The 45,838-nt window shown below is 62.9% G+C and carries 40 protein-coding genes, 1 tRNA gene and 2 pseudogenes; 28 read left to right on the top strand and 15 right to left on the bottom strand.

Annotated elements, in window-relative coordinates:
* Window positions 1-130 precede the first annotated feature (130 nt).
* The 13 genes from A7D16_RS12905 to A7D16_RS12845 all read left to right on the top strand — a co-directional run bounded on the left by A7D16_RS12905 (window position 131) and on the right by A7D16_RS12845 (window position 11,412).
* The gene (locus A7D16_RS12905) at window positions 131-481 is read left to right on the top strand and encodes a helix-turn-helix domain-containing protein (RefSeq protein WP_043033515.1); all 351 of its coding nucleotides are present in this window, start codon (window positions 131-133) and stop codon (window positions 479-481) included.
* Between the two features lie 174 nt (window positions 482-655).
* Complete coding sequence (gene copL, locus A7D16_RS12900; RefSeq protein WP_046932580.1) at window positions 656-1,075, top strand: transcriptional regulator CopL; 420 nt, start codon at window positions 656-658, stop codon at window positions 1,073-1,075.
* A gap of 113 nt (window positions 1,076-1,188) precedes the next feature.
* Window positions 1,189-3,057, top strand: a complete 1,869-nt coding sequence (locus tag A7D16_RS12895; RefSeq protein ID WP_046932582.1) for a laccase-like oxidase CopA — start codon at window positions 1,189-1,191, stop codon at window positions 3,055-3,057.
* The gene (locus A7D16_RS12890) at window positions 3,054-4,325 is read left to right on the top strand and encodes a copper resistance protein B (protein WP_064633265.1); all 1,272 of its coding nucleotides are present in this window, start codon (window positions 3,054-3,056) and stop codon (window positions 4,323-4,325) included. Before A7D16_RS12895 ends, A7D16_RS12890 begins: the two co-directional genes overlap by 4 nt.
* A gap of 12 nt (window positions 4,326-4,337) precedes the next feature.
* Entirely contained in the window at window positions 4,338-5,108 is a 771-nt protein-coding gene (locus A7D16_RS12885) for a c-type cytochrome (RefSeq protein ID WP_012480216.1), read from the top strand.
* Window positions 5,092-5,637, top strand: a complete 546-nt coding sequence (locus A7D16_RS12880) for a nuclear transport factor 2 family protein (protein WP_239687000.1) — start codon at window positions 5,092-5,094, stop codon at window positions 5,635-5,637. The genes A7D16_RS12885 and A7D16_RS12880 overlap by 17 nt, the downstream gene beginning before the upstream one ends.
* Window positions 5,638-5,651: 14 nt before the next feature.
* A complete protein-coding gene (locus A7D16_RS12875; protein WP_012480214.1) occupies window positions 5,652-6,176 on the top strand; it encodes a DUF411 domain-containing protein in 525 nt (174 codons plus the stop codon).
* Between the two features lie 70 nt (window positions 6,177-6,246).
* Window positions 6,247-6,597 (top strand): four-helix bundle copper-binding protein, encoded by a 351-nt coding sequence (locus tag A7D16_RS12870; RefSeq protein ID WP_012480213.1) that lies wholly within the window; start codon window positions 6,247-6,249, stop codon window positions 6,595-6,597.
* Between the two features lie 178 nt (window positions 6,598-6,775).
* Window positions 6,776-7,159, top strand: coding sequence for a copper homeostasis periplasmic binding protein CopC (gene copC, locus A7D16_RS12865; protein WP_005413416.1), 384 nt, complete (start codon window positions 6,776-6,778; stop codon window positions 7,157-7,159).
* A gap of 10 nt (window positions 7,160-7,169) precedes the next feature.
* Window positions 7,170-8,099: a copper homeostasis membrane protein CopD gene (copD, locus tag A7D16_RS12860; RefSeq protein WP_017354978.1), complete on the top strand. Its 930-nt coding sequence runs from the start codon at window positions 7,170-7,172 to the stop codon at window positions 8,097-8,099.
* Window positions 8,100-8,346: 247 nt separating this feature from the next.
* Window positions 8,347-10,482 carry a copper-transporting P-type ATPase gene (locus A7D16_RS12855; protein WP_024957401.1) on the top strand — a complete coding sequence of 712 codons (2,136 nt, stop codon included), beginning with the start codon at window positions 8,347-8,349 and terminating at the stop codon, window positions 10,480-10,482.
* 28 nt (window positions 10,483-10,510) lie between these two features.
* Window positions 10,511-10,786, top strand: coding sequence for a hypothetical protein (locus A7D16_RS12850; RefSeq protein WP_005413412.1), 276 nt, complete (start codon window positions 10,511-10,513; stop codon window positions 10,784-10,786).
* A 74-nt stretch (window positions 10,787-10,860) separates the two neighbouring features.
* Window positions 10,861-11,412 carry a DUF305 domain-containing protein gene (locus A7D16_RS12845; RefSeq protein WP_031269107.1) on the top strand — a complete coding sequence of 184 codons (552 nt, stop codon included), beginning with the start codon at window positions 10,861-10,863 and terminating at the stop codon, window positions 11,410-11,412.
* A 29-nt stretch (window positions 11,413-11,441) separates the two neighbouring features.
* Here A7D16_RS12845 and A7D16_RS24485 read toward each other — a convergent pair whose 3' ends face one another.
* Window positions 11,442-11,648: an arginase family protein gene (locus tag A7D16_RS24485; RefSeq protein ID WP_005413410.1), complete on the bottom strand. Its 207-nt coding sequence runs from the start codon at window positions 11,646-11,648 to the stop codon at window positions 11,442-11,444.
* Between A7D16_RS24485 and A7D16_RS12835 the strand changes: the two genes are divergently transcribed.
* Window positions 11,566-12,006, top strand: coding sequence for a TonB-dependent receptor (locus tag A7D16_RS12835; protein ID WP_239686999.1), 441 nt, complete (start codon window positions 11,566-11,568; stop codon window positions 12,004-12,006). The two genes, A7D16_RS24485 and A7D16_RS12835, sit on opposite strands and share 83 nt — an antisense overlap.
* Before the next feature lie 26 nt (window positions 12,007-12,032).
* On the top strand, window positions 12,033-12,863 hold the full coding sequence (locus A7D16_RS12830) for a DUF4198 domain-containing protein (RefSeq protein ID WP_049452571.1): 831 nt from the start codon (window positions 12,033-12,035) through the stop codon (window positions 12,861-12,863).
* A 104-nt stretch (window positions 12,864-12,967) separates the two neighbouring features.
* Here A7D16_RS12830 and A7D16_RS12825 read toward each other — a convergent pair whose 3' ends face one another.
* The 5 genes from A7D16_RS12825 to A7D16_RS21650 all read right to left on the bottom strand — a co-directional run bounded on the left by A7D16_RS12825 (window position 12,968) and on the right by A7D16_RS21650 (window position 19,769).
* A complete protein-coding gene (locus tag A7D16_RS12825; RefSeq protein WP_005413407.1) occupies window positions 12,968-16,108 on the bottom strand; it encodes an efflux RND transporter permease subunit in 3,141 nt (1,046 codons plus the stop codon).
* Window positions 16,105-17,619: an efflux RND transporter periplasmic adaptor subunit gene (locus A7D16_RS24250; protein WP_005413406.1), complete on the bottom strand. Its 1,515-nt coding sequence runs from the start codon at window positions 17,617-17,619 to the stop codon at window positions 16,105-16,107. The genes A7D16_RS12825 and A7D16_RS24250 overlap by 4 nt, the downstream gene beginning before the upstream one ends.
* Window positions 17,616-18,884, bottom strand: a complete 1,269-nt coding sequence (locus A7D16_RS12815; protein ID WP_282294873.1) for a TolC family protein — start codon at window positions 18,882-18,884, stop codon at window positions 17,616-17,618. The genes A7D16_RS24250 and A7D16_RS12815 overlap by 4 nt, the downstream gene beginning before the upstream one ends.
* A 109-nt stretch (window positions 18,885-18,993) precedes the next feature.
* Window positions 18,994-19,389 (bottom strand): hypothetical protein, encoded by a 396-nt coding sequence (locus tag A7D16_RS12810; RefSeq protein ID WP_005413404.1) that lies wholly within the window; start codon window positions 19,387-19,389, stop codon window positions 18,994-18,996.
* A 137-nt stretch (window positions 19,390-19,526) separates the two neighbouring features.
* The gene (locus A7D16_RS21650) at window positions 19,527-19,769 is read right to left on the bottom strand and encodes a heavy-metal-associated domain-containing protein (RefSeq protein ID WP_224482004.1); all 243 of its coding nucleotides are present in this window, start codon (window positions 19,767-19,769) and stop codon (window positions 19,527-19,529) included.
* A gap of 336 nt (window positions 19,770-20,105) precedes the next feature.
* Between A7D16_RS21650 and A7D16_RS12800 the strand changes: the two genes are divergently transcribed.
* From A7D16_RS12800 to A7D16_RS12785, 4 genes and pseudogenes are all read left to right on the top strand, one after another.
* The gene (locus tag A7D16_RS12800) at window positions 20,106-20,378 is read left to right on the top strand and encodes a BPSL0761 family protein (protein ID WP_019184714.1); all 273 of its coding nucleotides are present in this window, start codon (window positions 20,106-20,108) and stop codon (window positions 20,376-20,378) included.
* A gap of 106 nt (window positions 20,379-20,484) precedes the next feature.
* A complete protein-coding gene (locus A7D16_RS12795; RefSeq protein ID WP_267884316.1) occupies window positions 20,485-21,321 on the top strand; it encodes an SseB family protein in 837 nt (278 codons plus the stop codon).
* A 511-nt stretch (window positions 21,322-21,832) separates the two neighbouring features.
* A pseudogene (locus A7D16_RS12790) lies at window positions 21,833-22,714 on the top strand (DNA-binding protein); the annotation flags it as partial.
* A 45-nt stretch (window positions 22,715-22,759) separates the two neighbouring features.
* Window positions 22,760-23,386 (top strand): SEC-C domain-containing protein, encoded by a 627-nt coding sequence (locus tag A7D16_RS12785; protein ID WP_052757257.1) that lies wholly within the window; start codon window positions 22,760-22,762, stop codon window positions 23,384-23,386.
* A 3-nt stretch (window positions 23,387-23,389) separates the two neighbouring features.
* On the opposite strand, the gene A7D16_RS12780 is transcribed toward A7D16_RS12785, so the two are convergent.
* The 3 genes and pseudogenes from A7D16_RS12780 to A7D16_RS12770 all read right to left on the bottom strand — a co-directional run.
* Window positions 23,390-23,492 (bottom strand) — tRNA-Ile (locus A7D16_RS12780).
* A gap of 92 nt (window positions 23,493-23,584) precedes the next feature.
* On the bottom strand, window positions 23,585-24,136 hold the full coding sequence (locus A7D16_RS12775; protein WP_046932391.1) for a 3'-5' exoribonuclease: 552 nt from the start codon (window positions 24,134-24,136) through the stop codon (window positions 23,585-23,587).
* A gap of 128 nt (window positions 24,137-24,264) precedes the next feature.
* Window positions 24,265-24,741: pseudogene (locus A7D16_RS12770) on the bottom strand (YceH family protein); the annotation flags it as partial.
* A 339-nt stretch (window positions 24,742-25,080) separates the two neighbouring features.
* On the opposite strand from A7D16_RS12770, the gene A7D16_RS12765 reads away from it, so the two are divergent.
* Window positions 25,081-26,040 (top strand): 5'-nucleotidase, lipoprotein e(P4) family, encoded by a 960-nt coding sequence (locus A7D16_RS12765; RefSeq protein ID WP_064633271.1) that lies wholly within the window; start codon window positions 25,081-25,083, stop codon window positions 26,038-26,040.
* A complete protein-coding gene (pyrF, locus tag A7D16_RS12760) occupies window positions 26,037-26,768 on the top strand; it encodes an orotidine-5'-phosphate decarboxylase (RefSeq protein WP_064633261.1) in 732 nt (243 codons plus the stop codon). The genes A7D16_RS12765 and pyrF overlap by 4 nt, the downstream gene beginning before the upstream one ends.
* Window positions 26,769-27,202: 434 nt before the next feature.
* Here the strand turns inward: pyrF and A7D16_RS12755 are convergent, their stop codons facing one another.
* From A7D16_RS12755 to A7D16_RS12740, 4 genes are all read right to left on the bottom strand, one after another.
* Complete coding sequence (locus tag A7D16_RS12755) at window positions 27,203-28,804, bottom strand: tryptophan halogenase family protein (RefSeq protein WP_064633269.1); 1,602 nt, start codon at window positions 28,802-28,804, stop codon at window positions 27,203-27,205.
* A 27-nt stretch (window positions 28,805-28,831) separates the two neighbouring features.
* Window positions 28,832-31,867: a TonB-dependent receptor gene (locus A7D16_RS12750; RefSeq protein ID WP_064633259.1), complete on the bottom strand. Its 3,036-nt coding sequence runs from the start codon at window positions 31,865-31,867 to the stop codon at window positions 28,832-28,834.
* Between the two features lie 334 nt (window positions 31,868-32,201).
* Window positions 32,202-35,237 (bottom strand): TonB-dependent receptor, encoded by a 3,036-nt coding sequence (locus A7D16_RS12745; protein ID WP_064633257.1) that lies wholly within the window; start codon window positions 35,235-35,237, stop codon window positions 32,202-32,204.
* Window positions 35,238-35,403: 166 nt separating this feature from the next.
* Complete coding sequence (locus A7D16_RS12740) at window positions 35,404-36,456, bottom strand: LacI family DNA-binding transcriptional regulator (RefSeq protein ID WP_064633255.1); 1,053 nt, start codon at window positions 36,454-36,456, stop codon at window positions 35,404-35,406.
* Between the two features lie 410 nt (window positions 36,457-36,866).
* Here A7D16_RS12740 and A7D16_RS12735 point away from each other — a divergent pair, with 410 nt between their 5' ends.
* The 3 genes from A7D16_RS12735 (at window position 36,867) to A7D16_RS12725 (ending at window position 41,792) form a co-directional block, all read left to right on the top strand.
* Window positions 36,867-37,832 (top strand): hypothetical protein, encoded by a 966-nt coding sequence (locus tag A7D16_RS12735; RefSeq protein WP_064633253.1) that lies wholly within the window; start codon window positions 36,867-36,869, stop codon window positions 37,830-37,832.
* Window positions 37,832-40,498: a glycerol-3-phosphate 1-O-acyltransferase PlsB gene (gene plsB / locus A7D16_RS12730; RefSeq protein WP_064633251.1), complete on the top strand. Its 2,667-nt coding sequence runs from the start codon at window positions 37,832-37,834 to the stop codon at window positions 40,496-40,498. The genes A7D16_RS12735 and plsB overlap by 1 nt, the downstream gene beginning before the upstream one ends.
* Before the next feature lie 313 nt (window positions 40,499-40,811).
* Window positions 40,812-41,792, top strand: a complete 981-nt coding sequence (locus A7D16_RS12725) for a zinc-binding dehydrogenase (RefSeq protein ID WP_064633249.1) — start codon at window positions 40,812-40,814, stop codon at window positions 41,790-41,792.
* A 268-nt stretch (window positions 41,793-42,060) separates the two neighbouring features.
* On the opposite strand, the gene A7D16_RS12720 is transcribed toward A7D16_RS12725, so the two are convergent.
* Entirely contained in the window at window positions 42,061-42,264 is a 204-nt protein-coding gene (locus A7D16_RS12720) for a YdcH family protein (protein ID WP_064633248.1), read from the bottom strand.
* Window positions 42,265-42,419: 155 nt separating this feature from the next.
* Between A7D16_RS12720 and A7D16_RS12715 the strand changes: the two genes are divergently transcribed.
* The 4 genes from A7D16_RS12715 (at window position 42,420) to A7D16_RS23135 (ending at window position 44,427) form a co-directional block, all read left to right on the top strand.
* The gene (locus tag A7D16_RS12715; RefSeq protein WP_064633246.1) at window positions 42,420-42,992 is read left to right on the top strand and encodes a hypothetical protein; all 573 of its coding nucleotides are present in this window, start codon (window positions 42,420-42,422) and stop codon (window positions 42,990-42,992) included.
* Between the two features lie 120 nt (window positions 42,993-43,112).
* The gene (locus tag A7D16_RS23145; RefSeq protein WP_153043166.1) at window positions 43,113-43,592 is read left to right on the top strand and encodes a hypothetical protein; all 480 of its coding nucleotides are present in this window, start codon (window positions 43,113-43,115) and stop codon (window positions 43,590-43,592) included.
* A 123-nt stretch (window positions 43,593-43,715) separates the two neighbouring features.
* Window positions 43,716-44,108, top strand: coding sequence for a zinc ribbon domain-containing protein (locus A7D16_RS23140; protein WP_153043165.1), 393 nt, complete (start codon window positions 43,716-43,718; stop codon window positions 44,106-44,108).
* Window positions 44,109-44,145: 37 nt separating this feature from the next.
* A complete protein-coding gene (locus A7D16_RS23135) occupies window positions 44,146-44,427 on the top strand; it encodes a hypothetical protein (protein WP_153043164.1) in 282 nt (93 codons plus the stop codon).
* A gap of 37 nt (window positions 44,428-44,464) precedes the next feature.
* Here A7D16_RS23135 and A7D16_RS12710 read toward each other — a convergent pair whose 3' ends face one another.
* The gene (locus A7D16_RS12710; protein ID WP_064633267.1) at window positions 44,465-44,797 is read right to left on the bottom strand and encodes a hypothetical protein; all 333 of its coding nucleotides are present in this window, start codon (window positions 44,795-44,797) and stop codon (window positions 44,465-44,467) included.
* Window positions 44,798-45,838: the final 1,041 nt, after the last annotated feature.

The following is a 45,838-nucleotide window of genomic DNA, read 5'->3' as shown; positions in this document are numbered from 1 at the left end:
TTTTTGTATTTTTTTTTTTGTGTTTGGGGTAACCCATGGGATATACACAGCTTAGTTGCTGGGAAGCGTAAGAAGGGTAAAGGGGACAGGAATATCTTAGTATGCAAGGCAGGGTACATCCGCCATCCTTATGGGGTCTCCATGGGGTGCGCGCGTGACTTTGTCCGTCGACTCAACACCGACCTTCGCTCGACGCCTCAAACAAGCCCGCCTGCACACGGGTTTGTCGCAGAAGGAGTTGGGCATCCGGGCCGGTCTGGATCCTCACGTGGCCAGCCCCCGAATCAACCAGTACGAGCGTGGCAAGCACGAGCCCATGCTGGAGATTGCTGAGCGGTTGGCCCAAGCGTTGGGGATCCCCGCCGCCTTCCTTTACACCGACGATGATCTGCTGGCCAAGTTGCTCCTGCGCTGGGGCTCGCTAAGCAAGCAGCAGAAGCGCGAGTTGGTGAAGCTGATCGAGGCCACGCCCGAGAAGTAAACCGAACAAGCGCTCGCCCTATGGGCAACTCTTCGCCTCAACCCGCCCTTTGGGCGCTTCTGGAGGGAGCTGCAGTGTCCGCGGCTAGTGCGACTGACAAGTCGCGACATCTCAGGCCTGCCTGAGATTTTGTTCACGACCGATACACGCGCGCCTTGTCTAAAGTGATTTACCATGTCGCCCGTGTCAGCCTCCTCACTTCTACTGCGACTGCTCCTGATCGCCATGCTCGTGCTTAACGGGGCGTGGTCGGCGTTTGCGTCGGTCAGTATGAATCCGGTGATGGAAGAGCAGGCCAGTGAAGTGGCTGCCGCTGTGCAAGTCGACGAGGACTGCGTCGCCCATCACAGTGCTGAGCATCATCCCGATGCCACATCGATTGAAATGGCTGGCACTGGGCACGGCGATCATGCCGGTCCCGACTGTTGCAAGTCGTCTGCGTGCCGGTGCGCCTGCGTGCACGCGTGCGCGAGCGCATTGCCTGCGCGCCTGCATATTGCCGTACAACTGGCCTTGGGCCTGGATGTCATGCCGCTGCCGTTGGGGCATCCGGCACCCGCCTTGCCTCATCTGATCCGACCACCGATCGGCTAAGCGTCCCTAGGCGCCGCAATGGCGCCGTTGGTGTGGTTTGCGTGCCTGTTTAGGCCAGCCACCCGCTCTGTACCACCGCCTGCCGGTGGCAACACGACGCTTGGAGCATTTTCATGTCGCATGATGATTTTCGTGGTCCACACGGTGGACCGCTGCTGCCTTCGAGGCGGCGATTTGTCCAGGGCTTGGCCTTGGGAGGCGCAGTCGCAGGATTAGGGTTCTGGCCCAAGGCCAGTTGGGCGCTCAAGGGCCCGGGACAAGCCAACGTACTGTCGGGCACCGAGTTCGACCTGACCATCGGCGAGACGCCGATGAACTTCACCGGCAAGACCCGCACCGCGATCACGGTCAACGGATCCGTTCCGGCGCCGTTGCTGCGATGGCGGGAAGGCACCACGGTCAACCTGCGTGTCTCCAATGCATTGCCGGCCAATTCCCTCCATGGCACGGACACTTCCATCCATTGGCACGGCATCATTCTGCCGGCCAACATGGACGGCGTGCCGGGACTGAGCTTTGACGGCATCGGACGTGGTGAGACCTACCACTACCGGTTCACCCTGCATCAGGGCGGCACCTACTGGTACCACAGCCACTCAGGTTTCCAGGAACAAGCAGGGCTTTATGGACCGATCGTGATCGATCCACTGGAGCCAGAGCCTTTTAGCTTCGATCGCGACTACGTCGTGATGCTGAGCGATTGGACAGACCTGGACCCGGCGGCCCTGTTCGATCGTTTGAAGAAGATGCCGGGCCATGACAATTACTACAAGCGCACGGTCGGCGATTTTGCACGCGATGTGAAGCGCAACGGTCTGTCGGCCACGTTGGAGGATCGCAAGATGTGGGGCGTGATGCGGATGACGCCCACGGATCTGTCCGACGTCAACGCCAACACCTACACCTACCTGATGAACGGCACGACCTCTCTGGGCAACTGGACAGGTTTGTTCCGCAGTGGCGAAAAGGTGCGTCTGCGTTTCATCAATGGCTCTGCCATGACGTACTTCGATGTGCGCATTCCGGGGTTGAAGATGACCGTGGTGGCGGCAGATGGCTTGTACGTCCATCCGGTTTCCGTCGACGAGTTCCGCATTGCAGTAGCTGAAACCTTCGATGTGATCGTGGAGCCCTCCGGGCAGGACGCATTCACCATCTTTGCCCAGGACTCCGGTCGCACCGGCTACGTCAGCGGCACGCTCGCCGTGCGCGAAGGACTACGCGCGCCTGTTCCGCCTGTGGATCCCCGGCCGCTGCTGACGATGGCAGACATGGGCATGGATCATGGATCGATGGATATGTCTGGCGGCAGCAAGGGCATGGAAGGCGGCTGTGGTGCGGCCATGGGTATGCCCGGCATGGCCCCACCTGCCAGCGGTAACGAGACCTCGGCCCATGCAGGCCACGCGATGCCCGCCGCCGGCGATGGTGCCATGGCCGGCATGCAGCACGGGGGCATGCAATCACACCCTGCCAGCGAGACCAACAATCCCCTGTTGGACAACCAAGCCATGAGCGTGACTTCGCGCTTGGACGATCCGGGCAATGGCCTGCGCGATAACGGCCGTCATGTACTGACGTATTCCATGCTCAAGAGCACCTTTGAAGACCCTGACGGACGCGACCCCGGTCGCGAGATCGAGCTGCATCTGACCGGACACATGGAGAAATTCTCCTGGGGTTTCAATGGTCAGAAGTTTTCCGATGTCGAGCCGCTGCGGCTGAACTACGGCGAGCGTATGCGCATCGTATTGGTTAACGACACGATGATGACCCATCCCATCCATTTGCACGGCATGTGGAGTGACGTGGAGGACGACAACGGCAACTTCATGGTGCGCAAGCACACGGTGGATATGCCGCCAGGTAGCCGACGCACGTATCGCGTGCGTGCCGATGCGTTGGGCAGCTGGGCGTTCCATTGCCACCTGCTTTATCACATGGAAGCCGGAATGATGCGCACGGTGAGGGTCGACGAATGAACATCAATAGACGCGATACCACCCTGACTGCGCTGACGCTGGCTATCTCGCTGGCCCTGGCCAGTGCGGCCAGCGCCCAATCCATGCAGCACGGCTCCATGCCGATGGGGCAGAGCGCGCAGACCCAGACGCAGGATCACTCTGCACATCAGGCGCCGACATCAAAACCTGCGCCCACCCAAAAGCCTGCAACACCGGCCAAGACCAGCGAAGCGACGATCGATCATGCGGCGATGGGCCACGCCGAGCCGCAGGCTAACGCAGCCGAGCCTGCCATGCAGGGCATGGACCATTCGCAGATGGGGCACGGCTCGCCCGCGAGCACACCTGCGGCGCCCACAGCGCAGGCGCAGTCGATGCAGGGCATGGATCACAGTCAGATGGCACAGCCCGCTGCAGCCGACACCTCCGGCACGGCCACGCCTGCGATGCAGGGGATGGACCATTCGCAGATGGGCCATGATTCGCCCGCGCACGCTACACCAGAAGCGGGAATGCAATCGATGGAGGGCATGGACCACAGTCAGATGGGACACGGGCCTGCAGCGCCAACGCAGCCGCGCACCCCGATTCCCGCGGTGACGGACGCGGATCGCAAGGCGGCCATCGCGCCGGAACACGCGCATCCGGTGCATGACAACTCGATCAAGAGCTACGTGCTGCTCAATCGCCTGGAAACCTGGGATGCCGATCCGGGCACCGGGCTGGGCTGGGAGGGCCAGGGCTGGATCGGTACGGACCTCAATCGCGTCTGGCTCCGCAGTGAAGGCGAACGCACGGATGGTCAGACCGAGTCGGCTGATCTGGAAGTGCTTTACGGCCGCAGTATCTCCACGTGGTGGGATGTGGTGGCCGGTGTGCGTCATGACTTCAAGCCTGGGGCATCGCAGAACTTCGCCGCTATCGGTGTACAGGGCTTGGCGCCGATGAAGTTCGAAGTGTCCGCCACAGCCTATCTCGGCGAAGGGGGCCAGACTGCCGCCAATGTCGAGGCCGAGTACGAATTGCTGCTAACCAACCGGCTGATCTTGCAGCCGCTGGTGGAAGTCACCGCCTATGGCAAGAACGATCCATTGCGCGGGATAGGTTCGGGTCTGAGTGCCGCTGAGGCGGGGCTACGACTTCGCTATGAGTTCACCCGAAAGTTCGCTCCCTACATCGGCGTGGTGTACGAGCGCGCGTTTGGCAATACCGCAGACATGCGACGCGAGCATGGCGAGTCCTTTGAAGACACGCGCTTGGTCATCGGCCTTCGTACCTGGTTCTAAGGGGAACTGACAATGAAATCCAACAAAAAGATGTGGGTATGGCTCGGTGCCGGCGTGGCATTGGTTGCGGTGGTCGCAACCGCCACGGTCTCTCTGGGCGTGTACAACGTGGCCGCCGACGATCCGCATAGTCGCCCGGTGTATGCGCTACTTGAAACGGCGCGCGAGCGTTCCATTGAGGTGCGCGCCGCCAAGCTTCAGCTACCCACGAACCTTGATGATCCTGAGCGTATCCGCCAGGGTGCGGGCAACTACAACGCCATGTGCGTGACCTGCCATCTTTCACCAGACGCGGCGGCCACCGAGATGAGCAAGGGCCTGTACCCCGCGCCACCGAACCTAAGCAAACAGCCGGTCGCTCCAGCTGAGGCGTTCTGGGTGATCAAGCACGGCATCAAGGCCAGCGGCATGCCCGCTTGGGGCGGCAGCATGGACGATGAGTTCATATGGAACATGTCGGCCTTCCTGCAGAAGTTGCCCACGCTGGACGCGACTGCGTACAAGGAACTTGTCGACAGCAGCGAGGGCCATTCGCATGGCGGCGGCGAGACGCAAGGCCACCATGACGACGAAAAGGCCGAGGATCACCCTGCCTTATTCGAGCCGGGCAACAACTCCATGCCGCATGCGCACCCGCCGGGCGTGGACGACGATCACCACGGCCCGACACCCAGCGACACGGAAGTCGGGTTGGTGAGCCACGGCCATCCCGACGGCAAGGTGGAGTCGCACCCTGCACCACACACGCCCGTGGCCGATGACGGCCATGCGCACACCCATTGATCTCCTTGGAGCCCACGCAATGAACGCAACAGCAATTTCGTTCACCCTCGCACTGGCACTGGCCGTCGTGTCCCCCGCAATGGCGCAGGCGACACAGCCGCACGCACATCACCCCGCTGCCGCGGCATCTGCGGACGTCGACGTCCCAGTCACTGCAGAGGCCGCGGTCGCCGTAGCGGAGCGTTTCAACAGGGCCCTGTCTAGCGGCGATCTGGCCACGGTCGAAGCCCTGCTCGCTGCCGACGTTCTCATCCTCGAGTCCGGGGGCGCCGAACGCAGCCGCGAGGAATACATGGGCCATCACGCAGTCAGCGATTCGGCGTTCCTCAAGGGCGCCCATCGCCAGCTGCTCCGTCAGCGCGCACGAGCCGCTGGCGAGTTCGCGTGGGTCGGAACCGAAAGCGAGTTGCATGCCCAGAAGGACGGCCAGCCACTGACCGTCCAGAGCGACGAGACGATGGTGCTGAAGGAGACCGCGGACGGCTGGCGGATCGTCCACATCCACTGGTCCTCGCGGACCAAGCGCTGAGTCGAGAGATTGAAATGACTACGCTCACATTGCACCGTCTGACTTTTGTGGTCCTTGCCGTGGCTGGTCTGGGTGCTTGCACCCAGGATGCTTCATCCGCGCAACCCACAACCTCGCCCTCCGCACAGGTTGTCGTCCAATCAGCCGACGCGACTCCAGCAGCCCTGCCACGCATGACCGTCCACAAGACCCCGACCTGCGGGTGCTGCGGTGTCTGGATCGACCACGTGCAGAAGGCGGGATTCACCGTGGATGTGCACGACATGGATGACCTGGGTCTGGTCAAGGAGCGGTTGGGTGTCCCCTATGCAAAGGGCTCCTGCCACACGGCCGAGATCGGCGGATACGTCATCGAAGGCCACGTTCCGGCCGCGGACATCAAGCGTCTCCTCGAAGAAAAGCCGAACGCACGCGGCCTGGTCCTCCCAGGGATGCCGCTTGGTTCTCCGGGCATGGAGGTCCCGGAGGGACGCCAGCAGCCGTTCACGGTCGAGCTGATCCATCGCGACGGAACCACTGAACCGTTCGCACAGCACTGATCCGTCGCAGCAACAGGGGACGGTGTTGCGGGCGCGCCGATTCTCGCCCGCGAGGAAGAAGGAGAACTACATGACTCACCATTCCGCAGCACACCGGCCCCAGGCCATGAACGAGTGCATCGACAACTGCACGCAATGCCATGCGATCTGCCTGGAGACCATCAACTACTGCCTGACCAAAGGAGGTGTTCACGCGGCCCCGGAGCACATCGCCCTGTTGGCGACGTGTGCCGATACCTGCGCAACCAGTGCCGACGCGATGCTGCGCGGTGCCAGCGTTCACGACGTGGTTTGCGGTGCCTGCGCGGAGATCTGCCGCCAGTGCGCCGATGCATGCGACGCCATGAACGACCCTGAGATGACGCGCTGCGCCGAAGTTTGTCGCCGCTGCGCGGAAAGCTGCAGCGCCATGGCAGCGTAATGCGTCGAGGATCCCGCCTGAGCCGGTGGGATCCTCGTCTCGCGAAAGCGGAAGTATCAAGAAAATCCGACAAATCGTGGTTTCAGTGACAGTCCGACATCTAACGCTTGTCGCATCGAACACAGCGCGGCCCCTCCCGAACGGGCTTTGCATCACATTCCAATGAGGATTTATCCATATGAAGTCGTCCAACGTCATTCGCTCCTTCGCGCTCGTCCTCGCAATCGCGGCCGGGCAGTTTTCGCTGCAGGTCGCGCACGCCCACGCCGCGCTGCAGCAGTCCACACCGGCGGCAAATGCGGTGGTGGCCTCGCCAGGCCAGATCGATCTCGTGTTCAACGAGACATTGATTCCGCGGGCGTCGCGTCTCAAGTTGCTCATGAAGCACGGCAGTTCCACCATGCCGATCGAGAATTTCACGACCGAGATCGTCAACAACGGCAAGACCCTGCGTGCCAAGTTGCCTGGACCGCTGGCTCCGGGCGTCTATACCGTGGAATACCGCGCCGTCGGTGGTGACAACCACCCCATGCCGGGCAGCTTCAGCTTCACGGTGCGCTGAGGAGTCGCGAATGTTCGACCTGTCGGCTTATGCACTGAGATTCTTGGAATACCTTGTCATCATGGTTCTTTTCGGGGTTCCACTCTTCGGTTGGTACGGGTCGCGTCGATCGGCACTCGCCGACGCCTTGGCCGGGTGGTCACTCATGGGCGTTCTATTGGCGGGTGCCGTAGCCGGTCTCGTGCTCACCGGGCTCGATGTCGTCTTCAAGACCGCGGGCATCATGGGAATGCCGCTTGCCGAGGTTGATCGCGCATCGCTTGGCTGGTATCTGCTCGAGACGTCCGCGGGCCGGGCAGCCATGGCGAGAGGCGCGCTGCTGGTCGCCCTGATGTTCGTGCTCGGATGGCATCGTCGCCGCGGGAAGGTGGAGACCGCCTTCCCGCTGGGGGCGATGCTGGCGGGCGGCGCACTCGCTTCGCTGGCATGGAACGGCCACGCCGCCGCTGGCGAGGGCTTGGCAGGCGCGGTCCGGCTTGCTGCAGGCATCGTCCATCTTCTCGCGGCAGGCGGCTGGATCGCAGCGGTCCTGATGTTCCTTGCCATGCTGCTGCGCGGCAAAGAGACGAACGGCAGCGGGCGTCTGCGATCAACGCATGACTTTCTGCATGGTTTTTCGACGCTGGGAACGATCTTCGTTGGTGCGCTCATCGTGTCCGGCATCGCGCACTACGGGGATCTCACCGCGTGGTCGTTTTCGGCCCTGTTCCAGAGCACCTACGGGAAGTTGCTGCTTTTCAAACTGGCCCTGTTCGCTGGAATGCTGGGTTTGGGAGCGCTGCACCGATGGACGCTGGTGCCGCGCTTGGAACGAGCGCTGACCAGCGGAGATCCCGCGCAGGAGGTGCGGGCTTTGCGGCAGAGTGTTACGGCTGAGGCCGCGCTGGCCATCTTGATCCTGATTGTTGTTTCAGTGCTCGGGACGCTCAGCCCCGAATAGCTGTGTAACCCGCAATGGCACACTGCCTTGGCAGTCCATCCCCACTAAAGCGAGCATCGGCATGAACTCACCGTCGTCCCATGACCATCACCATTCTGCAGGCGCAGCCCCTGTCGAGGCTGCGGATGGACGGGTCATCACCAATCCCGTCCGCTATACGGACGATGCTCCCCAGCAAGTTGAAGTGACCGCCCCAGCAGCGGTGGCCCAACCCAGCGGTACCCACGCCACGGTCTACACCTGCCCGATGCATCCGCAGATTCGTCAGCCAGGTCCCGGCACCTGTCCGATCTGCGGCATGGCGCTGGAGCCGGAGATGCCCTCGCTGGAGGAGGACGACAATCCAGAGTTACGCGATTTCACCCGAAGGTTCTGGTGGACGTTGCCTTTGACGTTGATCGTCCTGGTCTTGGCCATGCTGGGACACCGTCTGCCCGGCTTGTCCACGCAGGCGCGCACCTGGATTGAGCTCGTGCTGAGCGCCCCGGTGGTGCTCTGGGCGGGGTGGCCTTTCTTTGAGCGCTGCCTACAGTCCATCGGCAATCGCAGCCCCAACATGTGGACGCTGATCGGCATCGGCGTGGCCGCCGCGTTTGGCTACAGCGTGGTGGCCACCGTGGCACCGGACCTGTTTCCGGACTCTTTCCGCGAGCATGGACGGGTAGGGGTCTACTTCGAGGCGGCAGCGGTCATCGTCTCGCTCACCCTGCTCGGACAGCTGCTGGAACTGCGGGCGCGTTCCAAAACCTCGGCGGCCATCAAGTCCCTGCTGGGATTGGCGCCCAAGACGGCTCGCCGCGTCAAACCCGATGGGGGCGAAGAGGACGTTGCGCTGGATCACGTGCACGTGGGTGATCTGCTTCGCGTACGACCGGGCGAGAAGGTGCCGGTCGATGGGGAAGTCATCGAAGGCCGCGCCAGTGTCGATGAGTCGATGCTGACCGGTGAACCCATTCCGGTGGAGAAGGCTGTCGGTGATCACGTTATAGGCGCCACGCTCAACGGGACGGGCGCCTTAGTCATCCGGGCGGACAAAGTCGGATCCGGGACGGTACTGGCGCAGATTGTGCAGTTGGTAGCCCAAGCCCAGCGCTCCCGCGCGCCGATGCAGCGTATGGCGGACAAGGTGGCGTACTGGTTTGTCCTGGCCGTGCTGGCCACGGCGGTGCTCACGTTCTTCGGATGGGGTCTGTTTGGACCCGAACCGTCCTGGACCTTTGCCGTCCTCAATGCCGTATCGGTTCTGATCATTGCTTGCCCGTGTGCCTTGGGTTTGGCTACCCCCATGTCGATCATGGTCGCCACTGGCCGCGCTGCGCAGGTCGGGGTCCTGTTCCGCGATGCTCAGGCGATCGAGCAGCTACGTCTGATCGACACGTTGATCGTGGACAAGACCGGTACGTTGACCGAGGGGCGTCCAGCCTTTCGCGACACGCTCTCCAACGCCGGCTTCGACGCCGATCAGATCCTTTGTTTGGCCGGCAGCTTGGAGCAGGGCAGTGAGCACCCCTTGGCCGAGGCCATCGTGGCTGAAGCCCAGCGACGTGGCTTGAACCTGGTGGCCGCCCAAGATTTTGATTCGCTCACCGGCCAAGGCGTCCGCGGGCGCGTGTCCGATCAGGATGTCGTGCTCGGCAACCAAAGCCTGATGGCGTCGGTTGGCGCCGATGTAGCACCTTTGCAAAGCAGCGCCGAGCGTCTTCGGAAAGAAGGCGCTAGCGTGATGTTCCTGGCGGTCAATGGTCGGTTGGCCGGCGCCATTGCGGTGGCTGATCCCATCAAAGCCACGACCTTGCCTGCCTTGAACCTGCTACGTGCCGATGGCCTGCACGTGGTGATGGCCTCCGGTGACGCACAGGCGACGGCCGAGGCCGTGGGGCGCACGCTGGGCATCGAGGATGTGCGTGGTGGCGTCAAGCCGCAGGACAAGGCCGACCTGGTCCAGCAACTCAAAGCCCAGGGTCGTCGCGTGGCCATGGCTGGCGATGGCATCAACGATGCGCCGGCCCTGGCGGCAGCCGATGTGGGCATCGCGATGGGGACGGGCACGGATGTGGCCATGTCCAGCGCCCAGCTCACCCTGGTCAAGGGTGATTTGAGGCGCATCGTGCAAGCCCGTGCCATCTCGTCTTTGACGGTGGCCAATATGAAGCAGAACCTGGGCTTCGCCTTCGTCTACAACGCCATCGGCGTGCCTATCGCCGCCGGCTTGCTGTATCCCAGCTTCGGCCTTTTGCTCAGTCCGATGATGGCGGCCCTGGCCATGAGCCTGAGCTCGGTTTCGGTGGTCACCAATGCCCTGCGTTTGTCCGGCTCCACCGTTGTTGCCACCCCCCACCCTGACCGCGCCGATGAGCCTGCGCGCGGCCATTCCTGTCACTGATGGCTCATATCCCACAAGGAGTACTGCAATGAAGCGTTATGCCTCCCTCTCGATGATGGCCTTGTTCCTGATGGCGGGCGCGGCCTTCGCCGGCGGCCAGACCACCACGCCCACCACCGACCACGGTCAGCACAAGCCGGCGGCGGCCGATGCCGATTTCACCAAGCTCGATGCCAACAAGGACGGCTCGCTGTCCAAGGAAGAACTGGCCAAGCACAAGCTGGCGCCGCACTTTGGCATGCTCGATAGCAACAAAGATGGCAAGCTGAGCCCGCAGGAATTCGCTGCCGGCAAGGGTATGTAAGTGTTCTCAGCCCGGGAGCTGTTCCAACAGTTCCCGGGTTCTTCCGCCGTTCTGCCATTCCCACGGAGATTGTTATGTCCTCTTCGCACGGTACGCACGAAAACGCGCAAGACCCGCAGTCCCAGCACGCAAAACCGCACGCCTCACACCAACCTGCCCACCAGGCACAACAAGGGCATCAAGGCCATTACGGCCGCCTGTTGTTGATGATGGGCCTGTCTTTCGTGGCCATGTACGCATTGATGTACGCAATGGTCGATCAGTGGGCTAACGTCTATAACAACGTGAACCAGTTCTACATGGCGGGCCTGATGGCCGCTCCCATGCTGCTGATCGAGCTGTGGCTAATGTCCAGCATGTACCCCGATCGCCGACGCAATCTGATTCTGGCTGGTCTGACGGTGGCGTTCATGCTGTTCTGCTGGTGGGGCATTCGCACTCAAGCAGCGGTCACTGACAAGCAGTTCATCCGTTCGATGATTCCCCACCACGCTGGCGCCATCCTGATGTGTGAGGAGAATCGTCTGAAGGATCCTGAGTTGGTGAAGCTCTGCCAGGACATTATTACCTCGCAGACACAGGAGATCGCGCAAATGAAGCAGTTGCTGGCTGAGCGTTCCCATTAGCTCACTGCCTTTTGCCAGCCGATATCACTTCACTGAGCCTGCGCACTGACCATTCGGTGGATCAAACGCGCGGCCACACGTGCGGTGGCTTGATCCGGATCCAGGGGCGGACACAGTTCCGCCACGTCGACCACACGTACCTTGCCCGAGGCCATGACCAGATCCAGCAGGGCTTCCAGGACCTCCAGACTCACCCCGCGTGGGTTGGGGGCGCTCACGCCCGGGGCCACCACCATTGAGTACGCCGGCAAGATCACCAGCGGCTTGGGTAGCTACACCCAGTGGCGTGGCTTGGGCTCACTGCGTATGGGCAAGAACCGTCGGACCGGCGTCTATTCGGCGCAGTACATCGGCAGCGCGGACGACATCATCGCCGTGCCCGACACGATCGGCTCGCATGTGTCCAGCGTGGTGTACCACAGCCTGCAACTGAGCTACGGCATCAAGAAGAAATGGGATATCTCCGCCGGCGTTGAAAAAGTGCTCGATAAGAAGGCGCCGTTCGTGAAGAACAACCCCAACACCGACACCGACACCATGACGTACGACTTGCTGGGTCGTCGCTGGAATGTCCGCTTTGGTTACCACTGGTAAGCCACGATCACGAGGAGCTACACATCATGAGAAACACGCAACTATCCGCCACACTACTGCTGTTCGCTGTGGCCGGCAGTGCCGGTGCGCACGACCTGTTTGTCGCTTTCTCCAAGCCTGGCACCGCAGCGGGCGAGGCGAACACAGCGTTGGTGAACAATGGCACCTTCGATGAAAGTGCAGGTGCAGTCACCCGAGCGCGTCTACAGGACGTTTCGCTGAGTCAGGGCGGCGCTAAGGCTGCACCGGACTTGGCCAGTTGGAAAGAGGTCGGCAAGCAGAGCCAGCTCACCGTGCATCCGGCGGGCGAGGGCACCTATCTGCTGGGGGTCTCGACGATGGCCTCCACCAGCACGCGTACGGCCAGCGAGTTCGGCAAGTACCTGGAGTTGGAAGACTTGCCCGATACCCTGGCCACCTATGATGCGAGCAAGTTTCCCAAAGGGGTCACCTATAGCTATACCAAGCATGCTCGTACCATTGGACAGGTGGGCACAAAACTGACCGACGATTTCGCTGCCTCGCTGGGCTATCCGCTGGAGATCCGCTTGGCCCGCAATCCTGGAAGCGTGAAGGTCGGCGAACAGCTGTCGTTCCAGGTGCTGCAGCAGGGCACGCCAGTGCCCAACCTACGCGTGTACGTCGGTCATCGTGCTGACGCACCGGTCAAGGGTGGGCACGGTAGCGCTACGCTCCTGCGCACCGATGCCCAAGGCCAAGCCAGTTTCCAGGTGACCACCGCCAAGACCTGGTACATCCACACCAATCACATGGTGCCCTCTACACAAAAGGGTTTGGATTTTGTGTCGGATCGGGCGTCGCTGAGCTTTGAGATTTCCCCGCACGCCGGGCACTGATAAGTAAGCATGTAGGCGGTACTCTCCCCTTTGACGCCAGTCATGACTTCTTCCATGACTGGCGTCTTTTTGTGGGGACTTACCTCAAGTGCTCAGTCTGTCTCTCATTGGTCGCCCCGCGCCGCGCGCAATCCACGTCGCCGCACTAGATAGAACGCTGCGGGAATCACCACCATAGAGAGCACCGGTGCGGTGAGCATGCCACCCAGCATCGGCGCGGCGATACGTTGCATGACCTCCGAGCCGGCACCGGCACCGACGAAAAGCGGAAACAACCCGGCCAGGATGACGGCTACCGTCATCGCCTTCGGGCGCACCCGTTGCACGGCGCCTTCGTAGATAGCCTCTTGCAGGGTAGACACATCTTCCGGCGCACCGCTGGCCAAGCGCTGCTCCCAGGCATGACGCAGGTACAGCAGCATGATGACGCCGAACTCAGCCGCAACGCCGCCCAGGGCGATGAATCCGATCATGCTGGCCACCGAAATCGCATGGCCCAGCCCCCAGATCAACCAGAAACCGCCCACCAACGCCAAGGGCAAGCTGAGCAGGATGATGGATACATCGCTAAGCCGGCGAAACACCATCCAGATGACCAGGAAGATGATCGCCAACGCCGCGGGCACCACCCATTGCAGGCGTGCCAAAGCCCGTTGCAGATACTCGTACTGCCCCGACCACGCCAGACCATAGCCGGCAGGCAAACTCACCTGGGTCTGCACCGCGGCTTGCAGGTCCTGGACCACCGATCCCAAGTCGCGATCGGCCACATCCACGTAGATGTAGCCCACCAACCGGCCGTTATCGCTCTTGAGCATCGGCGGGCCTGGGCTGATTGACAGCTCCGCCACCTGGCTCAAGGTCAGTTGCACACCGCCTGGCGCGATCAGCGGCAGATCCTGCAAGGCCTGCAACGAGTCACGCTGGCCACGGGGGTAGCGCAAGACGATGGGATAGCGTTCGCGCCCCTCGATCGTTTCCCCGATTGGATCACCGCCAACGACCGTGGCAATCAGTTGCTGGAGTTGGCCTTGAGTGAATCCGTAACGTGCAGCGATTTCCGGGCGCACCTGTACATCGACATAGCGCCCACCCGTGACGCGTTCGGCCAGTGCCGAACTCACGCCGGGCACAGTCTTGGCCACCTGCTCGATCTGCTGGCTCAGGCGCTCGATCTGCTCCACATCGGGTCCGGAGACCTTGATCCCAATCGGGCTCTTGATGCCGGTGGCCAACATATCGATGCGATTGCGAATGGGCGGGACCCATAGGTTGGTCAGACCGGGAATCTTGACCGCTGCGTCCAACTCCTGGCGTAGCTTCTGGGGGGTCATGCCCGGGCGCCATTGATCCCGCGGCTTGAAGGTCACGGTGGTCTCAAACATTTCGATCGGTGCCGGATCGGTCGCACTTTCGGCACGGCCCGCCTTGCCGAACACGTGCTCAACCTCCGGTACGGTCTTGATCATCCGGCCCGAGAGCTGGAGCAACTGACGGGCCTTGTCGGCGGACAGGCCGGGCAGGGCCGTGGGCATGTACAACAGGCTGCCTTCTTCCAAGGGCGGCATGAACTCACTGCCCAACCGGCTAAAGGGGATCAAGGTGAGCACTAGCAGCAGGCCGCTGAGCAGCAAGGTGACACCGGGATGTTTGAGGACCCACAGCAGGATGGGCCGATAGCCAGCGATCAGGATGCGATTGATGGGGTTCTGCTGTTCCGGGCGGATGCGGCCGCGGATCAGGTAGCCCATCAAGACGGGGATCAAGGTCACCGACAACCCTGCTGCGGCGGCCATCGCGTAGGTCTTGGTGTAGGCCAGAGGCGAGAACAATCGCCCTTCCTGCGCCTGCAGGGCAAAAACCGGCACGAAAGACAGGGTGATGACCAGCAAGCTGGCGAACAGGGCCGGTCCGACCTCGGCCGCCGAGCGGGCCATCAGCTGCCAGCGCTCCTCACCCTGAGGTTCCCGGCCGTGCGCCTCCCGCCAGTGCTCCAGATGCTTGTGTGCATTTTCGATCATCACCACCGCTGCATCGACCATCGCACCAATGGCGATGGCGATGCCGCCTAATGACAGCAAGTTGGCGGAGATCCCCTGGGCGTGCATCACGATGAAGGCCGCCAGGATACCCAAAGGCAGGGTGATGACGGCCACCAACGCCGAGCGTAGGTGCCACAGGAACAGCAGGCATACCAGCGCTACGACCAGAAACTCTTCGCCAAGCTTGTGGGTGAGGTTGCGTACCGCATCCTGGATCAGCTCGGAGCGGTCGTACACCGGCACCACTTCCACGCCCTCGGGCAAGCTGGATTGCAACGCCTGCAGTCGCGCTTTGACGTTCCGAATGGCCCCCAAGGCATCCTTGCCGGTCCGCAGGACGATCACGCCGCCGGCCACCTCACCTTGACCATCCAACTCTGCGATACCACGACGGAAGACCGGCCCGCGACTGATCGTGGCCACCTCGCCGAGCAGGACGGGGATGCCGTCGTTGCCGGTTACCGGCACCTGTTCGAACGCCTCCTGTGTGCGCAGGTAGCCTTCGCTGCGCACCATCAGTTCGGCTTCGCCTTGTTCGATCACCGAGCCCCCGGTAGCGCCGTTGGCCGCATCCACCGCCTCGATGAGCTCGGCCACCGTCAGTCCACGGGCCGCCAACGCCTGCGGATCGGGCTGGATCTGCCAGGCGCGCACCGCACCGCCCACACTGGCTACTTCAGCCACGTCCGGCACGGTTTTTAGCTCATAACGAAGAAACCAGTCCTGCAACGCACGCAGCTGCCCCACATCACGTTGACCTGTCCGATCCACCAAGGCGTACTGGTAGATCCAGCCCAGTCCTGTCGCATCAGGACCCAGCGCCGGATTCACATTCGGCGGAAGTCGATCGCGTACCTGGCTCAAGTACTCGAGCACTCGAGAGCGCGCCCAGTAAAGATCAGTGGCATCGTCAAACAGGATGTAGACGAATGAATCACCGAAGAAGGAGAAGCCGCGTACCGCCTTCACGCCCGGCACGGACAACATCGTGGTGGCCAACGGGTAGGTGACCTGGTCTTCGATGATGCGCGGGGTTTGCCCCGCCCATTGCGTGCGGATGATGACCTGGGTATCGGACAGGTCCGGCAGCGCATCCAGCGGCGTGTTCTTTACCGACCAGATACCGACCACCGCCAGCAGCGCGGCGGCAACCAGCACCAGCACGCGATTGGCGATGCAAGCATGGATCAGGCGCGCGATCATGGTGTGCCCTCCATCGCTTCGGACATGACCTCGCTTGCCTGGCAATCAGCGGCTGCGGCGGGGCCGAACTTGGGTACCAACTGCATATCCATGAACGGTGACTTGCCCGGCTTGTCGAAATGCTTCTCCGGCACCATCGGGTCATACCAGTACTGCACCGGGCAGCGCGGCGGCGTAGAGGTGGAGGTGTCTGGCGCGACAGGCGCCGGCTGTCTGGACGGTGACGGCACGACAGTGCGTGGTTCGTGCCCGGCGTCATGGCGCTCGTGCACACCTGATGCGCTGGCAGGGCGTGTCGGTTGTGCAGCACCCAGGCGCTCCAACGCACCGGAGAGACTGGCTTCGGAGTCGAGCAAGAACTGACCCGAGACGACCACGCGTTCACCACCGGCCAAGCCTGCCACGATCTGCGTGCGCCCTTGCACGCTACGTCCCACACTCACCCGCACTGGCCGGAAGCTCCCGTCCGGATCCTGCACGATGACCCGGCTGTCCCGCCCGGTGGCGATCAGCGCCTCCGTGGGAACGACTGGCAGGGCCTGCTCGGCGTCGGGCTGCACCAGAACCTCGGCGAACATGCCCGGCACCAGCCGACGCTGCGGGTTGCGCAGCACAATTCGCGCCCGCTGCGTGCGACTAGCCATGTCGACCTGGGGAAGCAACGCCTGGATCTGTCCGGCAAAGCGCTCTGCCGGCCAGGCACTGACCGTGGCCTGCACTGAGGTCCCCGGCCGCAAGGTGCCCAGCGCTGCCTGGGGTACCGAGGCCTCCAGCCACAACGTGTCCAGCCCATTGATCTTGAACAGTGGCGTACCGGGCATCACCGTCTGTCCCTCGCGTGCCAGGATCTCGGTCACGACACCACTGTGGTCTGCGCTAAGCACGACGCCACTTCTGGCCGAGGCGCCAGAAGGAACACCCAACGAACGCAACCGTTGTTGCGCCGCACCCTGCAGCTCACGCGCGCCCGCGGACTGAGCTTGGCTCAGGGCATGTGCTTCGGCGATGGCCGCGTTCCATGCCGGGGCCTGCACGGTGGCCAGCGTTTGACCACGACGAACCTCGGTAAACGGCGCCTTTACCTGCACGTGGGTGATCAAGCCTTCCATGCGCGCACTGATCACGCTTTCCTGGGTCAGATCCCACGTCAGTGTGCCCGGCACGCGTACGGCAGTCCCTAGTAACTCTACCGTCACTTCCTGAGTGCGTATGCCCACGTTCTGCTGCAGGCGCGGATCGATCTGCGTTCCGCCCCCTATGGCCTCATCTGCGTATTTGGGCAGCAACTCCATATCCATGAACGGAGATTTGCCCGGCTTGTCGAATCGCTGCTCCGGCGCCATGGGGTCGTACCAGTACAGCACCTTGCGTGCTTGATCTGCGACGCTCGTGCCGGGGGGCGGGGTGGTATCAGAGGTTCGAGTCATCCAGGCGTAGCCGCCGGCAAAGCCGAGCGCCAGCAACCCGAGGGCCACGGCGAGCTGTGTGAGACGCGTCTTGGTCGGGCTCATGGCGTGTTCTCCTCATGGGGTAGCAGATAGGCCAGTGCCGCCCAGGCACGGCCCTGTTCGCCCAGCAGACGGGCGTTCTCCAGGTGCAATTCGATCTCATCGCGCCGCGCTTCCAGCCACGGCTGCAGGTCGGCACCGGCGCCGTAGGCGGCCAACGCCGTGCGTGCACGATCGCGCGCCAAAGGCAGGCTCTGCGTGTTCTGGCGCTCCAACTGGCCGGTTAACCCGCGCCATCGCGCTATCGCGCGTTGCACCGACTCGGCTTGGATGCGCCGGGCCTCATCGCGCTCTGCGGACACCGCCTCCAGCTCGGCCCGCCGTGCCGCGATGCCTCGTGCTTGGCGGTTCTTCTGGAACAGCGGCAGGCCCACACCCACTTCCACCATGAGCATGTCGCTGCGCGCCATGCCGTCGGGTGCGCGCTCGCGACGTCCGTAGGTGAGCTCCACACTCCAATCCGGGCGGGTTTCGGCCACGGCCGCATCCACCTGGGCCTGGGCTAAGCTCTCGCGTGCCTCCCAGCCCAGTAGTGGCGTGTGTTGGTCCAGTTTGGCCAGCAGTTGGGTGGGCTCCAATGGCAACTGCGAAAAATCCGGTGCCGCACCACTGGCCAAGATCGCCTCTGGTGCAATACCCAACCACCGCGCCAGGCCGGCCTGCGCGGCGGCGTGCTCCGCATGTACCTGCTCCAGGCGATTGTCCAACTGCAGTAGGGCGGCCTGGGCGGCAAGCACATCACTGGCCCCGGCCGTGCCGCCTGCCAAGCGAGCACGCGCCGCACGCTCGGCTATACGGGCCGGCTCGCGCAGACCTTCCAACGCATCTACGGCTTGCTGCGTACTCCACAGCTCGATCCAGGCCAGCGCGGCCGCTTGGGCCACCATCTGCTGTTCGGCCATCGACAGTGAGCGCGCTTGCGCCAGCGTCGCTTGCGCCAACGCGTGCTCGGCACGTCGTTTCGCACGCGCAGGAAACTCCTGCATCAGACCGATTTGCTGGGTGGTCATCTCATCGGCCCGCAAGCTGAAGGCATCGGGTCCGCTGACGGGCCAGTTCGCCAGCCCCACGATCAAACGTGGGTCGGGAAGCGCGCCAGCACGCGCGGCTTCTTCGGTACTGGCATCGATCTGCGATCGGCGCACCTGCAGGGTTGGGGCGTTAGCAAGCGCCCGTTGTAGGGCTTCTGTGTAGCTGATCGGGATAGCGGGCGATGCCGCCAGCACAGGACCACTGAGCGCCAGGGCAAACACGAACCCACACGCCATCTTGCGCCTTGCACGCAAGAAGAAAGACATCTCCATAAGACCTCCGGGAAACGACAACGAGCGCGCTGCAACGCATGCAGCACGAGCACGGGTCAATCCAGGAGGGGGCTTAAATCAGCAGGCTACAGAAGCGCTGCAGGGGAGGCGGATCGGACACGCACACCGGAACATCCCGATACAACTGCGCGTGTACCGGTGGCAACAGAGCCTGCACCAGCGCGAAGGCGGCCAGCGCGGGCTGGTAAGGCACTTGAGGGGCCTTCGCATCGGCCGTGGCGATGTGATCGCGCTGGCAATGCTGGTCGCACAACGCCGGAGCATCGGGATCCGGCGTGGACATCTCTTCGCAACCGACCATCAGGGTCGCTTGTCCAGCTTCCACCGATTCCAGCGGACAGGCGTAAGCCACCAGCGCGAGTTGCTGCAGCAGCAGCGCCCACAGTCCCAGCCATGCCAGTCGGGCACGAGAACGGGGTCGCCGCCATCGCCTCAGCAGCCTCACCATGACAGCTCCCGCACGCCCGAAGCAGCGCCTGCGGACGCTGGGCAGATCAGGGCAGGGGACGTGCGAGCTCTCATGATGGCCAGTCTAGCCCTCTTGGGGCCGACTGTCATTGATCAGGATCAAGCCCTCGCGCGGACTCAGCGGTGGCATCCGCCGCAGCAGGAGGATGCGACGGCCGGGGCGGCCGGCGTACCAGCCTCAGAAGGGAGCACCGCAGCGATCACATAGCCTTGCCGCTGGATAGCCTCAACCGCCTGTTCTACGGCAAGCAGGCCCTCGATCTTGACCACGCCACTGCCCAGATCGACGTCCACCTGGGCGTGGGGGTCAAGGGCCTGAATGGCTTGGGTGACCGTTCGGACACAGTGACCACAGGTCATACCTTCAACAACGAGATTCATGGACAACCCTCCAAAAGCATCGGCGGTTTGCCGACGGCGTGACGATGAGCCTTCCCACGGTGGGAAGGTCAAACGACAGGCAAGTTGAGTGGTAATCCGTCCCGCGTTGTTGACCTTCCCATCATGGGAAGGCTCAGGCTACCTGCTCGTTCCTATTGGCCCTCACTCCATGGACATAACGCTCACTTATGCGAATTAAGTTATTGATTATATTACATTAATACAGGAATCGCAAGGTCTGTAGTTGCACCGTGCCCTGGCCGGCCACAAACGCGATAAGCTAAGCATTCCTTAGTGCTAGTCATTCTTGATGTCATGACGATGCCATCTGAGCGCACCCGCAATGTGCTGCAGGCGGGCGCGTTCCTCAGGCAGCTAGCGGCCAGCCAAGCCGTGCCTAAAGAGGTGCGGCAAGAGGCATATCGACTGCTGCGGCACTATCCAACCGTCAGCGACATCGAGGCGATTGCTGAGCACGAAGAGCGGCTGCGAGCGCTGACCCAGTCGGCCTTCGTACGACCCTACCTGAGCAGCGAGATCGAGGCGGATTGGTTCTCCGGGTACCCGCTTGGCCCTCATCGCATCTGACCATGAAGCAACCGAGCAGGCCGCGTGGAAGAGGGACTACGTCTGCGGAGACAGCGCTGGAGGCTTCCTTTGAACGGGCCCGCGACAGTGCGGCCGAGGAACGCGCATTCTCCAGCGACTGATGGATGCGATCGTGTACGTGCATGCGCCCATCTCGGACGACGCGCAGACACTGCGGCTGGTCCAGTTCCGCCATCCTGACGGTTTCGATGCGATCCCTTTCTTTACCTCGCTCGACAAGGCGCAGGCGGCCAGCTCGTCTGCTGTCAGAATTCTGGGAGTTTCAGGCCGTGAGCTGCTAACCGGTACTCGCGGCGCGACGTTGATGCTCAATCCCAACTACGGCGGCGTTGTCCTGTACCCGGAAGAGGTTGCGACATTGTTGGATACGGGCTTTCTGGCCAGGGTGGAACGTCTGGCGCCGGCGGAGTTCGCGGTGAGACCTGCCCAGGCCGCGCCGGCTTGGCTCGCTCCGGCCATCAGCGGCAGCCTTGAGCACGCCGACTTCGTCTCGTCGGCCTATCTCCTGGAAACTCACTCGTCAGGGGGCGTCGAACAGCCTCCCGGTCTGTTGATCTGGCTGGTGGTGGACCTGGCTTTCGCCGAGCGGGCGGCTCGTCTGGTGACCACCGCCATACAGCCCTTATGCTCAGATTTGGACGTCATCATCGACTTGGCGGTCCACGACGTATCGCTGCCTTTGCCGGCGGGCTTGGATGATCCCCAGATCCTGCCCATATTTTTTCACGAGAATCAAGCCAACTTGAGCACAGCTCATCGGCCTATGAGCCCTGAAGATAAGCTACTAGCACTCCTTCCGGGATTGACCGAGGAAGAGAAGGAACGGCGGACCCGCGAGGGTATGGCCGACGTCGACGCTGGACGTACGATCCCGCACGAGGAACTACTGCAATGGATCAGGCGACGGTCAGAGCCTTCTTGAAGGTTTCCGTTGGGTCAGGAGCGTGGAAACTCTTGAATCCAATATTCAAGAAGGGCACGCGTGCCTGAGCAGTACTCCAGGAATGCCTGTGTCACGCGGCTTCTGGTTCAATCAAGCCTAGGTCTGTAATCCACGAACTGCCTGACGTCGAGGGGTGTTTCCTCGTTGAATCATGGTGTTAGAGACGATTCGGCTGTTTTTCTCACGAATCCCTGCCGACCTTCCTAAAGGACGAACCTGTGCTTTCTATAGAGCGCACACACGCTGCGATCAAAGCCGCCGCGAAGCGATAGAAGCTCGCTAATGAAGATCACCATTGAGTGCGTGGGAAACGCATTGGGAGTGCTGCGTAGGAGCATCCAAGAGTGCGCTGTCCACGTACAACTCAACACCGGGGCGGTTTTTCCGTCGTTCCATCAAAGCTGGGGCGACTTGTCCGGGGTTCCGCGAAATGTGGGGCGCGTTTCCGCGGCGAATGGGGTGTATGTCTGCGGGAACGGGGGCATTTCCTCCGCGGCAATCAATCGCGATCAGCGACGCCCTGCAGGACTTGGTCGGTCGTCTGGCCGAACGGCTGCATGTCGACGCCGAAACGATGGTCGCGCAGGCACAGGAACGGTTCCAGGCCGAGCTGCACGAGCGCACCCAAGCCTTGGAACAGGCCCGGCAAGAGGCCGGGAACCTCAGTGTGCAGCTTCAGCGCACCGAGACAGCTCTGCAGACAGAACGCGAGGCGAGCGAAGCCGCCAGGGGCGAGGTGGCCAGCCGCACCACCGAGCTGGCAAAACTGCAGGAACGCATTGTGGGCCTCACTGCGCGGCTGGCAGAGCACGAAAGTCACGCGCGCTCCCTGGAGCAGAAGCACGAGCATGCCAGGGAAGCCCTTGAGCACTACCGCACCTCGGTTAAAGACCAACGCGAGCAGGAGCAACGCCGGCACGAGCACCAGGTGCAGGAATTGCAGGTCACTCTGCGCCAGGCCAACGAAGCATTGACCGCCAAGAACCACGACCTGGTGCAGCTCAACCGGGAGAACGGCCAGTGGCTGGAGCGTCACACTCGATTGGAAAAGGAGGTGGCGCAGCTGCGCCAGACCATCCAGACGCAACAGGGCGACCTCGATACGCTGCGCCTGACGGCGGTCGAACACCAGGCGCTGCAGGTGCGCTGGGGCCAAGACGCTCAGAGTTTGGACGCCGCTCGGCAGGACCTCGCACAAGCCAGAACCGAGCTGGCCCAGGAGCGCGAACGACGCGAGCAGGCCGAAGCGGAAACCCTGCGCGCCACAGTGCGCCTGAGCACTCTGGAGCCGCTGTTGGCCCAGCTGCAGCCGGCCAGAGCCGGCGGCAAAGGCACCAAGCGGATCTCATCGGAAGAGACGCCGGGGTCATAGCCTAGGAAGAGAACATCAGGCGCCACGATCGCAAGGAGCTTCACCATGAGCGTAGTCACCACCACACCCCCGGAAATCACCCGTGCGGTGCGGCGCTTAACCGATTCGGTCGTACGCGGCGCAGAACCGGTCTATCTCGATGTACGGCCGGAAGCCGACGCGATCGTGCGCGAGTGCTTTCCCAACGTGCAGGCCAAGGTCGCGCGCGACGGTGGTCAGATGCTGTGCGGGTGGCAGCTGTGGGAATGGCCGCACGTGCTGGTCGAGGCAGAATTCCATGCGGTGTGGGTCAGCCCTGAAGGGGAAATGATCGACATCACGCCAAAGCCCGAAGGCGAGAAGCGCATTCTCTTCGTGCCGGACCCGCGCAGACGCTACGAGGGCCTGGCCATCGACAACGTCCGCATGCCATTACGCGATGACCTGCTGATCAAGCACTTCATCCAGATGTCCGAAGCGATCGTCCGGGTGATGAACCGCGGCGAGCGATCATCCCAGTATGGCGAGGTCAGCGTGCCCGCCGATGAAATCCAGCCCCTGCTACAGGCGAGGGATTTCTTGGGCCAGTCACTCGGTGCGGGATTGCGCGAGCATGCACCGTGCCTGTGCGGCAGCGGCAGCAAGTACAAGCGCTGTCATGGGACGCAAGTAGAAGCATTCTTCCGTCGTTGACGGTGGTGCCCCTGGTCGGAATCGAACCAACGTGTACGCGCTTATCTGGCGCGTGCTCTCACCGGGGTATAAGGCCGGCGCTCTGACCATCATGAGCAACAGGGGCGTGATCGATCGATGCGATCACGCCGGTATTCGAAGGTCGAGCTGGCTCAGGCGGTTCATGGGGCAAGCATACCGGGGATGGACGCCATGCCGCTATCCCCGGGCGCGGCGGTAGGAGTGGGCCCACGCCGGAGCAGGGATGCGGTCGGTCGCCACCAGCCAAGCCATCCGCAAGGCCTGCGCGTCCACCAAGGCATGGTGGCGCCTGGCCCTATGTTCCGGATGGGCCGCGAACCAATCTTCCACCAGCAATCCCGGAAGACCTTCCTTCGACATGCGTGTCATGACCGGCGCCGGCCGGGGCCCGCACGCGGCAACCTGGTCATCGGGTAACTCAAACCCATCAAGGGCGTACCGCAGCAGCTGGAGATCGTTCGGGAAATCCGCCATCACTGCCGGCGCGTCGACCTCGCTGAGGAAGGCGCGCAGCTCGGTAGTCAAGACAGCATCAGCCAGGGCTGCGTCGCCGCGGTCTAGCAGCGGGTAGACGCTTTGACGAACGAAGTCGGTGGGAGCCTCGGGCAGGCTGGCTCGCTCAGCGTAGAAAAGGCGGTCTCCACCTTCGTTCACCAGCGCCAGACTCACCAGCTCGCTGCCCGTCACATCGGCCCACTCGGTGTCCAAGAAGTAGTACGTGGTGGTCATGGTTGAATGGTGCCACAGCTCCCTGGGGAGGGCCGCCCCTGGAAGTGCGGCCGAGGGTAGAATTCACCGATCCATCAATCGGTTATCGAAGATCTGGCCGTGTTCGTAACGATTCCCTGCCAACCCTCATAGCGGTCTTCGCGCTGGCCGCTGGCGCGCGGCAGCTGCGCGGCCAGGCCGCGCTGGATCAGCCGGTCCAGGTGATGGCGCACGTCCTCGGTGTCGTTGAAGCGTGCCAGCCGCTCGCTGCGTGCGTACAGCTCGCCCAGCGTCTGCGGGCCGCGCAACAGCAGCAGGCCGATCAGCGCGACTTGCTGGCGGGTCAGATCCAGCACGCTGCCCAGGCGGTGCTCGTAACGCTCGGCGCGCGAAGAGAACTGTTGGCGCACCAGGCCCAGGGTTTCCAGCTGCCGCAGTGCGTGATGCACCACGCCGGTCTGCAGATTCAGCACCGGCTCGCGCGCGGTCTTCTGGTTGGCGGCCACCTGCGCGGCATTGACGGTGAGCGGGTACGCATCCGGCGTGGTGGCCTCTTTTTCGATCAGGCAGCCGAGCACACGGGCTTGGGCGGTGTCGAGGACGGGCGGGGGCGAGGACTCTGTCATGGGTGACTCCTGGGGCAATCAGCGCACAAGGATATGCCGATCCGGGGCCGGCATTGTTCCGCTGGGCGCGGCTACGCGCGTGCCGCATCTGTATCGACTTCTGCGCCGAAGCCAGCCCAGGACAGCAACCGCAGCCTGCACATGTGCAGGCAGGCTGGTATCTACCCGCAGCATCGCCAGTGCCGAAACCCCGTCGCGGTCCAAGCCGCCGGCAAGCCTGCCGCGCCCAAGCCTGCATCCCTGTGCATCGACCAGTGCCAACCGCACCGCCACCAGCAACAGCAAGCGGCCTGGCGCGAACCCGTTAAAATCGCGGTCTTCATTACCGCTCCTGTTCTGGTGGATGCCATGCGCCCCTCGCTTTACGCACCGTTATCCCTGCTCGCCTGCACCGCGCTGGCCCTGAGCGCCTGCAAGCCTGGCGACACGCAGCCGGCCCAGCGCGCGCAGGATGCGGCCACCACTGCCAACGCCGATGCCAGCGCCGCGGTCACCAAGGCCGCAACCTCGGCGACCACCGCCCCGGCCGGCGACGACAACCTCAACGCAGTGTTGTGGATGCAGCGCTCGGAGGAATACCGCGCCGTGGCCGGGCAGACCTACCGCGCCGCTGCCGACAAGCTGGATGCCGCGCTCAAGCAACCCAACTGGGACGCGCTGGTGCCGGAAGAACGCGGCAATGCCGCCACCGGCCTGACGCCGGCGGTGGTGCTGGACGTGGACGAGACCGTGCTGGACAACTCGCCCTACCAGGCGCGCCTGCTGCACGATGGCAAGGAATACGACGAACTGAGCTGGGACCAGTGGGTGGCCGAGAAGAAGGCCAAGCCGATCCCCGGCGTGGTGGATTTCGCCAAGGCCGCCAACGCCCGCGGCATCACCCTGATCTACATCTCCAACCGCGCCGTGCACCTCAAGGACGCCACGCTGGCCAACCTGCGCAGCGCCGGCCTGCCGGTGGCCGACGACAGCGTGTTCCTCGGCCTGGGCACGGTGGTGCCCGGCTGCGAGCAGGCCGGTAGCGAGAAGAATTGTCGCCGCCAGCTGGCCGGGCAGAAGTACCGCGTGCTGATGCAGTTCGGCGACCAGCTGGGCGATTTCGTGCAGGTCACCGCCAACACCGGCCAGGCGCGTGGCGCGCTGCTGCAGCAGTATCACGACTGGTTCGGCGAACGCTGGTGGATGCTGCCCAACCCCAGCTACGGTGGCTGGGAGCCGGCGCAGTTCAACAACGACTATGCACAACCCTGGCAGACCCGCCACGACGCCAAGCGCGCCGCACTGGAGCTTGCACGATGAGCCGCCCCCCCTTACCGCTGGCCGCGCACGAGCGGCTGATCTTCGCGCTGGATGTGCCCAGCCATGCCGAGGCGATCGCCTGGGTGGACCGCCTTGGCGAGTCGGTGGCGTTCTACAAGATCGGCATGGAGCTGCTGGCCTCCGGCGAGTATTTCCATGTGCTCGATGCGCTGGCCAAGCGCGACAAGCGCGTGTTCGTGGACCTCAAATTCTTCGACATCCCCGCCACCGTGGCCGGCACCATCCGCCGCCTGGCGCAGTGGCCGGTGAGCTATTGCACCGTGCATGGCTGGCATGCGGGCATGCTGCACGCCGCCGCCGAAGCCAATCACGGCGACATGCGGCTGCTGGCAGTGACCGTGCTGACTTCGATGGGCCGCCCGGACCTGGCGGCGATGGGCATCGACCGCGAACCGGTGGACGTGGTGGTGGAGCGCGCGCTGGCCGCACAGGCCGCCGGTATCGACGGCGTCATCGCCTCCGGCCAGGAAGCCGGGCCGATTCGCCGTGCCACTGGCGCTGCGTTTTCGATCGTCTGCCCCGGCATCCGCCCCGGCGGCCCGGTCGGCGACGACCAACAGCGCACGGTGGGCGTGGCGCAGGCCTTCACCGATGGCGCCGATGCGATTGTCGTCGGCCGCCCGATTCGCTTGGCGGCTGATCCGGCAGCGGCGGCAGCAGCAATCCAAGCCGAGATCCGGGCGGCTCTCACCCAGCATCACAGCTGATCGAGCGCACCGTACGCCAGTGCCTACTGCATGAACAAAATCAATGAGTTAGTTGAGTAGAATTAAAGTGTTGCTTTAACGTTAAAGTCTGGTTAGCATGCCGCGTCCGATGTCAGTCGGAAGCTGTGCCACTCATTGTCCACCGGGCTTGTCCCGGTTTTCGAAGGGATCGGGCCTTGTGCCCGATCCTTTTTTTTGGCCGGCGTTCGCGCGCCGCCAATGGTCACTTCCTGGATGGGGGTGCGGGGAAGCTGCACGCAGCGGGCACCGCGCGGCTGCCAAGCCGGCGCACGCAGCGCCGACTACCAACGCCTCTCATCAGATGTTCCAGGACCAGTGGCGAGGGAAGGTGGAACATCATCGGCAGTCCACCGAGCACACGCGGCTCGGTACGCCGGTGCCGCCTCGGAGACCCGTGGTCGACCACCGCCCCGTTACGGCACTGCCGGCGCCTTGCAATAGCGGTCGATGAACTGCTGGTGCGTCGGCATCACATCCACGCAATGGCTGATGGTCTGCGCCACGCTGGCCAGGAAACCTTCGGCGTCGCGGTCGGGCACCTGATCCACCAGCGGGTGATAGCCCTGCGGCAGGATGCCCTGGCCCACCAGTACCTGCACCCAGCTGATCTCGGCGAACATTTCTTCGGCATTGCGATAGAACCGCCCGCTGTCGCGGAACAGGTCCAGCGCGGTCTGTAGCTCCGGGGTGATCGGCATGCTGCGGCAATGCCGCCAGAACGCGCTGTCGTCGCGTTCGGTGGCGTGGTAGTGCAGCAGCAGAAAATCGCGGATGCGGTCGAACTCGAATGCCAGCCGGTCGTTGTAGAGTTGCACCAGCACCGGGCTGATGCCCTCGCGCGGAAACAGCTCCAGCAATTTGGAAATGCCGGACTGGATCAGATGAATGCTGGTCGATTCCAACGGTTCCAGAAAACCGCTGGCCAGGCCCAGCGCGACGACGTTGCGGTTCCAGACCTGCTTGCGCCGCCCGGTGGTGAAGCGCAGCGGGCGCGGGTCGGCCAGCGGCTTGCCATCCAGATTGGCCAGCAAGGTGGCGGCGGCTTCGTCGTCGCTGATGTGCGCGCTGCAATACACATACCCGTTGCCGGTGCGGTGCTGCAGCGGAATGCGCCATTGCCAGCCGGCCGCGCGCGCAGTGGAGCGCGTGTACGGCGTGGGCGGCCCCACGTTTTCGCAGGGCACCGCAAACGCGCGGTCGCACGGCAGCCAGTGGGTGAAGTCGTGGTAGCCGGTGTGCAGGGCAGCTTCGATCAGCAGGCCACGGAAGCCGGAGCAATCGATGAACAAGTCGCCATGCACCAGCTGCCCGGACGCCAGCTGCAGCGATTGCACATGGCCGGTTTCCGGATGCAGCTGCACCTGCTCGACCAGCCCTTCGATGCGGGTGACGCCGTGCTGTTCGGAATACTTGCGCAGAAAGCGCGCGTACTGCGTGGCGTCGAAGTGATAGGCGTAGGCAATGTTGGCCAGCGGCGAGGTGGCCGGCACATCGCCAGCCGATGTCATGAACTTACCGCGCGCGGCCGCCACGGTATTGAGCGTGTACGCACCCAGCGGCTGCGCTTTGCCGCGTGCGTGTTGCTTGATCCAGTACTGGTGGAACGGCAATAGCCCGAGCGGATGCCCGATCTGGGTGCCGAAGCCGTGGATGTACGAGGTACCGGGGCGTTGCCAATCGACGAACGCGATACCGAGTTTGAAACTGCCCTGGGTCTGCCGCACGAACTCGGCTTCGTCGATGCCGAGCAGGTTATTGAAGGCCTTGATGTGGGGCACGGTGGCCTCGCCGACACCGACGGTGCCGAGCTGTTCGGATTCGATCAACTGCACGTTGAAGCTAGGGCCCAGCACGCGTGCGAAGGCCGCGGCGGCCATCCAGCCGGCGGTGCCGCCGCCGACAATGACGATGTTGCGAAGTGGAGCGGGAATCATGCCTGTGCATTCCTGAGCAAAGACAGCGGACGGACACACGAACGGGGCCAGCTGGCCCCGTTCGAAACACCACACGTCCATGCCGGCACGTGTGGCGGTGGAGGCCAATCAGAACTTGGCGCCGAGTTCCAGCACCACGCTGCGCGGCACATAGGTGATCTCGCCGCTGGTATTGATCGCAATGTCCGGATCGAACTGACCGTTGCTGCCGAAGCCGTTATAGGCGTACGCACTGTAGTTCTTGAAGTTGAAGGCGTTGAGCAGGTTCATGCGCGCCGACATCTTGAAATCGCCAACCACGGTGAATTCCTTGGTGGCCTGGAAGTCCACCGTGCGGTAGCCCCAGATATCGCCACCGACCAGAAACTTGCCGCTGCCCGGAGGCGTGACGCCCACTTGCTGGCAGGTCGCACCATCGGGATCGGTGAAGCCGAAGCAGGCGATCGTGTTGATCGGCTCAGGCGTTGCCAGCACCAACTTGGCGCCCAGTGTCACACCCCACGGGATATCGATCGAGCCGGAGGCCACGAAGCGATGCGCGGCCACCGCGTCAGACTTCACAAACGGATAGTCGCCAATCGTGGCTTTGTCGAAGCCATACGGTTCATCGATGTTGCGGTTCTGGCGCGCGCTGGTGTGGGTGTAGGACAAGGTCAGGCCCCAACCGGATTCTTTGGTGTACGGCTTGTCGGCCGAAAGCAGGACCTGGCTGTTGCGCTGCTCCAGTCCATTGGTGCCCAGGATGGTGTTCTGGTAGCCCGGCACCGGCTCGCCCCATGGCACGTTGCCATTCTGGAAATACGAACCGTCCGGATAGCGGTTGATCAAGCCCATCGCAAAGCCGTCGTAGCTCAGGATGCGCTGAAAGGTGACATCGGTCAGCCACTCGCCCACCTGGTTGGTGATACCGATGCTGTACTGGTCGCTGTAGGGCGTCTTGAGCTTGTTGTTGAACATGAACAGCTCGGCGCTGCCGCTGACGTCGGGAATGGTGTTGAGCTGATCGATACCGTTGAGATAGCGCGGGTCGAACGCAATGCAGGGACGGTCGGCGCGATAGCACTGTTGGGTCGCGGGATTTTCGAAATACACGGCAACCGGCGACAACGCTGCCTTGCTGGTTTCCAGTGCCAACTGCTCGAACAGGTTGCGGTCGTACGAGCGCGCCGCACCACCGTGCAGCACGGCACTTTCATCGCCGAAGAAATCATAGGAGAAGCCGAAGCGCGGCGCCCAGGCGTCCTTGAAGTTCTTGCGGTTGTTGCCGGTGCTGATGTAATCGGCCACGTTGATGCCGCTGGGCAGCAGACGGTTGGCCCACGGCTGGCCCGGATTTTCCGCATCGTTTGCGTACAGCGCGTCCACGAACGGCTGCGAGGTGACGAAGTTGGTATAGGCCGGTGTGTCTTCGTAGTCGTAGCGCACGCCGATGTTGATCATCAGCTTGTCGGTGGCGGCCCAATCGTCCTGCAGGTAGATGCCGTACTGCTTGGATGGCGACACCACCGTCGCGCGCTGGCCGGGCGTGGTGTAGGGCGCCACGAAGTCGACGCGATACGGCGTGGACTCCACGCTGCCACCGTTGACCCGATAGCTGAATTGCGGATTCACCGCCGCCGCATCCTGCGAGGTCAGCTCGATGTCCTTGTAGTTCACACCCATCTTGATGGTGTGTTCGCCATGCCACTGGAAGCTGGTGAAGGTCAGATCGTTCTGGATGAACCAGCCCTTCTGACTCTTGCGCTGCGCATTGAGACCGCCCGCCGAACCGGTGGTCAGGAAGGTCCGCTCATCGATATCGGTGGAACCGGAGCGCGGCTGGAAGTACGTGTAGACGATGCCGTTGCCGAGCGTACGCGGGGTCGGGTTGTTCTCCGAGTTCTCGGTGCCGACGATGACCTCGTTGAACCAGCTGTCGGCGCTGTGCTGCCAACGCAGGTTGGTGCGCTTGTCCTTGTTGATCTTGTCGGTTGCTTGCGCAAGCGTATTGGTGCCGCCGACATTCGCGGTCTGGGTTTCGTCGCGATAAATCGTGCTCAGCTCGATGCGATCGCGATCGGTGGGCTCGAAATCGATCTTGCCGAAGAACAGGTCTTCCTCGAACGGCATGTTGGCCGGGCCGTACTGGCTGGCCAGGTTGGACGGCAGCTGGTTGACGAAGGCGGCTGCCTCGGCGCTCGGCTGCACGCTCTTGGGCGCAACGTTCTCCTTGCCTTCGTAGGCGACGAAGAAATGCATGCGGTCCTGGATGATCGGCCCGCCCAATGCAAACCCGTATTCCTTGGTCTGCGAATCGATCTTGCCGTTTTCTTCTTCGTCGGGCCGCTTGTCGCGCAGATCCTGATCGGTGTAGCGATAGAACACTTCGCCGTGCAGTTCATTGGTACCGGACTTGGTGGCTGCAGTGATCGCCGCGCCGCTGATCTGGCCGTATTCGGCCTTGTAGTTGGAGGTGATGACCTTGTACTCGCCGATGGCGAGCTGCGGGAACGGATTGCCTTGCGTATCGCTTTGGCCGGCAACGCCGCCGCTGCGCACGTAGCTCTTCTGGCCGACGCCATCGATATATAGATTGCCGGCGCTGGCGTTGGATGCACCGCCGCGCAGCTTGGTGTTGCCGTTGCCATCCACCTGAAACACCATGCCCGGCACGGTGTCGGCAAACTCCAGGAAGTTACGCGTGGCTTGCGGCAACTGCTGAATCTGCCGTGCGGAAATGGTGTTGCCCACCTCAGAGGTCTTGACGTCGCGAATCATCGGCGCGCTGACCGTCACCGTCTGCAGCGTGGTCGCATCGCCTGCCGGTGCTGCCGCTGGCTCATTGCCCAGATCCACCGTGGCGCTGGAGGCCACCGACAAGGTCACCGTGCGGCTGATGCCGTCGGATTCGACCTTGTAGGTGCCCGGCTGCAACCCGACGATGGTGTAGTTGCCGTTCGCATTGACCGGCGCACGACGCACCGAGCCGGTGGCGATGTTGGTGACGACGACTTCGCTGCCGCTCTGCGCGGAAGCGACCTGGCCGCGCAACGTGGCGTTGCTGGATTGGGCCATGGCCGGGGTGGTGGCGAACAACGAGGCGGCCAGGGCGCAGCACAACAGGCTGCGCGCCGGCAGGATGGAGACGGTACGGTGGGTCTTCATGACTTTCCCCCTCCCAGGGGTAAAGCGCGAACCAGTGGAGTGACTGGCGCGTCGAGGTTGGTACTTTGATGTGAGTGATACGGGACAACGGGCAACAGCACTAAACAACAGGACTGCAAACAAACAAGACTGCCAATGGATCCACCACGCGCCTGGCGCCCAGCGCCTGCACTGCGGGCTGCTGCACGGCGTGCGCAGCGGTGCACCGTCAGCGACGGACCAGTAACCGTTACCAGTCCAGAACGAAGCGGTGACCTTGCGCGGAAATAAAAACGGAACTTCGGTGGCGCGACCTGCGGCGTTTCAACACATTGTCGAAACGCCGCCGGGACGGTTACCAGATGATGCGGGCACTCAAGAACAGGGTGCGCGGCGGCGTGGACAGCGCGCCGTACTGGTTGATGCTGGCGCGCGGGTTGAACACCCCGCCGTTGCCCCAGTCGATGGCGTACTGATCGTAGTTGCGGAAGTTCAGCGCATTGATCAGATCGCCGCGCACCTGCACGGTGAGCGCATCGGTGACATGCATGTCCTTGGACAGCGACAGATCCAGCTGCCGCGTGCCGAAGATATCGCCACCGGCCAGGAACTTGCCGCCGGGTGCATCCACCGAGACGATGCGGATGTTGTCCGACGGCGGGCCACCGTACTGGTCGAAGGAGACCGCTTCGTTACGCGGCGCCACCGTGGCCAGGGTCAACTTGGCCGAGGCGCTGATGCCCCAGAACAGGTCGTAGATACCGGTGACCACCAGGCGATGGCGCGGCACCGAGTTCAGATCCAGGTACGGGTAGTTGGCGATGGTGGCGGCATCGAATCCGTACTGCTCGTCGTTGCCGCGATTGCCGCGTGCGCGCGAGAACGTGTACGCCGCGGTCAGGCCCCAGCCGCTTTCCTTGGTGTAGGCCTTGTCGGTGGACAGCAACAGCTGTGCGGTCTTGGTCTCCACACCATTGTTGCCGATGATCAGGTTGCCGAATCCCGCCGGTGACTGGGTCCACGGCTGTCCGCCATTCTGGAAGAAATCGCCATTGGGATAGCGGTTGCCCAGGGTCAGGATCAAACCGTCCTTGCTGTGGATATACGACACCGTGGCCGAGTTGCTCCACTCGCCCACCCGCGTGCGCAGGCCGATGGAATACTGGTCCGAATACGGCGTCTTCAAATCGTTGTTGAGCAGGTTGATCTCGCCATTGCGCACGCGCGCATTGACCAGGCTGCCCAGGCTGTCCGGGTTGCTGACAAAGGCCGGGTTGAAGTTGGTGCAGGTGCCGGGCGCCGGCGTGCAGTTGGAGGATTCGACAAAGCGGATGGTGTACTGCGACAGCGCCGACTTGACCTGTTCCAGACCCATGATGTCGAACAGATTGCGGTCGTAGCTGCGCCCGGCACCGCCGAACAGCACCAGCGATTCGTCGCCGCGGAAGTCGTACGAAAAGCCCAGGCGCGGCGCAAAGTTGTTGTTGTCCTGTTTGCGATTGCGACCGTTGCTGATGTAGTCGTTGATGTTGACCCCGCCCTTGGCCAGCTGCTCGGCATAGGTGGCGCTGACCGCCGGATCGGTGCCGGGGCCATTCAGTGCGGCGACCACTTCCGGCGGGGTCACGTTGTCCAGGTAGGACGGAATCTTTTCGCCATCCCAGCGCACGCCCAGATTCAACTGCAGCTTGTCGTTGACGTCCCAATCGTCCTGGATGTACAGGCCCAGCTGCTTGCTGGTGGTGGTCACCGACGGCGCGGCGCCGGCAAACGGCAGATTGAAGCGCACCTGGTACGGAATCGCTGCGGTGCCCTGACCATCGTTGACACCGTAGTAGAACGACGGGTTGACCGCGGAGTTTTCGCTCTGGGTCAGCTCCACTTCCTTGTACTTCACGCCCATCTTGATGACGTGGCTGCCGTGCCACTCGATGTTGTTGAAGGTCAGGTCGTTCTGGAAGCTGGGGCCTTTTTGTCCTTTGCGCTGAATTGCCAGGCCGCTGGTGGCATCGTCGTTGAGCAACACATCGTCTTCGGCGATGCCGCGCGTGTACACGGTCTGGCTGCCGATGGTGTAGGCGGTGGGGTTGAACAGCACGTCTTCGTACGACAGCCGCGCTTCGTTGATGTAGTTCTCGCCGAAATGCTGCCAACGCAGGTCGTAGCGTTCTTCGGTGTTGAGGTTGATCTTGGCGGCGATGGCGGTGTTCTGGTCGCCGACGCTATCGCGGCTTTCTTCGTCGCGATATTTGGCGGTGAGCTCCACACGATCGTTGTCGCCGATGTCCCAATCGATCTTGCCGAAGTACAGGTCTTCGTTGAACGGGCGGGTGACCGAGCCCAGGCGGCTCTGCACGCCGGCCGGCAAATCGTCGCTCAGTGCGCTGAAGGCGTCCGGCACCGCGACCGGGTTGGCCGAGACCTCAAAGCCCTTGCCTTCGTAGCTGAAGAAGAAGTGCGCCTTGTCCTTGACGATGGGGCCGCTGAACGCAACGCCGTATTCGTCCTGGTGGGTCTGGCGTTTGTTGCCGTCGGCGTTGGGCGCGCCGGCGCGCTCGTCGGCCTGGCGCGCGCGGAAATCGGTATTGGTGGTGCGCCCGAAGATCTCGCCGTGGAATTCGTTGCCACCGGATTTGGTGGACGCCACGATCGCCGCCGAGCCCACCTGGTCGAACTCGGCCTTGTAGTTGGAGGTAATGACCTTGTATTCGCCGATCGCCAACTGCGGGAACGGGTTGCCCGCGCTCTGCTGCTGGCCGGACACGCCGCCGAACAGATAGCTCTTCTGGCCCACGCCGTCGATGTAGACATTGACCGCCGAGCTGGCCTGCGCACCGCCACGGATGCGGCTGTTGCCGTTGGCATCGGTCTCGAACTGCATGCCCGGCACGGTGTCGGCAAACTCCAGGAAGTTGCGCGTCAGCTGCGGCACCGTGTTGATCTGCTTGAGCGAGATGTTGGTGCCCACCTCGGAGGTCTTGACCTCCTGCAGCGTGGTGGCGGTGACCTGCACCGCGTCCAGCGTGGTGGCATCGCCGGCCGGAGCCGCCGCCGTATCGCTGGCGCCGCCCAGGTCCAGGCTGACCGAGGAAGCCACCGACAGCGTCACCGTCTTTTCGGTACCGGGACCGGCGTCGACCTTGTAGGTGCCCGGCGGCAGGCCGACCAGCGCATAGCTGCCGTCGGCACCGGTGGTGCCCCGTCGCACCGCGCCGCTGGCGACATTGGTCGCGGTGACCGTGGTCCCCGCCTGGGTCGCGGCGACCTGGCCGCGCAACGTGGCATTGCTGGATTGCGCCATGGCCGGGGCAGCGGCGAACAGCGAGGCGGCCAGGGCGCAGCACAACAGGCTGCGCGCCGGCAGGGTGACGACAGTGCGGTAGGTCTTCATGGCTTTCCCCCTCCCAGGGGTCAGGCGCTTACCGGCAAAGTGGTCGGCGTGGCGCGGGTGGTGCGATGTGTCAAAGACGACAGAACAACGGCAAGCGGGCTGCAGGCGTTATAAAAAGCATAAGAAATAGTAAAGAATTAGTGAAGATGCCACGCTGCGCATGTGTTCAGCCGTTAGGCGCGGCCCGCGGTGCACTGGAGGCGCGCACGATCAGCTCCGGCACCATCTCCGAAAACGCCGGCGGTGCGGCATCGGCAGGCGGGGCGGGCGCATCGACCAGCTGCTGGCCCAGCAGCAACCGCAACGCACGCGCGCCCAGGCCGGCGATATCCACCCGCATGGTGGTCAGCGCCGGCAACACGTAGCGCGCCATCGGCACGTCGTCGAACCCGGCCAGCGCGATGTCCTGCGACACCTTCAGCCCGGCATGGCCGAGCGCGAACAGGCAGCCCAGCGCCATCATGTCGTTGGCGGCGAACACCGCGTCCGGGCGCGTGTCCTGCGCCAGCGCCTGGCCGGCGCGGTAACCGGATTCTTCATCGAAGTTGCCCGGCAGCACCCAGGGTTGTGCGTCGGCATCCAGCGCCAGTTCGTCGCGATAGCCGCGCAGGCGCTCGTGCGCATCGAAGTTGTCGGCCGGCCCGGCGATGAAGGCGATGCGGCGGTGGCCGCTCTCGCGCAGGTGGCGGGTCATCACCCGCGCGCCGCCGTAGTTGTCCACATTGAGCACCGGGCGCTGGCTGGCGCTGCCGGCGCAGTTGAGCAGCACCGCCGGCAGGCCGCCGGGCAGGGCGTCTTCGTGCACACCCGAATCGCCCAGCGACGGCGACATCACTACAACACCATCCACGCGCCCGGGCAGACGCTCCAGCGCCCTGCGCTGCGCCTGCGGGTCGCCATGCGAGCTGGACACCAACAGGTGATAGCCCTGGTCACGCGCCACCTGGTCGATGCCGCGGATCAACTCGGAAAAGAATTCGCCATGCAGGTCCGGCAGCACCACCCCGATGGTGTGGGTGCGCCGGCTGCTGAGGCTGCGCGCAGCATGGTGCGGGATGTAGTTGAGCGCACGCGCCACCTGCAGCACACGCTCGCGGACCGACTCGGCCACGTGCTGATGCCCGTTCATGGTGCGCGAGACCGTGGCCACCGACACCTGCGCTACGCGCGCAACGTCCTTGATGGTGACGCTGCCGCCTTCGGACCGTGGCCGACTCATGCTGTGGCTTTCTCCAAATCAACGCGCGTGGCGTCGCGCGCCGGGGTAGGGCGCACGGTCCGCTGGCGCAGAACGTTCGTGTCACACATGCACATGAATGACATCGGCCCCATCCGATGGCGCCCCCCAAGCGAGATGCAGCGCACGCTAGCAGGAACTGCAAGCGCTTACATGATGCGTCGCAGCATAGTGCCAAACGCTGGCGGCGCAAGGGCTGCAACCCGAGCGCTGGACAAGTTTGTCCAGATAAGACATCGGCAGTCAATGTCGGACACTGGTCGACAACGTGCAAGGAACTACGAAAACGTAACATCTGCCGACCATACCCTGGCGCACGGTTCGGCTGCGCCTTGCCGCCAATGCATTCAGACAGCAAGATGCGCCGATCGATCAGGGGGAACATCGTGCGCATGTCGCTACCTACCGTCCGCGCAGGGCGGTTTCAGTCCGTCGCGTGGCTGCTGCTGGCCGCGCTATGCGTGAGCGGCTGCCAGCGCAACGAGACCGCAGCTGCATTGCCCGGCGCCAAGGCCGAGCCGGCCGCGGCGATGCAGTCGATGACCCTGCCGCTGCGGCGCAACGATCTGGTGGCGTATGCGCGAATCCGGGTGACGCCTGCGCAATACACCCAGCTGGAGGCGGCCTGGCGCAGCGGTGCCAGCCGCTGGCCGCTGACCGAACTGCCGCTGCCCAATGAAGTGGGCGCGCTGCTGGGGTCGTTGTCGGCGCCCGACGCCGAACGCCGCCTGCAGCAGGCCTTCGATGCGCAGCTGGCCGGCCAGGCACAGGGCATCGCCCAGGCCGCGCAATCGCTGGGCCAGTTCGGCGTGCAGTACCTGCGCAGCCGCAACGACTACCAGCCCGAGCAGCGCGCACATTACGTGCAGCTGGTCGACGCGCTGAGCGCCTGGGCCGCCACCGCGCCGCTGGCCGACCGCCCGCGCGCCAAGGCCAGCATCGCCGACCTGGTCGCCGCCGCCCGCGCCACCGGCATCACCGCCGATGCCGACCTGCAGCGGCTGGGCATGGAAGAAAGCCTGCGCCGGCTCGGGCCGTTCTGGGAAACCTGCAAGAAGGTGCTGGCGCGTTACGGCCTGTCGATCGACAGCAGCCTGGATGCGCTGCGCACCGGCTTGATCAGGCAGGACGCCGACACCGCCCAGGTCCGGCTGCGCTATCCGCTGGCCGCGCACGACATCGATCTGAGCGTTGCGCTGATCAAGCGCGATGGCCACTGGTACCAGCTGCAGACCCAGAACGACGTGCAGGCGCTGCTCGACGGCATCCAGGCCGCGCCCCTACCCGGAGCCACTGCAGCGCCCGACACCGCAGCGGCCACGCCTGCCGACACCGGGCAACGCCCGGCTGGGCGATAATGACGGTGATGCCAGAACAGAATCCCCTGCCGTTCCCGGACGGCCAGCCCGCTCCGCCCAGCGCTGCCGCCGACACCGGTGCCACGACGGCGGCACTGCCGCTTGCCCAGCCGGTGCCGCCGGAGGTTGCGCCATCGATCGCGCCCGCCGTCGCCGCTGCACGCAGCGCCAAACGCCCCTGGTGGGCGCGTCTGCTCGGCCGCCTGGCCGACCCGTGGCTGAGCCTGACCATCGAACCGGACCAACCGGGTCGTTACGACGACGGCCGCCCGGTGGTGTATGTGCTGGAAGACTACGGCCTGTCCAACGCGTTGATTCTGGACAAGGCCTGCCGCGAAGTCGGCCTGCCGTCGCCGCTGGTGCCGTTGCCGGGCGACCCGCTGGAACGCAAGCGCGCCTATCTGGCGTTGTCGCGCCGCAGCAGCAGCAATTCGCTGATCCCCGAGCAGCGCGGCGGCAAGACCCATTCCGACTCGCTGGCCAAGCTGCTGCAGGCGCACCGCGTGCGCGACGACCTGGACGTGCATCTGGTGCCGGTGTCGATCTTCGTCGGCCGTGCGCCGGACAAGCAGAGCGGCTGGTTCGCGGTGCTGTTCTCGGAAAACTGGGCGCTGGTCGGCCGCTTCCGCCGCCTGCTCTCGGTGCTGCTCAATGGCCGCACCACCATCGTGCGGTTCGCCCCGCCGATCTCGCTGCGCCAGACCATGGCCGAAGGGCTGCCGCCCGAGCGCACCTTGCGCAAGCTGCAGCGCGTGTTGCGCACCCACTTCCGCCGCATCCGCGAGGCGGTGATCGGGCCGGACCTGTCCACCCGCCGCCTGCTGGTGGACCAGGTGCTGGCCGCCGATTCGGTGCGCGAGGCCATCGCCATCCAGGCCAAGCGCGACAACTCCAAGCCGGTCGATGCCTGGCGCAAGGCGCATGCCTATGCCTGGGAAATCGCTGCCGACTATTCCAGCCCGGTGGTGCGTTCGGCCAGCTTCCTGCTCACCCACGTGTGGAACCGCATCTACGCCGGCGTGCTGGTGCATCACCTGGACAAGCTCAAACAGGCCGCGCCCGGGCATGAAGTGGTGTATGTGCCCAGCCACCGCAGCCACATGGATTACTTGCTGCTGAGCTACTTGTTGTACGAACGCGGCATCGTGCCGCCGCACATCGTGGCCGGCATCAACCTCAATCTGCCGGTGGTCGGCACGCTGCTGCGCAAGGGCGGTGCGTTCTTCATCCGCCGCTCGATCAAGGGCAACGCGCTGTATTCGGCAGTGCTCAGCGAATACGTCGCGCAGCTGGTGGCCGGCGGGTATTCGATCGAATACTTCGTCGAAGGCGGGCGTTCGCGCACCGGGCGGTTGCTGCAGCCCAAGGGCGGCATGATCGCCATGACGCTGCGCGCCTACCTGCGCCAGCCGCGCAAGCCGGTGCTGTTCCAGCCGGTGTACATCGGCTACGAAAAGCTGATGGAAGGCAACAGCTACCTGGACGAGCTCACCGGCCGGCCCAAGGAAAAGGAATCCATCTGGGGCCTGCTGTGGTCGATTCCCAAGGTGCTCAAACAGAACTACGGCCAGGTGGTGGTGAACTTCGGCGAGCCGATCGCGCTCAACGACGTGCTGGCCAAGCACGCCCCGGATTGGGACGGCCAGCCACTGCCCGAAGACGAAAAGCCCAGCTGGCTGGCACCGGCGGTGGACACGCTGTCCACCCAGATCCAGACCCGTATCAACTGCGCCGCCGACGTCAACCCGATCAACCTGCTGGCGCTGGCGCTGCTGTCCACGCCCAAGCACGCGATGGGCGAGGCCGACCTGATCGCACAGATCGAGTTGTGCAAGAAGCTGCTGGCCGAAATGCCGTATTCGGACCGCGTCACCGTCACCCCGCACACCCCGGCGCGCATCATCACCCACGCCGAAGAGATCAACGTGCTCACGCGCGTGTCGCACCCGCTGGGCGATGTGCTCAGCGTCAGCGGCGACACCGCGGTGTTGCTGAGCTACTTCCGCAACAACGTGCTGCACCTGTTTACCGCCTCCTCGTGGGTGGCGTGCTGTTTCCAGAACAACCGCCGCATGAGCCGCGCCGGTCTGTTGCGGCTGGGCCGCACGGTGTACCCGTTCCTGCAGGCCGAGTTGTTCCTGCCGTGGAGCGAAGACCGCTTTGCCGAGCGCATCGAACAGACCATCGACATGTTCGTCCGCGAAGGCCTGCTGCTCAACGTCACCGACGACGACGGCGGCATCCTGGCGCGCAATACCGGGCAGACCGATGAAGTGTTCCGTCTGCGTGCGATCGGCCATTCGCTGCAGCAGGCCTTCGAGCGCTATTACATCGCCATCTCGGTGCTGGTGAAGAATGGCCCCGGCGTGCTCGGTGCCGGCGAACTGGAAAGCCTGTGCCAACAGGCCGCACAGCGTCTGAGCCTGTTGTACGCACCGGCCGCGCCGGAATTCTTCGACAAGACGCTGTTCCGCAGCTTCATCCAGAAACTGCGCGAGCTGCGTCTGGTGTGGCCGGACGAGAACAGCAAGCTGATGTTCGACGACCGACTGGATGCCTGGGCGAAAGATGCCAAGTTCATCCTTGGCCGCGAGCTGCGCCACACCATCGAGCGGGTGAGCCCTGAAGCGGCAAAGCCGGATGTGGTGTCGCCGCCGGCTGAGTAAGCGGCGGTGCAACCGCCATCGTCTCCCTGCCGCACCTGAGGGTGGGCCAATGGCAGGGCACGTAGGTAGGCGCAGACGCGCAAGGCGCTTCCCTTCTCCCTTCGGGAAAAGGTGCCCGAAGGGCGGATGAGGGTCGGCCAGCACGCAAATCCTCCAGCGCTGCAGACCAACGTCACTGCTCGCGCACGCCAACAGCTTCACACAGCAGTTCCGTTCGTTTCATCCCTCCCTTGCAGCCCTGCCGATAGCATCGCGCCACCTTTCACAACGATCGGGCGCGTCGCAGCAAGAGCGTGCCCGGCAGGAGACCTCCATGCGCGCAGCCATCCACACCCAGTTCGGCGACCCGGCCAAGGTGCTCGAACTCGCAGAACGCCCCACACCGCAACCAGGCAAGGGACAGGTCCGCATCGCGATGCGCCGCTCGCCGATCCACAACCACGACCTGTGGACGGTGCGCGGTAACTACGGCTACAAGCCCGAACTCCCGGCGATCGGCGGCAGCGAAGCGGCCGGCGTGATCGACGCACTCGGCGAAGGCGTTGAAGGTCTGCAGGTTGGTCAGCGCGTGGTCGCGGCCGGCGTGCACGAAAGCTGGGCGGAGTTCTTTCTGGCCGATGCAACCGGCGTTGTCCCGCTGCCCGACGCACTAGACGACGATCGCGGCTGCCAGCTGATCGCCATGCCGCTCAGCGCCCTGATGTTGATCGAATCCCTGCACGTCGAAAAAGGCGACTGGATCGTGCAGAACACCGCCAACGGCGCGGTCGGCAAGACCGTGGCCATGCTCGCCGCCGCACGCGGCATCAACGTGATCAATCTGGTGCGCCGCGATGCCGGCGTGGACGAGTTGAAGGCACTGGGCATCGGCAACGCGATTTCCACCGCGCAAACAGGCTGGCAGGACAATGTACGCGCGCTGGTCGGCGACGCACCGATCGTGCGTGCTATTGATTCGGTCGCCGGCAAGGCGGCAGGCGATCTGTTGGGCCTGCTTGCCGAAGGTGGCGAACTGGTCTCGTTCGGCTCGATGACCGGTGAGCCCCTGGAGATCTCCAGCGGCGATGTGATCTTCAAGCAGGCCACGGTGCGCGGCTTCTGGGGCAGCAAGGTCATGCAGGCCACCAAGCCCGAAGACAAGCGCCGCATGATCGGCGAATTGCTCAAGGCCGCCGTCGACGGCAGCCTGGCCTTGCCAGTGGAAGCGGTGTTCGACCTGGAAGATGCCGCAAAAGCGGCAGCCGCAAGCGCCGAACCGGGCCGCCGCGGCAAGATCCTGCTGCGCGCAGGCTGAAGACAGGAGCGCAGGCCGCTCAAGCGCGCTTGCGCCAAAAAGGCAGGGAGACAAAAGCCTTCTCCCGAGCGGGAGATCGCAGATCAGAGCCCCTCTCCCCTCGGGAGAGGGGTTGGGGTGAGGGTACGGCCCAATCAACCAACCCGACACGCCCCGACCCAAACAGACGGCCCCGACAAACCAAGCCGCCACATCACCCCGTAATCGAACCACCCATCACCGCGCTAAAGACCCATCAGCGCAAATCCAAACCGCCGCGCGCCTCAGTTCACGCCGGTTCGTCGGGCACCAGTTCCATCTCCAACCGCGTAATGCAGTCCTTGAGATGCAGCTTGCGCTTCTTCAAGCGTTTCATCTGCAACTCGTCCTCCACGTTCGCAGGCACGCGCTGAATCTCCTCGTCCAACGCGCGATGGGCGCGTCGCAACTCGGCGATCTGTTCGACGATCTCGGCGGTTGACAGGGTTTCCACCCCCCGAGCATACACAACCCCAGGCTGCGCGCGTCACCCGTGCTTGCCAAGCCGCCCGAGGCTGCGACAATGCCAGCGCGCCCCCGGGGAAACGGCGGCGCGCCTCATCCCATCATTGCCGCGCGGCCACGGCCGTCGAGAAAGGAGTCTTTACGATGCGTTTGCAGTCTTCCCTGCTGGCCCTGGGCCTGCTCACCGCCGCCAACCTGGCCAACGCCGCCGACGTCGCCAAGTACGACGGCTTTTTGTGCTGCAACCTGCGCACCGACGGCAGCTGGATCAGCGACAGCAACTACGCCGAAGACGGCAAGCGCGTGCTGCCCGTCGGCACCCCGGTCAGCGTCACCGGCTTTGGCCGCAACCGCGTCAACCTCAAGATCGCCGGCGAAAAGCAGTCCATCGGCAACGATTACAGCCGCGACCTGGACAACACCGCCTTCGCCGCCCGCTACGTCGTCACCGCCGACCCCAAGCTCAAGCTCGCCACCTTCCCGCCCAAGATCCGCCAGGCCATCGTGGACGGCAAGCTCACCGGTGGCATGACCCGCGAGCAGGTGCTGATGGCGGTCGGCTACCCGATCAGCAGCGAAAACCCCAACCTGGAAGCCTCGCTGTGGCGCTACTGGCGCGACAGCTTCTCCGAGTACCAGGTGCAGTTCGGCCCCAGCGGCAAGCTGGTCAAGGTGACGGCGGATCCGCAGCTGATGAATTTGGTGTGGGTGCAGTGATCTGTACCGTGTAGATGGGCGAACTTACCGGAAGTTACCTTGTTTTTTAAAAACGATGCGTAGGCTGAATTTTAAGAGTCTAAGTGTCTTAATAATTTAATTAATCTAAAGGATGATGTAATGAAAATTGAATTTCTCAAGAAAATATACGGAGAAAATGAAGCGGTAAAGTTTATTTGCGATCATATGTCTGGTCGCTTGAAAAATCAAAACGAAACTACGTTGCACCGTATTTTCCATTATGTGGGAAAAGAAGGTGCGGACATTAAGCGTTCGGAGCTTATCTTTGCTTTTCGCATGCTAGAAGAATCAGAGTGCGGTAATTATGTTGAGGGGAGGCACGGCTGGAAGTCACGTTTCGTTTGGGCAGTTAAAAGCAAGTTGGTAGCTGCTGCTGCACAGGGTGCAGAAACAGGAGCGGCACTAATTGCTGAAGAAGACAACTACGAAGAGATTGACGATGAAGGCGACGAAATGATCGAGCATACATACGTACTTCGCCATAATCTATCAATCACTATTGAGCTGCCGGCTGACCTTTCGCGCAGCGAAGCTCAACGTCTTTCTCAGTTTATTGACTCGCTATCTTTTGAGGATTAGCGGATAGCCTCTCAATGGCAGGGTTGGGCCTGTTTTTCTTCATTAAAAAGCTGACCGAATTTCAGAATAGCATCGTAAGTCATTTTCTAAGTAACACAGGTATATAGACTGGTGGGCGTGTACGTGGCTATGACAAAGTGCAGAGCATGCAGTTCGCAAATTTCACGCAAGGCTGCATTCTGTCCAAAGTGCGGCCACCCAAATAAGGAGGCTAACTATCTTTCAGGTGCGCAGGTCTTTGGAGGCTTTCTATTCGCTGGTTTAGCCATCTGGTGGTTTGCGGGTGGCGGCTTTGATAGTCAGGTCACCTCAGATATCGAGAAGATTGAAGATCGTGTTGTAGCCGACTCCCTTAACCAATACAACATTGCCAAACGCCAGGGAGACCCAACTCAAATTTGCGTACAGGCCGGCCTGGTGAGTGCCGCTTATCTTCAATCCAAGGATGAGAAAAATTATCGGATCGCAAAAAAGATTGAGGCTCAAGAGTGTCAGCGAGCAGGGGTTCCTGAATGATATCCCTGGCAATTTAATTCAATATGGATGATCTTCATTGAAGAATACAACTCCAATGGTGCTTGTAGTGGCACGTAAAAATGCAATTCTTGAAATTCTTTCCGGACCTGGGAGTCCATTAAAAGGCCCTTGCGGAGCAAGTGGAAAAATAATCGCAAGGGAAGTTTTAGATGGTGGAGGCAGGGCGCTGGTAGAGGTTAGTAAAATCCGGATGGCAATCGACACGATAGATGGTGTTAACGCAATTTTTGACAATTTCGACCTCGTGGATAAGGACAGCGGTATGCCTATTGTCCACAAGCTAATGAAAGGTCTTTAACCGTTCAAAGCTGGTCAGCGTCTTAAGTCAAAGGAGATCAGCTCTGCGCAGATACAATCCGCTCCTGCATCGCAATCAAGGTTTCCTTAGCTGATGCCGTTAGAGCGCGCGATGCGTAAAACAATCGATCAGTTAGTTCCCCTCCTAATCCGGATTGCCCGCCCTCACATGCTCCCTGGTTAGCATGTAGCACTTCCAGTAGACCATATAGACCACAGATGCAGTGATCAAGGTGCGCGCATTGCAGCGCAGTGCCAAAACTTATCGGCAAGTCCGACCAATGTATGCCGTTGCTACCTTCCGCGCTTTGCGCTTCTGAAAGCCTTCGAAAGAAGACATTTTCTCGAACACTGTCTGCATTGGTCTGCACGTTATCGCGAAGGACATCTTCACTGTCCAACTGCGGAGAGGCTTTTTCCTTTGGGCTGCTGGATTTGGAACGAGACATGGCGGGCTCCTTTGGTAGTTGGAGTCCGTCGCTACGCTGCTAAACGCAGGTGACGGACGGTACGCGGTTAGCAGACCGGCCCAAAGGCAACCGGCAGGCCCGAAGGCCTCCGCGCACCGCCCGCCATAGAACTGACAGACATGGCCCAACCGATGCGACAGGCATAAAAAAACGCCGGTCATTTACCGATGGGCGCTGGTGCGCCTTTGAATTGCGAGCTGCTAAACCCGACCGCAGGAGTGACTGCGGTAGCTCGATATTCCTTATGGCAAACAGGCTTGTCAAGCAACGAATGTTGACCTCAATGATGACCACTTGCCTGCTAATTGGATCCGCACGTTAGTGTTCATCGCGAGCAATCGTGCGAGATAGCGAGCGCGAGCTTTTCACGGGAAACCCGATGGTGTGCAGCTTGCCTAACAACGCAGGATGATGCCATGCCTAGGACGGGATTGTGGTCGGAGACCCCACGAGCAGTGGTGACCGGGCGATATGCCCCAGGCACAATGGAGTTTTCACCATTGTCTAAAGTGACCTGTCGATCATCATTGATGCTCAGCCGGTTGCTCTGGATGGCACCCACCCTGCATGCGGTTGCACGGTCACCACGCGACTCCAGTCGCGTGTCTAATTGGATTCGGGGGCTGAAGCCTGCGGCTAGTTGACGGATCTTGCTGCCACTCCCTACCTGCGATAACCGCGCCGCTCAGCAAGGCTCCTGCTCTGCCTAGAGTGCCTGCTCTCCAGTGCCGCTGGCGGCGTGCCATTACTATGTCGCGGATGAGTACCTAGTAAAAGCCAAGCGCTAGTCCACTGAATCATTGAAATCGGATGCCTGATCCCCAGGTAGTGTGTCATGCAAAGAACGAAGTTGACGATCCAACAGCGTGCTGAATTGGAGGCGGTGATGCGCAAGCGTCACGGCAACGCCGCTTTGGTGCGCCGCGCGCGGTGTGTTGTGCT

This window comes from Xanthomonas nasturtii (assembly GCF_001660815.1).
Lineage (GTDB): Bacteria > Pseudomonadota > Gammaproteobacteria > Xanthomonadales > Xanthomonadaceae > Xanthomonas > Xanthomonas nasturtii.
This window is presented reverse-complemented; position numbering and strand designations above follow the sequence as displayed.

Bases quoted from the DNA above. Each gene is read 5' to 3' on its own strand.
- A7D16_RS12905 (WP_043033515.1), top strand. From the start codon at position 131: ATGGGGTCTCCATGGGGTGCGCGCGTGACTTTGTCCGTCGACTCAACA.
- copL (WP_046932580.1), top strand. From the start codon at position 656: ATGTCGCCCGTGTCAGCCTCCTCACTTCTACTGCGACTGCTCCTGATC.
- A7D16_RS12895 (WP_046932582.1), top strand. From the start codon at position 1,189: ATGTCGCATGATGATTTTCGTGGTCCACACGGTGGACCGCTGCTGCCT.
- A7D16_RS12890 (WP_064633265.1), top strand. From the start codon at position 3,054: ATGAACATCAATAGACGCGATACCACCCTGACTGCGCTGACGCTGGCT.
- A7D16_RS12885 (WP_012480216.1), top strand. From the start codon at position 4,338: ATGAAATCCAACAAAAAGATGTGGGTATGGCTCGGTGCCGGCGTGGCA.
- A7D16_RS12880 (WP_239687000.1), top strand. From the start codon at position 5,092: ATGCGCACACCCATTGATCTCCTTGGAGCCCACGCAATGAACGCAACA.
- A7D16_RS12875 (WP_012480214.1), top strand. From the start codon at position 5,652: ATGACTACGCTCACATTGCACCGTCTGACTTTTGTGGTCCTTGCCGTG.
- A7D16_RS12870 (WP_012480213.1), top strand. From the start codon at position 6,247: ATGACTCACCATTCCGCAGCACACCGGCCCCAGGCCATGAACGAGTGC.
- copC (WP_005413416.1), top strand. From the start codon at position 6,776: ATGAAGTCGTCCAACGTCATTCGCTCCTTCGCGCTCGTCCTCGCAATC.
- copD (WP_017354978.1), top strand. From the start codon at position 7,170: ATGTTCGACCTGTCGGCTTATGCACTGAGATTCTTGGAATACCTTGTC.
- A7D16_RS12855 (WP_024957401.1), top strand. From the start codon at position 8,347: ATGCATCCGCAGATTCGTCAGCCAGGTCCCGGCACCTGTCCGATCTGC.
- A7D16_RS12850 (WP_005413412.1), top strand. From the start codon at position 10,511: ATGAAGCGTTATGCCTCCCTCTCGATGATGGCCTTGTTCCTGATGGCG.
- A7D16_RS12845 (WP_031269107.1), top strand. From the start codon at position 10,861: ATGTCCTCTTCGCACGGTACGCACGAAAACGCGCAAGACCCGCAGTCC.
- A7D16_RS12835 (WP_239686999.1), top strand. From the start codon at position 11,566: ATGACCAGATCCAGCAGGGCTTCCAGGACCTCCAGACTCACCCCGCGT.
- A7D16_RS24485 (WP_005413410.1), bottom strand. From the start codon at position 11,648: ATGGTGGTGGCCCCGGGCGTGAGCGCCCCCAACCCACGCGGGGTGAGT.
- A7D16_RS12830 (WP_049452571.1), top strand. From the start codon at position 12,033: ATGAGAAACACGCAACTATCCGCCACACTACTGCTGTTCGCTGTGGCC.
- A7D16_RS12825 (WP_005413407.1), bottom strand. From the start codon at position 16,108: ATGATCGCGCGCCTGATCCATGCTTGCATCGCCAATCGCGTGCTGGTG.
- A7D16_RS24250 (WP_005413406.1), bottom strand. From the start codon at position 17,619: ATGAGCCCGACCAAGACGCGTCTCACACAGCTCGCCGTGGCCCTCGGG.
- A7D16_RS12815 (WP_282294873.1), bottom strand. From the start codon at position 18,884: ATGGCGTGTGGGTTCGTGTTTGCCCTGGCGCTCAGTGGTCCTGTGCTG.
- A7D16_RS12810 (WP_005413404.1), bottom strand. From the start codon at position 19,389: ATGGTGAGGCTGCTGAGGCGATGGCGGCGACCCCGTTCTCGTGCCCGA.
- A7D16_RS21650 (WP_224482004.1), bottom strand. From the start codon at position 19,769: ATGACCTGTGGTCACTGTGTCCGAACGGTCACCCAAGCCATTCAGGCC.
- A7D16_RS12800 (WP_019184714.1), top strand. From the start codon at position 20,106: ATGACGATGCCATCTGAGCGCACCCGCAATGTGCTGCAGGCGGGCGCG.
- A7D16_RS12785 (WP_052757257.1), top strand. From the start codon at position 22,760: ATGAGCGTAGTCACCACCACACCCCCGGAAATCACCCGTGCGGTGCGG.
- A7D16_RS12775 (WP_046932391.1), bottom strand. From the start codon at position 24,136: ATGACCACCACGTACTACTTCTTGGACACCGAGTGGGCCGATGTGACG.
- pyrF (WP_064633261.1), top strand. From the start codon at position 26,037: ATGAGCCGCCCCCCCTTACCGCTGGCCGCGCACGAGCGGCTGATCTTC.
- A7D16_RS12755 (WP_064633269.1), bottom strand. From the start codon at position 28,804: ATGGACGTGTGGTGTTTCGAACGGGGCCAGCTGGCCCCGTTCGTGTGT.
- A7D16_RS12750 (WP_064633259.1), bottom strand. From the start codon at position 31,867: ATGAAGACCCACCGTACCGTCTCCATCCTGCCGGCGCGCAGCCTGTTG.
- A7D16_RS12745 (WP_064633257.1), bottom strand. From the start codon at position 35,237: ATGAAGACCTACCGCACTGTCGTCACCCTGCCGGCGCGCAGCCTGTTG.
- A7D16_RS12740 (WP_064633255.1), bottom strand. From the start codon at position 36,456: ATGAGTCGGCCACGGTCCGAAGGCGGCAGCGTCACCATCAAGGACGTT.
- A7D16_RS12735 (WP_064633253.1), top strand. From the start codon at position 36,867: ATGTCGCTACCTACCGTCCGCGCAGGGCGGTTTCAGTCCGTCGCGTGG.
- plsB (WP_064633251.1), top strand. From the start codon at position 37,832: ATGACGGTGATGCCAGAACAGAATCCCCTGCCGTTCCCGGACGGCCAG.
- A7D16_RS12725 (WP_064633249.1), top strand. From the start codon at position 40,812: ATGCGCGCAGCCATCCACACCCAGTTCGGCGACCCGGCCAAGGTGCTC.
- A7D16_RS12715 (WP_064633246.1), top strand. From the start codon at position 42,420: ATGCGTTTGCAGTCTTCCCTGCTGGCCCTGGGCCTGCTCACCGCCGCC.
- A7D16_RS23145 (WP_153043166.1), top strand. From the start codon at position 43,113: ATGAAAATTGAATTTCTCAAGAAAATATACGGAGAAAATGAAGCGGTA.